The 55957-nt window shown below is 68.7% G+C and carries 58 protein-coding genes (2 of these 58 only partly in view); 30 read left to right on the top strand and 28 right to left on the bottom strand.

The genetic code is table 11. The annotated features are described in order from the left end of the window. The 4 genes in view from SK854_RS31710 to SK854_RS31695 are tightly spaced (each overlapping or abutting the next) and all read left to right on the top strand, a layout consistent with a single transcriptional unit that may run on beyond the window. Window positions 1–338, top strand: partial view of a sodium:solute symporter gene (locus tag SK854_RS31710; RefSeq protein ID WP_319978802.1) — the end only. It extends 1087 nt beyond the left edge of the window; only the last 338 of its 1425 coding nucleotides appear in the window; its start codon lies off the left edge, out of view; its stop codon occupies window positions 336–338. Beyond that, window positions 335–1273, top strand: coding sequence for an agmatinase (speB, locus tag SK854_RS31705; protein WP_319978801.1), 939 nt, complete (start codon window positions 335–337; stop codon window positions 1271–1273). Before SK854_RS31710 ends, speB begins: the two co-directional genes overlap by 4 nt. After that, window positions 1270–2883 (top strand): thiamine pyrophosphate-binding protein, encoded by a 1614-nt coding sequence (locus tag SK854_RS31700; protein WP_319978800.1) that lies wholly within the window; start codon window positions 1270–1272, stop codon window positions 2881–2883. The genes speB and SK854_RS31700 overlap by 4 nt, the downstream gene beginning before the upstream one ends. Beyond that, complete coding sequence (locus SK854_RS31695) at window positions 2880–4268, top strand: aminobutyraldehyde dehydrogenase (protein ID WP_319978799.1); 1389 nt, start codon at window positions 2880–2882, stop codon at window positions 4266–4268. The genes SK854_RS31700 and SK854_RS31695 overlap by 4 nt, the downstream gene beginning before the upstream one ends. Here SK854_RS31695 and SK854_RS31690 read toward each other — a convergent pair. Further along, on the bottom strand, window positions 4243–5043 hold the full coding sequence (locus SK854_RS31690; protein ID WP_319978798.1) for an oxygenase MpaB family protein: 801 nt from the start codon (window positions 5041–5043) through the stop codon (window positions 4243–4245). The genes SK854_RS31695 and SK854_RS31690 overlap by 26 nt on opposite strands. A 109-nt stretch (window positions 5044–5152) precedes the next feature. Here SK854_RS31690 and SK854_RS31685 point away from each other — a divergent pair, with 109 nt between their 5' ends. Then, a complete protein-coding gene (locus tag SK854_RS31685; protein WP_319978797.1) occupies window positions 5153–6097 on the top strand; it encodes a zinc-binding dehydrogenase in 945 nt (314 codons plus the stop codon). 48 nt (window positions 6098–6145) lie between these two features. On the opposite strand, the gene SK854_RS31680 is transcribed toward SK854_RS31685, so the two are convergent. The 4 genes from SK854_RS31680 to SK854_RS31665 form a co-directional block, all read right to left on the bottom strand. Beyond that, window positions 6146–6853: an anti-sigma factor family protein gene (locus SK854_RS31680; RefSeq protein ID WP_319978796.1), complete on the bottom strand. Its 708-nt coding sequence runs from the start codon at window positions 6851–6853 to the stop codon at window positions 6146–6148. Beyond that, complete coding sequence (locus tag SK854_RS31675; RefSeq protein WP_319978795.1) at window positions 6850–7401, bottom strand: sigma-70 family RNA polymerase sigma factor; 552 nt, start codon at window positions 7399–7401, stop codon at window positions 6850–6852. The genes SK854_RS31680 and SK854_RS31675 overlap by 4 nt, the downstream gene beginning before the upstream one ends. A 124-nt stretch (window positions 7402–7525) precedes the next feature. Beyond that, on the bottom strand, window positions 7526–8461 hold the full coding sequence (locus SK854_RS31670) for a DUF1996 domain-containing protein (protein ID WP_319978794.1): 936 nt from the start codon (window positions 8459–8461) through the stop codon (window positions 7526–7528). Window positions 8462–8519: 58 nt separating this feature from the next. Next, window positions 8520–9167: a GntR family transcriptional regulator gene (locus tag SK854_RS31665; protein WP_319978793.1), complete on the bottom strand. Its 648-nt coding sequence runs from the start codon at window positions 9165–9167 to the stop codon at window positions 8520–8522. 69 nt (window positions 9168–9236) lie between these two features. On the opposite strand from SK854_RS31665, the gene SK854_RS31660 reads away from it, so the two are divergent. Further along, a complete protein-coding gene (locus SK854_RS31660; protein ID WP_319978792.1) occupies window positions 9237–9662 on the top strand; it encodes a VOC family protein in 426 nt (141 codons plus the stop codon). 25 nt (window positions 9663–9687) lie between these two features. On the opposite strand, the gene SK854_RS31655 is transcribed toward SK854_RS31660, so the two are convergent. Next, a complete protein-coding gene (locus tag SK854_RS31655) occupies window positions 9688–10236 on the bottom strand; it encodes an anti-sigma factor (protein WP_319978791.1) in 549 nt (182 codons plus the stop codon). 199 nt (window positions 10237–10435) lie between these two features. Between SK854_RS31655 and SK854_RS31650 the strand changes: the two genes are divergently transcribed. The 3 genes from SK854_RS31650 to araD are packed head-to-tail and all read left to right on the top strand — an operon-like array spanning window position 10436 to window position 13693. Next, window positions 10436–11083, top strand: coding sequence for a GntR family transcriptional regulator (locus tag SK854_RS31650; RefSeq protein WP_319978790.1), 648 nt, complete (start codon window positions 10436–10438; stop codon window positions 11081–11083). Then, complete coding sequence (locus tag SK854_RS31645) at window positions 11070–11975, top strand: dihydrodipicolinate synthase family protein (RefSeq protein ID WP_319978789.1); 906 nt, start codon at window positions 11070–11072, stop codon at window positions 11973–11975. Before SK854_RS31650 ends, SK854_RS31645 begins: the two co-directional genes overlap by 14 nt. Further along, window positions 11972–13693, top strand: coding sequence for an L-arabinonate dehydratase (araD, locus tag SK854_RS31640; RefSeq protein ID WP_319978788.1), 1722 nt, complete (start codon window positions 11972–11974; stop codon window positions 13691–13693). The genes SK854_RS31645 and araD overlap by 4 nt, the downstream gene beginning before the upstream one ends. A gap of 3 nt (window positions 13694–13696) precedes the next feature. On the opposite strand, the gene SK854_RS31635 is transcribed toward araD, so the two are convergent. After that, window positions 13697–14569, bottom strand: a complete 873-nt coding sequence (locus tag SK854_RS31635; RefSeq protein WP_406601851.1) for an alpha/beta hydrolase family protein — start codon at window positions 14567–14569, stop codon at window positions 13697–13699. Window positions 14570–14666: 97 nt separating this feature from the next. On the opposite strand from SK854_RS31635, the gene SK854_RS31630 reads away from it, so the two are divergent. Continuing rightward, the gene (locus SK854_RS31630) at window positions 14667–15230 is read left to right on the top strand and encodes a TetR/AcrR family transcriptional regulator (protein ID WP_319978786.1); all 564 of its coding nucleotides are present in this window, start codon (window positions 14667–14669) and stop codon (window positions 15228–15230) included. On the opposite strand, the gene SK854_RS31625 is transcribed toward SK854_RS31630, so the two are convergent. Next, the gene (locus tag SK854_RS31625) at window positions 15217–15447 is read right to left on the bottom strand and encodes a ribbon-helix-helix domain-containing protein (RefSeq protein ID WP_319978785.1); all 231 of its coding nucleotides are present in this window, start codon (window positions 15445–15447) and stop codon (window positions 15217–15219) included. The two genes, SK854_RS31630 and SK854_RS31625, sit on opposite strands and share 14 nt — an antisense overlap. A 196-nt stretch (window positions 15448–15643) precedes the next feature. Between SK854_RS31625 and SK854_RS31620 the strand changes: the two genes are divergently transcribed. Beyond that, window positions 15644–15967 (top strand): hypothetical protein, encoded by a 324-nt coding sequence (locus tag SK854_RS31620; RefSeq protein WP_319978784.1) that lies wholly within the window; start codon window positions 15644–15646, stop codon window positions 15965–15967. 44 nt (window positions 15968–16011) lie between these two features. Here SK854_RS31620 and SK854_RS31615 read toward each other — a convergent pair whose 3' ends face one another. Continuing rightward, window positions 16012–18084 carry a PQQ-dependent sugar dehydrogenase gene (locus SK854_RS31615; RefSeq protein WP_319978783.1) on the bottom strand — a complete coding sequence of 691 codons (2073 nt, stop codon included), beginning with the start codon at window positions 18082–18084 and terminating at the stop codon, window positions 16012–16014. 138 nt (window positions 18085–18222) lie between these two features. Between SK854_RS31615 and SK854_RS31610 the strand changes: the two genes are divergently transcribed. Genes SK854_RS31610 through SK854_RS31590 form a run of 5 tightly spaced genes read left to right on the top strand, consistent with a single transcriptional unit; the run spans window position 18223 to window position 23204 of the window. Then, complete coding sequence (locus SK854_RS31610) at window positions 18223–19416, top strand: extracellular solute-binding protein (RefSeq protein ID WP_319978782.1); 1194 nt, start codon at window positions 18223–18225, stop codon at window positions 19414–19416. Continuing rightward, window positions 19413–20462, top strand: coding sequence for an ABC transporter ATP-binding protein (locus tag SK854_RS31605; protein WP_319978781.1), 1050 nt, complete (start codon window positions 19413–19415; stop codon window positions 20460–20462). Before SK854_RS31610 ends, SK854_RS31605 begins: the two co-directional genes overlap by 4 nt. Further along, window positions 20459–21349, top strand: coding sequence for an ABC transporter permease (locus SK854_RS31600; RefSeq protein WP_319978780.1), 891 nt, complete (start codon window positions 20459–20461; stop codon window positions 21347–21349). Before SK854_RS31605 ends, SK854_RS31600 begins: the two co-directional genes overlap by 4 nt. Further along, complete coding sequence (locus tag SK854_RS31595) at window positions 21346–22170, top strand: ABC transporter permease (protein WP_319978779.1); 825 nt, start codon at window positions 21346–21348, stop codon at window positions 22168–22170. Before SK854_RS31600 ends, SK854_RS31595 begins: the two co-directional genes overlap by 4 nt. 50 nt (window positions 22171–22220) lie before the next feature. Beyond that, window positions 22221–23204, top strand: coding sequence for a LacI family DNA-binding transcriptional regulator (locus SK854_RS31590; RefSeq protein WP_319978778.1), 984 nt, complete (start codon window positions 22221–22223; stop codon window positions 23202–23204). A gap of 209 nt (window positions 23205–23413) precedes the next feature. Here the strand turns inward: SK854_RS31590 and SK854_RS31585 are convergent, their stop codons facing one another. From SK854_RS31585 to SK854_RS31575, 3 genes are read right to left on the bottom strand one after another with little or no spacing between them, the layout of a single operon-like run. After that, complete coding sequence (locus tag SK854_RS31585) at window positions 23414–25195, bottom strand: AMP-dependent synthetase/ligase (RefSeq protein WP_319978777.1); 1782 nt, start codon at window positions 25193–25195, stop codon at window positions 23414–23416. A 42-nt stretch (window positions 25196–25237) separates the two neighbouring features. Next, the gene (locus tag SK854_RS31580; RefSeq protein WP_319978776.1) at window positions 25238–27376 is read right to left on the bottom strand and encodes a molybdopterin oxidoreductase family protein; all 2139 of its coding nucleotides are present in this window, start codon (window positions 27374–27376) and stop codon (window positions 25238–25240) included. 33 nt (window positions 27377–27409) lie between these two features. Further along, complete coding sequence (locus tag SK854_RS31575; RefSeq protein ID WP_319978775.1) at window positions 27410–28057, bottom strand: zinc-binding alcohol dehydrogenase family protein; 648 nt, start codon at window positions 28055–28057, stop codon at window positions 27410–27412. A 138-nt stretch (window positions 28058–28195) separates the two neighbouring features. Here SK854_RS31575 and SK854_RS31570 point away from each other — a divergent pair, with 138 nt between their 5' ends. Next, window positions 28196–29143: an MASE1 domain-containing protein gene (locus SK854_RS31570; protein ID WP_319978774.1), complete on the top strand. Its 948-nt coding sequence runs from the start codon at window positions 28196–28198 to the stop codon at window positions 29141–29143. Here SK854_RS31570 and SK854_RS31565 read toward each other — a convergent pair. Continuing rightward, window positions 29140–30360 (bottom strand): serine hydrolase domain-containing protein, encoded by a 1221-nt coding sequence (locus tag SK854_RS31565; protein WP_319978773.1) that lies wholly within the window; start codon window positions 30358–30360, stop codon window positions 29140–29142. The genes SK854_RS31570 and SK854_RS31565 overlap by 4 nt on opposite strands. Before the next feature lie 111 nt (window positions 30361–30471). Between SK854_RS31565 and SK854_RS31560 the strand changes: the two genes are divergently transcribed. Continuing rightward, entirely contained in the window at window positions 30472–33300 is a 2829-nt protein-coding gene (locus tag SK854_RS31560; protein ID WP_319978772.1) for an ATP-binding protein, read from the top strand. Between the two features lie 74 nt (window positions 33301–33374). On the opposite strand, the gene SK854_RS31555 is transcribed toward SK854_RS31560, so the two are convergent. The 3 genes from SK854_RS31555 to SK854_RS31545 all read right to left on the bottom strand — a co-directional run bounded on the left by SK854_RS31555 (window position 33375) and on the right by SK854_RS31545 (window position 36149). After that, the gene (locus tag SK854_RS31555) at window positions 33375–34946 is read right to left on the bottom strand and encodes an alpha/beta fold hydrolase (protein WP_319978771.1); all 1572 of its coding nucleotides are present in this window, start codon (window positions 34944–34946) and stop codon (window positions 33375–33377) included. A gap of 85 nt (window positions 34947–35031) precedes the next feature. After that, entirely contained in the window at window positions 35032–35445 is a 414-nt protein-coding gene (locus SK854_RS31550; RefSeq protein WP_319978770.1) for a DUF3237 domain-containing protein, read from the bottom strand. Window positions 35446–35495: 50 nt separating this feature from the next. After that, window positions 35496–36149, bottom strand: coding sequence for a TetR/AcrR family transcriptional regulator (locus SK854_RS31545; protein WP_319978769.1), 654 nt, complete (start codon window positions 36147–36149; stop codon window positions 35496–35498). 76 nt (window positions 36150–36225) lie between these two features. Between SK854_RS31545 and SK854_RS31540 the strand changes: the two genes are divergently transcribed. Then, complete coding sequence (locus SK854_RS31540; protein WP_319978768.1) at window positions 36226–37212, top strand: PHP domain-containing protein; 987 nt, start codon at window positions 36226–36228, stop codon at window positions 37210–37212. On the opposite strand, the gene SK854_RS31535 is transcribed toward SK854_RS31540, so the two are convergent. Beyond that, window positions 37175–37753, bottom strand: coding sequence for a hypothetical protein (locus SK854_RS31535; protein ID WP_319978767.1), 579 nt, complete (start codon window positions 37751–37753; stop codon window positions 37175–37177). The two genes, SK854_RS31540 and SK854_RS31535, sit on opposite strands and share 38 nt — an antisense overlap. Window positions 37754–37922: 169 nt before the next feature. Here SK854_RS31535 and SK854_RS31530 point away from each other — a divergent pair, with 169 nt between their 5' ends. The 5 genes from SK854_RS31530 to SK854_RS31510 all read left to right on the top strand — a co-directional run bounded on the left by SK854_RS31530 (window position 37923) and on the right by SK854_RS31510 (window position 42849). Then, a complete protein-coding gene (locus SK854_RS31530; RefSeq protein WP_319978766.1) occupies window positions 37923–39281 on the top strand; it encodes a CBM96 family carbohydrate-binding protein in 1359 nt (452 codons plus the stop codon). Between the two features lie 20 nt (window positions 39282–39301). Continuing rightward, window positions 39302–40504 (top strand): MFS transporter, encoded by a 1203-nt coding sequence (locus tag SK854_RS31525; RefSeq protein WP_319978765.1) that lies wholly within the window; start codon window positions 39302–39304, stop codon window positions 40502–40504. Then, complete coding sequence (locus SK854_RS31520; RefSeq protein ID WP_319978764.1) at window positions 40501–41457, top strand: hypothetical protein; 957 nt, start codon at window positions 40501–40503, stop codon at window positions 41455–41457. The genes SK854_RS31525 and SK854_RS31520 overlap by 4 nt, the downstream gene beginning before the upstream one ends. A 187-nt stretch (window positions 41458–41644) precedes the next feature. Next, complete coding sequence (locus SK854_RS31515) at window positions 41645–41950, top strand: putative quinol monooxygenase (protein ID WP_319978763.1); 306 nt, start codon at window positions 41645–41647, stop codon at window positions 41948–41950. Then, window positions 41950–42849, top strand: coding sequence for an alpha/beta hydrolase (locus tag SK854_RS31510; protein ID WP_319978762.1), 900 nt, complete (start codon window positions 41950–41952; stop codon window positions 42847–42849). Before SK854_RS31515 ends, SK854_RS31510 begins: the two co-directional genes overlap by 1 nt. A gap of 162 nt (window positions 42850–43011) precedes the next feature. Here SK854_RS31510 and SK854_RS31505 read toward each other — a convergent pair whose 3' ends face one another. The 7 genes from SK854_RS31505 to SK854_RS31475 form a co-directional block, all read right to left on the bottom strand. After that, on the bottom strand, window positions 43012–43275 hold the full coding sequence (locus SK854_RS31505) for a hypothetical protein (RefSeq protein WP_319978761.1): 264 nt from the start codon (window positions 43273–43275) through the stop codon (window positions 43012–43014). A 124-nt stretch (window positions 43276–43399) separates the two neighbouring features. Next, window positions 43400–44569, bottom strand: coding sequence for an ABC transporter substrate-binding protein (locus SK854_RS31500; RefSeq protein WP_319978760.1), 1170 nt, complete (start codon window positions 44567–44569; stop codon window positions 43400–43402). A gap of 130 nt (window positions 44570–44699) precedes the next feature. Beyond that, on the bottom strand, window positions 44700–45758 hold the full coding sequence (locus SK854_RS31495) for a branched-chain amino acid ABC transporter permease (RefSeq protein ID WP_319978759.1): 1059 nt from the start codon (window positions 45756–45758) through the stop codon (window positions 44700–44702). Between the two features lie 38 nt (window positions 45759–45796). Then, on the bottom strand, window positions 45797–46684 hold the full coding sequence (locus SK854_RS31490; protein WP_093604813.1) for a branched-chain amino acid ABC transporter permease: 888 nt from the start codon (window positions 46682–46684) through the stop codon (window positions 45797–45799). Beyond that, on the bottom strand, window positions 46677–48497 hold the full coding sequence (locus SK854_RS31485) for an AMP-dependent synthetase/ligase (RefSeq protein WP_319978758.1): 1821 nt from the start codon (window positions 48495–48497) through the stop codon (window positions 46677–46679). Before SK854_RS31485 ends, SK854_RS31490 begins: the two co-directional genes overlap by 8 nt. Then, window positions 48494–49273 carry an ABC transporter ATP-binding protein gene (locus tag SK854_RS31480; RefSeq protein ID WP_319978757.1) on the bottom strand — a complete coding sequence of 260 codons (780 nt, stop codon included), beginning with the start codon at window positions 49271–49273 and terminating at the stop codon, window positions 48494–48496. The genes SK854_RS31485 and SK854_RS31480 overlap by 4 nt, the downstream gene beginning before the upstream one ends. Continuing rightward, window positions 49270–50046 (bottom strand): ATP-binding cassette domain-containing protein, encoded by a 777-nt coding sequence (locus SK854_RS31475; RefSeq protein WP_442916867.1) that lies wholly within the window; start codon window positions 50044–50046, stop codon window positions 49270–49272. The genes SK854_RS31480 and SK854_RS31475 overlap by 4 nt, the downstream gene beginning before the upstream one ends. Before the next feature lie 211 nt (window positions 50047–50257). Between SK854_RS31475 and SK854_RS31470 the strand changes: the two genes are divergently transcribed. Genes SK854_RS31470 through SK854_RS31460 form a run of 3 tightly spaced genes read left to right on the top strand, consistent with a single transcriptional unit; the run spans window position 50258 to window position 51919 of the window. After that, on the top strand, window positions 50258–50722 hold the full coding sequence (locus SK854_RS31470; RefSeq protein WP_319978755.1) for an SRPBCC family protein: 465 nt from the start codon (window positions 50258–50260) through the stop codon (window positions 50720–50722). A 12-nt stretch (window positions 50723–50734) separates the two neighbouring features. Beyond that, the gene (locus tag SK854_RS31465; RefSeq protein ID WP_319978754.1) at window positions 50735–51454 is read left to right on the top strand and encodes a SigB/SigF/SigG family RNA polymerase sigma factor; all 720 of its coding nucleotides are present in this window, start codon (window positions 50735–50737) and stop codon (window positions 51452–51454) included. A 42-nt stretch (window positions 51455–51496) separates the two neighbouring features. Beyond that, window positions 51497–51919 carry a DUF4383 domain-containing protein gene (locus SK854_RS31460; protein WP_319978753.1) on the top strand — a complete coding sequence of 141 codons (423 nt, stop codon included), beginning with the start codon at window positions 51497–51499 and terminating at the stop codon, window positions 51917–51919. Here the strand turns inward: SK854_RS31460 and SK854_RS31455 are convergent. Continuing rightward, entirely contained in the window at window positions 51906–52817 is a 912-nt protein-coding gene (locus SK854_RS31455) for a DNA topoisomerase IB (RefSeq protein ID WP_319978752.1), read from the bottom strand. The genes SK854_RS31460 and SK854_RS31455 overlap by 14 nt on opposite strands. Before the next feature lie 49 nt (window positions 52818–52866). On the opposite strand from SK854_RS31455, the gene SK854_RS31450 reads away from it, so the two are divergent. Genes SK854_RS31450 through SK854_RS31440 form a run of 3 tightly spaced genes read left to right on the top strand, consistent with a single transcriptional unit; the run spans window position 52867 to window position 55085 of the window. After that, the gene (locus SK854_RS31450) at window positions 52867–53934 is read left to right on the top strand and encodes a carboxylate-amine ligase (RefSeq protein ID WP_319978751.1); all 1068 of its coding nucleotides are present in this window, start codon (window positions 52867–52869) and stop codon (window positions 53932–53934) included. Beyond that, window positions 53934–54701 (top strand): iron-containing redox enzyme family protein, encoded by a 768-nt coding sequence (locus tag SK854_RS31445; protein ID WP_319978750.1) that lies wholly within the window; start codon window positions 53934–53936, stop codon window positions 54699–54701. Before SK854_RS31450 ends, SK854_RS31445 begins: the two co-directional genes overlap by 1 nt. An 18-nt stretch (window positions 54702–54719) precedes the next feature. After that, window positions 54720–55085 carry an STAS domain-containing protein gene (locus tag SK854_RS31440; RefSeq protein WP_319978749.1) on the top strand — a complete coding sequence of 122 codons (366 nt, stop codon included), beginning with the start codon at window positions 54720–54722 and terminating at the stop codon, window positions 55083–55085. Here SK854_RS31440 and SK854_RS31435 read toward each other — a convergent pair. The 3 genes in view from SK854_RS31435 to SK854_RS31425 are tightly spaced (at most 10 nt apart) and all read right to left on the bottom strand, a layout consistent with a single transcriptional unit that may run on beyond the window. Beyond that, complete coding sequence (locus SK854_RS31435) at window positions 55070–55414, bottom strand: Rossmann-fold NAD(P)-binding domain-containing protein (RefSeq protein WP_319978748.1); 345 nt, start codon at window positions 55412–55414, stop codon at window positions 55070–55072. The genes SK854_RS31440 and SK854_RS31435 overlap by 16 nt on opposite strands. Window positions 55415–55424: 10 nt before the next feature. Beyond that, window positions 55425–55868 (bottom strand): nucleoside deaminase, encoded by a 444-nt coding sequence (locus SK854_RS31430; protein WP_319978747.1) that lies wholly within the window; start codon window positions 55866–55868, stop codon window positions 55425–55427. A gap of 10 nt (window positions 55869–55878) precedes the next feature. Further along, a protein-coding gene (locus SK854_RS31425) for an immune inhibitor A domain-containing protein (protein ID WP_319978746.1) crosses the window boundary here: on the bottom strand, window positions 55879–55957 show its final stretch. Its footprint extends 2246 nt past the window's final position; 79 of the gene's 2325 nt are visible here — the last part of the coding sequence; the start codon falls outside the window, past its right edge; it ends in the stop codon at window positions 55879–55881.

Raw genomic sequence — 55957 nt, 5'->3', positions numbered from 1 at the left:
TCGCGGTGGCGCTCAACGACGTCGTGGCCGCGCTGACGGTCGCCTACAACATCCTCGTCGGCGGGCTGCTGGTCGCGATCATCGGCGGTCTGGTGTGGAAGCGCGGCACCCGGCTCGGCGCGATGGTGTCGATGGCGGCCGGGTCGCTGACGGCGATCGGGTTCATGGTGTTCGTGGACGTGTACGCCAACGAAGCCATCTATTACAGCCTCGGCGCGTCCTTCGTGACGTACGTCGTGGTCAGCCTGGCCACCCCGCCCACCTCACCCGAGGTGCTCGCGAACTGGGACCGCCGGGTGGCCGGTGACGCCACGGAAGAGGAACTGGTGAACGCATGATCGGCCCCGTCGACTCCTCGAAGGTCCCGCGCTACGCGGGCCCGGCGACCTTCGCCCGGCTGCCGCGCCTCGACCAGGTGGCGCACGCGGACGTCGCGGTGGTGGGAGTCCCGTTCGACACCGGCGTCTCGTATCGGCCGGGCGCGCGGTTCGCGCCTTCGGCCGTGCGGGAGGCGTCCCGGTTGTTGCGTCCGTACAACCCCGGTCTGGACGTGTCGCCGTTCGAACGCCTGCAGGTCGTGGACGCCGGCGACATCGCGGTCAACCCGTTCCACATCGGCGAGGCCATCGAGACGATCGAGGGCGCTGCCACCGAACTGCAGGCCGAGGGCACCCGGTTGGTCACCATCGGCGGTGACCACACGATCGCGCTGCCGTTGCTGCGGGCGGTGTCGCGGATCCACGGACCGGTGGCGTTGCTGCACTTCGACGCGCACCTCGACACGTGGGACACCTACTTCGGTGAGCCGTACACGCACGGAACGCCGTTCCGGCGTGCGGTCGAGGACGGGATCCTCGACACCGAGGCGATCTCGCACGTCGGTACGCGAGGACCGTTGTACGGCAAGAAGGACCTGGAGGACGACCGGCGGCTCGGGTTCGGCATCGTGACGTCGTCGGACGTGATGCGGCGGGGCGTGGACGAGACCGTGGACGCGTTGCGGCAACGGATCGGCTCACGCCCGCTGTACGTGTCGATCGACATCGACGTGCTGGATCCGGCGCACGCTCCCGGTACCGGGACGCCCGAGGCGGGCGGGATGACCTCGCGCGAACTCCTGGAGATCGTGCGCGGGCTGCGGGGTCTCAACCTGGTGGGTGCCGATGTGGTGGAGGTGGCGCCCGCCTACGACCACGCCGACATCACTTCTGTGGCAGCCTCGCACCTGGCCTATGACCTCGTGAGCTTGCTGGCACTGAAGGAGGGCGTGTGACGCGCAACGGTGGCGATGTCGTCGTCGAGACGCTGGAGGCGCTCGGCGCGCACACCGTGTTCGGCATCCCCGGTCAGCACGCGCTCGGGCTCTTCGACGCGCTGCGGCGATCGGAGCTGCGGTACGTCGGTTCGCGGACCGAGGTCAACGCGGCGTTCGCCGCCGACGGGCACGCGCGGATCACCGGCTCGGTGACGCCGCTGCTGGTGTCGACCGGGCCTGGCGCGCTGCAAACCCTTGCCGGGCTGCAGGAATCGGCCGCGGGTTCGGCTCCGGTGCTGGGCATCTCGTCGCAGATCCCGTCCGCCGGACTTGGTGGCGTGCGCGGCGGGTACCTGCACGAGCTGACCGATCAGCTGGCGTCGTTCCGAGACGTGGTCAAGCACGCTCGGGTCGTCCGGCACGCCTCGCAGATCCCGTCGGCGCTGGCCGAGGCGTGGGAGATCGCGCTGACCGCGCCGTTCGGGCCGGTGTGGGTGGAGATCCCGCAGGACGTGCTGCTCGGTCCGGCTTCCGTGCCGCCGGTGACGTCGGTGTCCTGGTCGCCGCGCGAGCTGCACCCACGAGCGGAGTTGGTCGAGGAGGCCGTGCGGTTGCTGGACGGTGCCGCCCGGCCGGTGATCCTGGCCGGTGGTGGTGCTCTTGGTGCTGCCGGCGAACTGCTGGAGCTGGCGGAGAAGCTGCGGGCGCCGGTCGTGACGACGTTCGGCGGCAAGGGCAACTTCCCCTGGGAGCACCCGCTTTCCGCGCGGTCGTGGCTGGAGGACTGGCACACCACGGAGTTCCTGGCCGACGCGGACGTGCTGCTCGTCGTGGGGTCGGGGCTGGGTGAGCTGTCGAGCAACTACCGGACGTTCCGGCCGCGCGGCGCGGTGATCCAGATCGAGGCCGACCTCGGCAAGCTGGAGTCGAACTACCCCGCGCTCGGCATCCACGCCGACGCCCGCCATGCCTTGCGCGCGTTGACTTCCGCCGTGACGGCCCGCGCTGCCGACGACGTCGCCGAGGGACGGGTGATGGCGCTGCTCGCGGGCGTGCGGCAACGGTTCACGCAGCAGGAGCTCGACCTGGAGTGGCAGGTTCTCGCGGCACTGCGGGCGGCCGTTCCGGACGGCACGCCGACCTGCTGGGACATGACGATCCTCGCGTACTGGGCCTGGTCGGCGTGGGATCCGCGCGGTGGTGCGCAGTTCTCCGCCCAGGGCGCCGGCGGGCTCGGTTACGGCTTCCCCGCCGCGCTCGGAGTCGCCGCGGCCGTCGACGGACCGGTGCTCGCGGTGTCCGGTGACGGCGGCGCGATGTACGGGATCTCGGAGCTCGCCACGGCCGCGCAGCACGGGTCACGGGTCGTCTGGCTGATCGTCGACGACGGTGGCTACGGCATCCTGCGCGAGTACATGACCGACGCGTTCGGCCAGGCCACCGCCACCGAACTGAGCCGCCCGGACTTCGTGGCGCTCGCCGAGGCGTTCGGGGTGCCCGCCACCCGCAGCACGCCCGAGTCGCTGCGCGAGGATCTCGCCAAGGCGTTCGCCGGGGACGGCCCGCACGTGGTCGTGTTGCCCGCGGTGTTGCGCATGTTCGCCCCCACGCATCTGGAGCACCTGTGATCGTCGCGAACTTCGTCAACGGCACCTCGGCCTCCGCTGCCGACACCTCACCGCTCATCGATCCGGCGACCGGCGAGGAGTTCGGCCGCGCGGTCATCTCCCGTGCCGCCGAGGTCGACGCCGCCGTCCAGGCCGCCGCCGACGCCTTCCCCGCGTGGTCGCGCACGACGCCCGGCGAACGTCAGCACGCGCTGTTGAAGCTCGCCGACCTCCTGGAAGCCAACGCGGAGGCGGTCGCCGACGCGGAGGTCCGGGAGACGGGCAAGGTCCGTTCGGTGCTGCTGGACGAGGAGATCCCGCAGTGCGCGGACCAGATCCGGTTCTTCGCCGGCGCCGCGCGTGCGTTGGGCACCGCCGCGGCGGGCGAGTACGTCCCCGGCCACACCTCGTACCAGCGGCGTGAGGCGGTCGGGGTGATCGCGCAGATCACCCCGTGGAACTACCCGCTGATGATGGCCGTCTGGAAGATCGCTCCCGCACTGGCCGCGGGCAACACAGTGGTTTTGAAGCCCGCCGACACCACTCCGTCGTCCACGGTGCTGCTCGCGTCGCTGGCCGCGCAGGTGCTGCCGGCGGGCGTGTTCAACGTCGTGCTGGGCGACCGCGACACCGGCAGGTCGCTGGTCGAACACCCCGTGCCCGCCATGGTGTCGCTGACCGGCTCCACTCGCGCCGGAATCGAGGTGGCCCGCAGCGCCGCCGCGACGGTGAAGCGCACGCACCTCGAACTCGGTGGCAACGCGCCGGTCCTGGTGTTCGACGACGTGGACGTGGCCGCTGCCGCGGAGGGCATCGTCGGCGCCGCGTTCTACAACGCGGGCCAGGACTGCACGGCCGCGTCACGCGTGCTGGTGCACTCGGCCGTGCACGACGAGTTCGTCGAGGCACTGGTGAAGGCGGCTTCGGCCCAGGTTCCCGGCACCGACTTCGGGCCGTTGAACAGCCAGGCCCAGCTGGACCGCGTGCTCGGCCTGCTGTCACGGTCCACCGCCATCGTCCACTGTGGAGGTAAGCGGCACGGCTCAGCCGGGTTCTTCCTGGAGCCCACCGTGGTCTCGGGCCTCACGCAGGACGACGAGCTGGTCCAGGAGGAGGCGTTCGCCCCGCTGATCACCGTGCAGGAGTTCGCGAGCGACGACGAGGCGATCTCCTTGGCGAACGGGGTTCCGCAGGGACTCGCGTCCTCGCTCTGGACCCGCGACACCGGCCGGGTGGCGGCACTGACGGCACGGCTCGACTTCGGCATCGTCTGGGTCAACACCCACGGCCTCGTCGCGTCCGAGATGCCCCACGGCGGTTTCGGCGCCTCGGGCTACGGCAAGGACCTGTCGATGCACGGCCTGGAGGACTACACGCGCGTCAAGCACGTGATGATCGCGCACTGAGCATTGCCTTGTAGGGCATCGGGTAGTGCAACAGGCTGGCCGGGACGAACGCGGACACGAGCCGGATCATCCGGATCCACCGGCGCAGCCTGCGCTCGTCGCGGTCCGTCCACTCCAGACCGAGCTTGTCCCGCAACGCCTCCGGCAGCGTGCCGACCGCGAAGTCCGGCAGCACCCGCGCCGCGACCGGCCGCACCAACGGCCAGAGAGCGCTCGGCAGGTGTTCGGTGCCGGGCGCTTTCCCGGACCGCAGCTCGAAGGCCTCCAGCAGGCTCTGCACCCCGTCGGTGCACGCCAGCCGCGTGGCGACCACGTCGTCGAGGTAGGCGCGCAACGCGGCGAGATCGCCCGGCATCGTCCTGATGCCGAGCGTCTCCCCGGTCTCCCGCCACTCCCGGTACAGCCGCTCCTCGTGGATCGCGGGCATCCTGGGCCGCAGCAACCGGTACGCCGTGAGCAGCGAGTCGAAGCTGGTGGCGTGCACCCAGCGGAACAGCTCCTCGTCCGCGCCGGGGATCAACGCGTGCGACCGCACCAGCCGGTCCGCCTCCCCCGCGGCCTGCTCACCACCGAACAACCGCAGCTGGGACGAGGTGATGGTCCTCGTCAGCCGGGCGAACGGGTCGGCGCGGTAGCCGTCGCGCACCGCTGCCGCGATCACCGGGTGCGCGACCTGCATCAGCACGGCACGGCCCAGCACCACCAGCTCGAACCGGGTGTACCAGCCGAGCCGCCACGTCACCGACTCCGGTCCCAGCGTCACGACCATGATCATTCCGTGCTTCCGGCCACCTGCTGAAGGTCAACACCCGAAGGTGTTACCGGCACAGGGCGGGACAGTGACTGTTGACCTCCAGTTAAGTGGAGTTCGTAGCGTCAGCGGCATGTTCGCGATTCGGCAGTACGAGTTCGGCCCGGCGGAGAACCTCAGGTTCGAGGAGGTTCCCGACCCGGAGCCCGCCGCGGGCCAGGTCCGCGTCACCGTGGCCGCCGCCGGCGTCCACCTCGTCGACACCACGATCCGCAAGGGCGGCTTCGGCCCGGTCGGCTTCCCGATGACGCCCGGACGTGAGGTCGCCGGCGTCGTCACCGCTCTCGGTGAGGACGTCGAGCCGGAGTGGCTCGGCCGCCGGGTCGTCGCGCACCTCGGGCAGGCGAACGGCGGCTACGCCGAGCTCGCCGTCGCGAGCGTCGGTGCCCTGCACGCGCTGCCCGACGACGTGTCGTTCGAGGCGGCGGTCGCGATGATCGGTACCGGCCGCACGGTGGTCGCGGTGCTCGACTCGGCGAAGCTCACGAAGGACGACGTCGTGCTGGTGACGTCGGCCGCGGGCGGGATGGGCGCGTTGTTCGTGCAGGAGGCGCGCAACGTCGGCGCCCAGGTCATCGGCCTCGCGAGCACCGAGAAGCTCGACCTCGTCATGGACAACGGCGCGGACGCCGCCATCGACTACACCCAGCCCGGCTGGGCGGACGGTCTCAAGGACATGACCGTGGTGCTGGACGGCGTCGGCGGTGAGGCGGGCGCGCTGGCGTTGAAGGCGCTCGGACCGGGCGGGCGGCACGTCATCTACGGCTGGGCGTCCGGGAGCATGACCGCGATCAGCACGGAGGCGTTGTTCGCGAACAGTCTCACCGCGACCGTCGCGCTCGGGCCCGGCCTGATGCGGCGCGGGCTGCGTGTGCTGGAGGACGAGTCGATGGCGGGGCTGGCGAGCGGCCGGTTCGTGCCGCTGGTCAACCCGCCGTTCGCGCTGAAGGACGCCCCGAAAGCGCACGAGGCACTGGAATCTCGTGCCACAGCGGGAAAAGTCGTGCTCAAGCCGTGAGAAAAGGGGCCGCCTCCTGACAACGGAAGCGGCCCCTCGTCCCCTCGGTCACGCCTGAACCGGCACCTCGACGTACTTCTTGCCCGCGAAGTTCTCGACCACCACGGACTGCACGTCCTTGGGGTCGACCAGCGCGGAACCGTCCAGGTTCGTGCCCTCGGCGGCGCCCTTCTTGGACACCACCCAGGAGCCTGCCTCCTGGCGGCTGCCGTCCTTCGAGACAACGAAGATCCGGCACTTCTCGCCTTCGGGAATGCCGTTGATCGCCATGTTCGTGCGGACCCATCCGGCGGCGGGGACGACCTTCACCGTCATCGACGCCTTCGTCACCGGGTCCGTGAACGTGGCGAGCCTGGTGCCCGCCGGGTCCGGTGCCACCGTCGGTGTGGGAAGGGCCGAGTTCACTTCGGGTGAAGTGGCCTTACCGACGAAGACTCCGGCGCCCAGCACCAACGCGGCCACTACGGCCGCCGCGGCACCAAGCGTGAACTGACGACGCCGTGCGACGCCACCTCGTTCCGAACGCACCTGGCGCAAGGTGCGCTGCAACAACAGATCGCCGCCCTCGGGCGGCCCGTCCAGCATGGCCTCCGGCGGCACCTCGCCGAGGAAGGCCTCCATGTCGCGGAGCTCTCCGAGTTCACGCGCGCATTCAGGGCAGGACGCCAGGTGCTCGTCCATCTCCCGCACCTCCTGCTCGTCCAGTGCTCCTAGAACGTAAGCACCGAGCAGTTGCGGGTCGTGCTGCGTGGTCATCCGGCCACCCCCTTCAGTGCGACCTTCTGACCTCCGAAGGTCTCCCTCAAGGCTCGCAACGCGTAATACGATCTGGATTTCACCGTTCCCGGTGGCACCCCGAGCGCCTGCGCCGCCTCCGTCACGCTCCGGCCGCGGAAGTAGATCTCCATCAGCACGTCGCGGTGGTCGGAGGACAGCCTGTCGAGCGCTTCGAGCACCACCACCGAGTCGACGACCTGGTCAGCGTGGTCGCGTTCGATCGGTGGCGTCGTCGGGGACTCCGCCACCTCCTGAGGGCGCGCCGCCTTCGCGCGCACCCTGTCGGTGACGATGTTGCGCGCCACCGTCAGCAACCAGCCGCGCACCGATCCCTTGCCGTTCACGAGGGCGTCGGGATGGCGCCACGCTCGGACCAGGGTCTCCTGGACCACGTCCTCGGCAGCCGCCCGATCGCCGGTCAACCGCGTCGCGTACGCCAGCAGCGCCCGACCGTGCTCCTCGTAGAGCGATCGGATCAGTGCCTCGTCGGCCGCGGTCTCCCGTTTGCGGGAGAACAAAGCCGCCATCCACCCACTCCTCCCCGCCCGCGAACACCTCTTGCGGGCGTCCTGTTCAAGACCTCAGCCGACACACGAGCGACAGAGAGCTTCGGTTCAACGGATTTGAACCAGAAAATGGAATTGACGGATGTTAGCGGGACCGGTTGAGGTGGCCGACCAGCTCCGCCATCTGCGCGTCCGGCATGACGTTGATGTACATGCCGTGGTCGGTGGCCGGGTCCCGCAGCTCCTCCTCGAAGCTGTCGATCGCGAACGGGTGACCTGGCGGGATGTCGTAGCCCACGGTGACGTGCAGCCGCGGGATGGGGAACGTCTTGGCCGGGCACATCCCGCCGGCCAGCGGGAACACCACGTGGGTGCGGTGCGAGGCGCTGTCGGTGTTGTTGCCGTCCCAGCAGCTGCCGAAGTCGTAGCTCCGCAACGTGGTCGCGTTGCCGCACAACGGATATTTCGTCGTGTAGCGGCCCGGCTGGTCCGAACAGCCCCACCGGGCGCGCGTGTCCGGGCCGTAGTCGTGGGTGAACGCCGACGGATCGCCGGTGATCAGGCGCAGGAACCGCGGCATCGGCAGAACGGCGCTCACCGGGCTGCCGTCGTACCGGATCTCCACGCTCTTCGGCCTGAGCACCTCACCGGTGTTGCCGTGCAGGCCGCCGCCGTCCGCGTGCGCGTCGTGGCCGGTGCCGTCGGTCAGGCGCAGCACGGGCCAGTAATAGGTCGAGAGGTCGTCCTTCTCGCACGTCGTGGACGCGGCCGCGAGAGAGGCATCGGTCGACTTGGCGTCGGCCGACTTGTTGCCGACGTACTCGTGGGTGTGGTGCGCGCCGAACGGGATGCCTGGTGAGACAACGGGGTTGTCGGCGTTGAGGTGACGTTCCTCGTTCGCACCGCACCGGATGACGACGTTCGGCGTCTTCGGTTCGGTGAGCACCTGGTCGAGCTCGCTGACGTACTGGTCAGAGGACGGCGCGCCGCTGGACGTGCCGTTGAGCAGGACCGCGGAGCCCGCGACGACGAGGACCGCGACCACCGCGACCGCGAGGGTCACCGGTTTGTTCCTGGCCACGGTCACAGCCTGCCAACCCGTTCGGGCAAACCAAAGTGGCCTGTCTCAACTGGGCCGGTCACCGCTGCTCCACGAGTTTCGCGTACGAACCGCGCAGGTGCTCCTCGGCCGCGCACCCTGCCTTCGCGGCGTCACCGGAACGCAGGACGGCGACCAGACCGGCGTGCTCCGGCACGACGTTGCCCTGGTAGGAGGGGTCGCCGACGATCCGCGCGAGCAGGAACAGGTGGACCTGACTGCGGATCGCCTGCCAGGCCTCCGTCAGTCGCCGATGGCCCGTCGCCGCGTACACGGCGTCGTGGAACTCGATGTCGAGCGCGACCCGTTCGGCGTCCGTGCGGGCAAGTTCCATTGCCCCGACAACCGCGTCGAGAGCGTCGAAATTCCGGGCTTTGACGGCCGCCGTCCGCATCGCGAGGACGTCCAGCGCCGTCCGCAGCGTGTAGAGCTCCTCGACGTCCTCCGGGTCCAGCGGACGCACCCACGTGCCGCGGTGCCACTCGGACACGACGAGACCCTCGCCTTCGAGCAGCACGAGCCCTTCGCGCACCGAACCGCGGCTGACACCGAGCTGACTCGCGAGCTCGACCTCTTTGAGTGCGCTGCCGGCGGCCAGTTCACCGCTCAGGATCGCGTCTCTGATCCGGTCCGCGGCCTCCCCCGCGACACCTTTGCGCAGGACCGGCCGGACAGCGGGGAGGGACATGTCCGAATGTTGACATCGTCGAAACGGGAGGGTCAAATTCCTGGGTCGAGTGTGGAAGGAAGTCGTCACGTGACCCAGACCGTCCCTCGTTTCCACCTCGCGGTGCCCGTCACCGACCTGGGGAAGACCCGCGCGTTCTACGGAGGCGTGCTGGGCTGCCCGGAAGGCCGGTCGAGCGACAGCTGGATCGACTGGAACCTCTTCGGCCATCAGTTCGTGACGCACCTGGTCCGGGGGCCGCGACCCGAGGCTGCGCACAACGCCGTCGACGGCCACGACGTGCCGGTGCCGCACTTCGGGGTGCTGCTCACCGTCGAGGCGTTCCTCCTGCTCGCGGACAAGCTGCAGGCGGCGGGCACGGAGTTCACGATCGCGCCCTACCGCCGGTTCGCCGGACAGCCCGGCGAGCAGTGGACCATGTTCTTCCGCGACCCGTCGGGGAACGCCATCGAGGTGAAGGCGTTCGCCGACGACTCGCAGGTCTTCGCGACCTGAGTCCTGCTCCTGCTCCGCGTCTGCACTACTGGGCGGTCACCAGCGGCCGCCGATCGTGGTTCACCACGCTGACCCCGGCCACGTCCCCTGCCCGCACCATCGCGGACCCGGCCAAGGTCACCTCACCGTCGTGCGCCCTCCACGAGCCGGCGGTGAAGGTTCGTCCGTCCTTCGTGTGCACGACCAGCCAGCAGGCTTCCCCGTCCTGCATCCCGTCGACCGTCGCGACCAGTTTCAGGCCACCCTCGGTGTCGGTGACCCGCACGGCCATGTGCGCGCCCGTCGACGAGGTCCCCTGCAAGAGCGCGTCGGCGGTGCCCCCCACCCCCAGGCCCTGGCCCATCCAGACGCCCCCGGCCAGCACTCCGGCGACCACGAGGGTCGACGACAGGGCCGTGATGCGGCCTCGGCGGCGCACGGCCTGATGTCTCTCTTCGCGGACTGTGCCCAGCGTGCGCTGGAGCAGGTGGTCCGCGTTCGGTGGAGGCCCGTCGAGCGTGGCCTCTGGTGGCAGTTCTTCCATCAGCATGTCGTTCTCGTTCAACTCGTTGGTGCCCAGGACGTTCGGTGCCATGCGCTGGCGGACGCGGCAATGGACACGGTTACGCGGAACGATTCACTCAAATTTCTCCTTCTCCAGTCCCGCGTACAGCGGTGACCAACACCTTCAAAACGAGCCGTGGAGGAAGTTGGTTCAACGCAGATACAAGGACGTTGTGCAGCCCACACGAGACGGTTGACCTGGGGCTCCAGCAGCTCCTACGCTCTCATATATGATGTATGACCGGGTGGGAGCACTTCCGGCGTCCCGGACGGACTTCGTTCTGGAATCGATCAAAGAAGCGATTCTTTATGGAAAGCTGAAGCCCGGACAGGCGCTCGTCGAAACGGATCTCGCCGCGACGCTCAACGTCTCGAAGACGCCCGTGCGCGAGGCGCTCAAGACGCTCGCCGGGTCGGGGCTCGTCGTGATGAGCCCGTACAAGGGGGCCACGGTCCGCACGGTCGACGCCGAGATGGCCTCGTCCGTCTACGACGTGCGGATGCTGATGGAACCCGAGGCGCTGCGCCGTTCCGTCGCGCTGGGGGCCGACTTCGCCGAGGCCCGATCGGCGTTGGACGACACCTCTGACCTGGCCAGGCGCAGTCTGGCCAACCGCCGCTTCCACCGCGCGCTCTACGCAGGGTGCGGCAACCCGTTGATGGTCCAGATCCTCGACGGGCTGCGCGACCAGGCCGCGTTGATCACCGTCGCGGGCTGGGGCATCAGCCCGACCTGGGACGCCGAGGACGCCGAGCACCGCGCGATCCTCGTCGCGGCCGAGGAGGGGTTCGGCGACGCCGCGGCCGACCTGCTCCGCCGCCACATCCAGACCTTCGCCGACCGAGTAGTCGAGGAGCTTCCCGATGTCGTTCGATGACCTCACCGAACAACTGGCGTCCGTCGTGGCGATCACCGTGACCCCGTTCGACGCGGACGGGGCGATCGACGAGAAGAACTACGCCGCGATCGTGGACCGGATGGTCGACGGCGGAGTCTCGGTCGTGACGCCCAACGGCAACACGAGCGAGTTCTACACGTTGTCCTCCGCCGAGACGGAGCGCGCGCTGCAGATCACCGTGGACGCCGTCGGGGACCGTGCCTCGATCGTCGCCGGGGTCGGACACGACCTGTCGTCCGCCGTCACCGCCGCACGGTTCGCGGACCGGGCCGGCGCTCAGGGGATCATGATCCACCAGCCGGTGCACCCGTACGTCTCGCTGGACGGGTGGGTCGACTACCACCGGACGATCGCCTCCTCGGTGCCCGAACTGAGCGTGGTCCTCTACGTGCGGAACCCGCGGATCGGCGGCGCGCAGATCGCCGCGCTGGCGGACGCGTGCCCGAACGTCGTCGGCGTGAAGTACGCGGTGCCGGATCCGGTGCGGTTCGCGTCGGTCGCGCGGGACGCCGGGCTGGAGCGGCTGACGTGGGTCGCCGGGCTGGCCGAGCTGTCGGCGCCGGGGTACTTCGCGGTCGGGGCCTCCGGGTTCACCTCGGGGCTCGCGAACGTGGCGCCGCAACTGTCGGTGCAGATGTTCCGTTGTTTGCAGGCCGGTGAGTTCGGTGCGGCGATGGAGTTCTGGGAGTTCATCCGGAAGTTCGAGGAGATGCGGGCAGCGTCCGAGTCGGCGAACAACGTGTCCGTGGTGAAGGAAGCGTTGGCGCAGCTCGGTTTGTGCCGTCGGGACGTGCGTCCGCCTGCTTCGGTTCTGTCCGAGGCTGATCGTTCTGCCGTGGGTGTGCTGCTGAACTCGTGGAGTCTGCTGTGACGTTCACCCAGAAGAAGCTTCGGAGCGCTGCGTGGTTCGAGGGTGAGGGGCTGCGGGCGTTCTCGCACAACGCCCGCATGCGGCAGCTCGGCATGAATCCAGGTGAGCACCTCGGCAAGCCCGTCATCGCGATCCTGAACACGTGGAGCGGCATCAACCCGTGCCACATGCATCTGCGGGAACGGGCTCAGCAGGTCGAGCGCGGGGTGTGGGAGGCGGGCGGCTATCCGTTGGAGTTCCCGGTTTCCACGTTGTCGGAGACGTACCAGAAGCCGACTCCGATGATGTACCGGAACATGCTGTCGATGGAGACCGAGGAGATCCTCCGCTCCTACCCCGTCGACGGCTGCGTGCTGATGGGCGGCTGCGACAAGACGACGCCGGCATTGCTGATGGGGGCGGCTTCCGCCGGATTGCCAACGGTGTTCGTGCCGGCCGGGCCGATGCTGCGCGGGAACTGGCGGGGCGAGAAGCTCGCGTCCGGCACGGACATGTGGCGGTTCTGGGACGAGAAGCGGGCGGGCACGATCTCGTCCTCGGACTGGGCCGAGATCCAGTCCGGGCTGGCCCGCTCCCCCGGCACGTGCATGACGATGGGCACCGCCTCGACGATGACGGCCGCGGCGGAGGCGTTGGGGCTGACTCTGCCCGGGGCGTCGTCGATTCCGGCCGTCGACTCGGCGCACTACCGGATGGCGGCCGCGTCCGGCATGCGCGTGGTCGAGATGGTGCGCGAGGGGCTGACGATCGACGACGTGGTGTCGGCGGAGGCCTACGAGGACGCGATCCGGACCGTGCTGGCGCTCGGCGGGTCCACGAACTCGTACATCCACCTGATCGCGATGGCCGGGCGGTCGCGGATCCCGTTGTCGCTGGACGACTTCGACCGGCTGTCGCGCGAGGTGCCGGTGCTGGCCTCGGTGCAGCCCGCCGGTGAGCACCTGATGGAGGACTTCTACTACGCGGGCGGGCTGCGCGGGCTGCTGTCGCGGTTGCGGGAGTCGTTGCACCTCAAGCGGATCACGGTGACGGGACGGACGTTCGGCGAGGATCTCGAAGGCGCCGAGGTGTACGACTCCTCGGTGATCCGGACCCTGGACGACCCGATCTCCCCCGAGGGCGGACTGGCTGTGCTGCGGGGCAATCTGGCTCCTGACGGCGCGGTGATCAAGTACGTGGCGGCTGATCCCGCGTTGTGGCGGCACACCGGGCCCGCCGTGGTCTTCCACGGCTACAAGGATCTACAGGCACGGATCAATGACGCTTCGCTGGAAGTCACGAAGGATTCGGTGATCGTGCTGGCCGGTGGCGGCCCGAAGGGCGGGCCCGGCATGCCGGAATACGGGATGCTGCCCATCCCGGACAAGCTGCTGCGCGAGGGTGTCCGGGACGTGGTGCGCGTGTCGGACGCGCGGATGAGCGGAACTTCTTATGGCGCATGCGTTCTGCACGTGGCACCAGAGGCGCACGTCGGCGGGCCGCTGGCGTTGGTGCGGGACGGCGACCTCGTGACGCTGGACGTCGAGGCGCGGGTGTTGCGCGTGGAGATCTCCGACGAGGAGATGGCGCGTCGCCGGGACGCGTGGACACCGCCGCCACCGAAGTTCGAACGCGGGTACGGCGCTTTGTACTACGAGCACATCACGCAGGCCAACGAGGGCTGCGACTTCGAGTTCCTGTCACGCCCCGGTGCGAATCCGGAGCCCAACGCCCACTGAGTCCTATTTGGACTCGATGCGGCCCTGCTCGGTGGCCACGTCCTGCCAGTCGGTGGTCCCGAGCAGCTGACCGCGCAGGTAGGCCGTGGTGAGCTGCTGCACGACCGCGACCCGTTCGGGACTCTCGTCCGTGGTCTCGGCGACGTCGTACCCGGAGACGCCGCCGAACCCGTGCTCCGCGCCGAACAGCGTGAGCAGGTCCTTCGGGCCGGGCGCCAGGTGGTACGGGTCCGCGTGCCAGTCCGGCCCCATGGTGGTCAGGTGCTCGGAAGCGTCCGCGTCACCGGCGACGACGAGGGCGGGCGCGGTCATCTCGCTGAAGTCCACGGTCTGCATGAAGGAGTAGTTCTCCTTCACCACGTCGGTGACGGCGTCACCGCGGCCGGTCGCGCCGAGCAGCACGCCCGCCTTGATCCGGTCGTCCCGCAGACTCACGCCCTCGGTCTTCATGCCCAGCAGCAGGCTCGCGGTGTGGCCGCCCATCGAGTGGCCGACGACGGCGATCTTCGTGCGGTCCCAGCGGTTCTGCAGCTGCGGCACGACCTTCTCGATCTCGTCGAGCCGGTCGATGACGTGCGACATGTCCTCGGCCCGTTCGCGCCAGAACATCGGCGCGCCGGGCGTGGTGGCGGGCAGGTTCAAGCTTCGAGAGCTGAGGTGGGTCGGCTGCAGGACGACGAAGCCCTGCTCGGCCCAGTGGTTCGCGAGCGGCGCGTAGCCGTTCAGCGAGGACAGGTGGTTCGAGTAGCCCTGCCCGTGCGAGAGCAGCAGGATCGGCAGGCCGACGCCCTCGGTCGGCGCGGAGACCTTCACCTGCAGGTCAACGGGCCTGCCGGGAACGTCGAGAACGACAGGGCTCACCGTGAAGACGGTCATGGGGTTCCCTTCGAGTACAGTCACTCAAGCGGAGCGACGTTCCGGAACGATACGGAGCACTGTTCCGCTTTGTCAACCGTCCGCGAAGGGAGCGCGCGTGCCACCACGCAAGCGAGCCGACGCCGTGCGCAACGAGCAGACCCTGCTCACGGCTGCAGCCGAGGTGTTCGTCAGGTCCGGCGTCGACGCGCCGATCCGCGAGATCGCGGCCGAGGCCGGTGTCGGCATGGGCACGATCTACCGCCACTTCCCCACCCGCGCGGACCTGGTCGTGGCCGTCTACCGGCACCAGGTCGAGGCGTGCGCGGAGGCCGGACCCGTGTTGTTGTCCACTTCGGACTCGGCGTTCGCGGCTTTGCGGGCGTGGATCGACCTGTTCGTGGACTTCCTGGTGACCAAGCACGGGCTGGCGAACGCGCTGCAGTCGGACAGCAGCGGGTTCGAGTCGCTGCACGCGTACTTCCTGGACCGGCTCGGGCCGGTGTGCGAGTCGCTGCTCTCGGCGGCGGCCGAGGCCGGGGAGATCCGGGACGACGTGCGGCCGTTCGAGCTGATGCGCGGCATCGGGAACCTGTGCATCGGGCGCGACGACGATCCGCGCTACGACCCGCGCAGGCTGATCTCGCTGCTGCTGAGCGGGTTGACGGTCAGAAGATCTTGACGATGCGGTCGATGCCGTTCTCGTCCCGCACCACGAGTTCCCTGCCCTCGCGCATCTGCGCCTCCAGGAACTCGTAGAGCTGCACGGCCCGGTTGACGATGTCGACCTTCTTCATACCGGTGCGCGCCTGGAGCTTGGCCAGCGCGGCGGCCGAGTCCGCGATCAACGCGACGTTGACGCGTTCGACGACGGCCGGCTTGCCCTGCTCGGTTCCCATACATCCATCCTTGCACACTTTTGACACAGAAAATGTGGCGAATCGGTTGCGGACGACCGGCGGTACGGGGCTATCCTGAGGGCGGACCGCGACGCGAGGTTTGGTGTTCCGGGGGACGCGAAACATCGCGACACGGTCCCCCGGTCGCCGCGTTCAAGGTGAGCGCAACGGTTGTGCCGGGCAGAGGGAGACACTTGTGAACACAGGTGTTGTGACTCCGGACCTGGGCGAGCCGGAGCCGAACGACGAGCCTGGCGACACGGCACAGCTGCGCATCGAGTTCGACGACAAAGCCGTGGACGTGAGAGGACCGTCGGGCCGGTTGCACGAACTGACCGACTCGATGTCGCTGACCGTCGCCACCATCGGTGGCACGGCCGGGCCGACACTGGCGTTGGGAGCACTTCCCGACGGAACTCCGGTGTGGGCGACGGGGGCCGTGGTCGGTGCGCAACTGGTGTTCCTGGCGTACGTGGTCACCACGATCTACGTGCGCCGCCGGCGGACCCGGTCCGCCTGACGACGATGAGGGGCACTCCACGCGGAGTGCCCCTCAAGGCGTTGCTAGTTCAGCGCCACCTTCAACAACTTCGTGGAGCTGTTGCCCGCCGTGGAGTCCTTGTCCCCGTTGGACGTCGTGACCCACAGCGACCCGTCCGGCGCGGGCTCCGGGGTGCGGAGCCTGCCGTAGGTGCCCTGGAAGTGCGACGTCGTGGTGCCGACCGACGAGCCGCTGATCTGCATGCGGTACAGGCGTTCGCCGCGCAGGGCCGCGAGGAACAGCACGTCGTTCACGATCGCGAGGCCCGAGGGTGAGGCCGAGCCGACCGAGAAGGTCTTCTTCGGTGCCAGGAAGCCGCCGCAGGAACCGCCGGTGCCCTCGCAGGACGGCCAGCCGTAGTTGCCGCCCTTCTGCAGCAGGTTGACCTCGTCCTGGCTGCCGTCGCCGAGCTCCGCCTGCCACATGCGGCCCTGCGAGTCCACCGCGAGGCCTTGGACGTTGCGGTGGCCCAGAGTCCAGACGTAGCGGGCGTTACCGCCCTCGGCGAAGAACGGGTTGTCCGAGGGTGCGGAGCCGTCCGCGTTCAGGCGCAGGACCTTGCCGCCCAGGGACTGCCTGTTCTGCGGGTTGTTCTTGTTCTGGCCGTCGCCGGTGCCCGCGTAGAGCTTGCCGTCGGCACCGAAGCGCAGGCGGCCGCCGTTGTGGAACTTGTTGCGCGGGATGCCGGTCAGCAGCGTCGTCCAGCCGGTGAGCGAGTTGTTCTCGATCTTGGCCCGCACGATCCGGTTGTCGCCGGAAGCCGTGTGGTAGACGTAGATCAGGCCGTCCGAGGCGAACGACGGCGACAGCTCGATGCCCAGCAGGCCACCCTCGCCGTTCGTGCCGGAGACGCCGGGAACCTTGCCCAGTGTGGTCTTCTGGCCCGACGGCGTGATCTTCACGATGTCCTGCGCGTCGCGGCGGGCGTAGATCCCGTCGCCGTTCGGCAGGAACGCGAGGCCCCACGGCACGTCGTTGTCGGTCGCGATCTGGGTGACGGCACCGACCTGGTCGCCGCCGGAACGGGTCTTGACGGTCAGCGCGTTCGACGCGGGCGAGGCGTTGCCCACCGCGTCGAAGGCCTTGACGGTGAAGGTGTACTCGGTGTTCGCACTGCGGCCGCCGATCGTGGCGGACGTGCCGGTCGCGTCACCGACCTTCGTCGCGCCCGTGTAGATCTCGTAGCGGGTCACGCCGACGTTGTCGGTCGACGGGTCCCACGCCAGTGACACGGAGTTCGCCGTGACGCCGGTGGAACGGAGGTTCTTCGGCGCGGTCGGCGGGGTCGGGTCCTCCTGCGCGGGCGGCGTCTTGAACTCCGCGGTGTTCGAGGCCTGCGAGACGTTGCCCGCGGCGTCCCGCGCGTTGACGTAGAAGCCGTAGGTGACGTTGGGCCGCAGCCCGGTCATGACCGTCGTGAGATCCGTCGCGGGCACCGACTTCTGGAACTGGCCCAGGTTGTAGATGTCGTAGGCGGTGACGGCGACGTTGTCCGTCGCGGCCTTCCACGTCAGCTTCGCCGAGTCGGGCTTGACGTCCGAGGCGACGAGATCGCTGGGGGGCGACGGCGGCTCGGCGTCGACAGGGCCGGTGTTGCCGAAGACCTGGAACTCCTGCAAGGAGTAGCCGTACGACGTGCCCGTGCGGCAGCGAGTGGTGCCGTACACGCGGACGTAGCGGCCGCGACCGGTGACCGTCAGGTCCTCGACTCCGCCCTTGCCGTCGGCGGTCGTGTGGATCGGTGTCCACGTGGAGTCGTTGTCCGAGGTCTCGACCCGATACGCCTTGGCGCACGAGAGGTCCCACTGCAGCCGGACGCGGCTGATGGTCGCGGACGCGCCGAGGTCGACGCGGATCCACGCGGGGTCGGTGTTCGACTTGCTGGCCCAGCGCGTCGCCGTGTTGCCGTCGACGGCGTTGCGAGGCGCGTAGTTCGCGCCGCCGGACGCCGACTCGGTCGCCGGTTTTCCTTGGGACAGCAGGACATCCGCGGCGGAGGCTGAAGGCGCGGCGGAGACGAGCGAGCTCATCGCCACTGCGAGTGCGGTGACCAGGATGCCGGTTCTCGCCGGCAACCGCCGTGAACGGGGTGCCACAGAAGCCTCCCACTTTCGTTGGGAACGGATTGTGCGGCGGCGGCATTGCGTTCGACCCGGCGGCGGGTGTACGAGTGTTACAGAAAAACCGTAAACGTTTTCGCGCGCCAGGTCCAGAGTCAGTTAGGGAGCCATGAGATGCGCTGGACAATGAAGTTGCGGCTCGTCATCCCCGCCCTCCTGCTCGTCACGGCGTGTGGTGCGCCGGAAGCCCCCCAGGCGCAGGACGCGCCCTCCTCCGTCCCCGACAAGCCGTCGAAACCGGTCGAGCTCAACGTGCTCGACGTCGCCGGCAACCTGCAGCTCACGCAGGGCATGATCGACGATTTCGTCAAGGCGCATCCCGATGTCGTGTCGAAGGTGAACGCCACCAAGGCGACGGCGCCGGACATGCCGGGCAAGCTCAAGGCCGAGCAGAACTCGGGCACCTCGCAGACCCATCTGGTGCTTACCGGAACCGACGGCCTGGCGAGCGTCATCGAGCAGAAACTCGTCCACACCGTGCTCCCCGAATATTCGGCGAGGCTCCCGAAGCTCGAAGACGTGTACCTTCCCGCCGCCAACGAGATGCAGAAGCTCGCGCAGAACCAGGGCGTCGCGATCACCTACTACCCGGCCGGCCCGCTGCTCGAGTACGACCCGGCGAAGGTGCCCGCTCCCCCGTCGTCTCCCGCCGAGCTGCTGGAGTGGGCGAAGGCGCACCCCGGCAAGTTCCAGTACGCGCGGCCCGCGAACTCCGGTCCCGGCAGGACGTTCCTCATGGGACTGCCGTACCTGCTGGGGGACAAGGATCCCAAGGACCCGGAGAACGGCTGGGACAAGACCTGGGCGTACCTGAAGGAACTGGGCCAGTACGTCGACAACTACCCCGGCGGCACGACCGACGTCATGAAGAACCTCGCGAACGGCACGTCGTGGATGGTCGCCTCGACCACCGGCTGGGACATCAACCCGCGCGTGCTCGGCTCGGTGCCGGAGGGCATGAAGATCGCGACGTTCAAGGACTTCCACTGGGTCACCGACGCGCACTACGCCGTGATCCCCAAGGGCGTCTCCGCGGACGTGCTGTCGGCGAACCTGGCTCTGATCAAGTTCATGCTGGAGCCGCAGCAACAGGCGAAGGCCTACGACAAGGGCTACTTCTACCCCGGTCCCGCGGTCAAGGGCGTCACGCTGGACATGGCGCCGAAGGAGTCGCAGGAGGCCATCGCCAGGTTCGGCCGCGCCGAGTACGACAGGTTGATCGAGGAGAACCCGAAGGAGCAGTCGCTGCCGGCCACGGCGCAGGTGAAGGCGTTCCAGCGGTGGGACCGAGAGATCGGCAAGAAGTGAGGTTCGCGGAACTGCACCTGGATCACGTGCGGCGGGCGTTCGGTGACACCGTTGCCCTGCAGGGCATGGATCTCACGATCAAGGGCGGCGAGTTCGTCGCCCTGCTCGGCCCGTCCGGGTGCGGCAAGTCGACGGCGCTCAACTGCCTGGCGGGACTGCTGCCGCTCACCGGCGGGCGGATCACGTTGGACGGCAAGCGGATCGACGACCTGCCGCCGGAGAAACGCGGGTTCGGCATGGTCTTCCAGAACTACGCGCTGTTCCCGCACATGTCGGTGCGGCGCAACATCGCGTTCGGGCTGTCCATGCGCAAGACTCCCAAGGCCGAGCTGAACCGGCGGGTGGACGAGGCCGTGCGACTCGTGCAACTGGAGGAGCACCAGCACAAGTTCCCGGCCCAGCTCAGCGGCGGGCAGCAGCAACGGGTGGCGATCGCCCGCGCGATCGTGCTGGAACCGCCTTTGGTGCTGATGGACGAACCGCTGTCCAATCTGGACGCGGCGCTGCGGCTGGAGATGCGCACGGAGATCCGGCGGCTGCACCAGTCGCTCGGGCTCACCACCGTCTACGTCACGCACGACCAGGAGGAGGCGCTGGCCCTCGCCGACCGGCTCGTGGTGCTACGGCTCGGCGAGGTGCAGCAGGTCGGCTCACCGGAGGAGGTCTACGCGCACCCGGTGAACCGGTACGTGGCCGGGTTCATGGGCTACCGCAACATGATTCCGGTGACCGTCGCGTCCCAGGACGGCGAACGCACGACCGTCCACACCGGAGACGGGGTGAAGCTCGTCGGCGTCAACCGGGAAGAGCTCGGGCTGGAGGCCGTGGCGGCGGTGCGGCCAGAGGACTTCGCGTTGGTCGGGAAATCCGGTGAGAACACGCTCGAAGCTGTGGTCGAGATCGTCGAGTACCACGGACGCGAGCAGGCGGTGGAGGCTCGGCTGCGCGACGGGTCACCGTTGCACGTCCGGACGAACTCCCGGCTGGCGCCCGGCGACACGATCATGCTGAAGGTGCCGGTCGAACGCGTGCTGGTGTTCTCATGACCGCGGTACTCGAGCGGGCGTCGCTGCGGCACCGGCTCGCCGAGAAAGGCGTCGACCGCGTGCTGTGGCTGCTGGTGCCGGGCGCGGTCTTCGTGGTGCTGCTGTTCGTCTACCCGTTCCTGTACGGGTTGCAGCTGTCGTTCCAGCCCAAGGGCGGCGGCAGCCCGTTCCAGAACTACGTCACCTTCTTCTCGGACCCCTACCTGGCGGAGACCGTCTGGATCACCCTGCGGCTCGGGCTGCCCGCGGCGTTGTTCAACGTGCTGGCGTCGATCCCGATCGCGTTCCGGATGCGCGGGCGGTTCCGGGGCAAGCGGGCGCTCACGACGGTCCTGGTCGTGCCGATCACGCTCGGCACCGTGCTGACGGCGGAGGGACTGCTCGCGTTCTTCGGGCCCGCCGGGTGGTTCAACCGCATCTGGACGGCGCTGGGCGCGGACGAACCGGCGAAGCTCACCCACAACTACTGGGGTGTGCTGTTCAGCCTGGTCATCACCGGGTTCCCGTTCGCGTTCCTGCTGACGCTCTCGTACCTCTCCGGCATCGACCCGACGCTGGAACAGGCCGCGGCGACGCTGGGCGCCTCGCGCCGGCAGCGGTTCCGGACGATCACCATGCCGCTGCTGGCGCCAGGGCTCGCCGTCACGTTCTGCCTGTCGTTCGTGCTGGCGTTCAGCGTGTTCCCCAGTGCGGTCATGGTCGGCGACCCGGTCGGCGAGACGCACGTGATGTCGATCGCCGCGTACGAGACGGCGTTGCGGGACAACGACTTCGCGCTGGGATCGGCCATCGCGATGCTGATGGCGCTGGTGATGCTGATCGTGATCGGCGTGGTGCTGATCTGGCGCACGTCCCTGTACCGCGGCGCGACGGGAGGCAAGGGATGAGGCTCACCGCTCGGCCTGTTGTATGGCTGACCTGGGGCGCTCTGGCGTTTTTCATGCTCAATCTGGTCGGCATCGTCGGCGCGGTCGTCACGAACTCGTTCGCGGAGACGTGGTTCGGCACCTGGCTGCCCGACGGCTACACGGGCAAGTGGTACGGCGAGGCGTGGCGCGACTACCGGTTGCTGGACGTGCTGGTCGTGACGTTCCAGGTCGCGCTGTCGGTCGTGGCCATCTCCGTCCTCGTCGGAGTTCCTACGGCCTACGCGCTGGCGCGGCGCAACTTCCCCGGCAAGAAGCTGCTCAACGTGCTGTTCCTGCTGCCGATCCTGATGCCGCCGATGACGTACGGCATCCCGCTCGCCACCGTGCTGTACAAGTTCCACCTGGCGGGCAGCATGTTCGGGGTGATCGCGGCGAACCTCGTGCCGGCCGTGCCGTTCGTCGTGCTGACGATGACGCCGTTCATCGAGCAGATCGACACGAAGATCGAGTCGGCGGCGCGGATGTGCGGCGCCTCGACGTTCGCGATCTTCACCCGCGTGCTGGCGCCGTTGCTCGTGCCGGGCGTCCTCGCGGCGTCGATCCTGGTGCTGGTGAGGACGGTCGGCATGTTCGAGCTGACGTTCCTCACGGCGGGTCCCGCCAGCCAGACCCTGGTCGTGTCGCTGTACGAGGCCATGTCGTCGGCGGGCATCCGGCCACAGCAGATGGTGGACTCGATGGCGGTGATCTACACGGGGTCGATGTTGGTGTTGCTGGTGATCGCGCTTAGGTTTGTGAACCCGACCCAGCTCGTGACCAGACTCAAGGACCCTTCTTGATGCCTGACCCGTCATGATTGTTTCAACCGGCAGTTGAGGGTGAGGTATCCGTGGCAGTCACCATCCGCGACGTGGCTCGCAGGGCGCACGTATCGGTAGCCACCGTTTCGCGTGCGCTGACGTCTCCTGAGCTCGTGCGCCCGGAGACCAGATCGCGTGTGCTGGCTGCCGCGACCGAGCTCGGCTACCAGCCCAACCGGGCTGCCCGCGGGCTCATCACGGGCAAGACGGGCAACATCGGCATCGTCGTGCCCGACCTCGACAACCCGTTCTTCACGGGCGTGCTCAAGGCCGTGCAGGCGCGGGCGATGCAGGCCGACTACGCGGTGTTCGTGGCGGACAGCGACGAGGACCCGGTCGCCGAGGCGAAGCTCGTGCACGCGATGGCGAAGCAGGTCGACGGCGTCGTGTTGTGCGCACCGGGCCTGGAGGACTCCCAGGTCTACGAGGTGGCCGGTGCGACGTCGCTGGTGCTGCTGAACCGGCGCCTGCCCGGCGTGCCCGCCGCGTTGATGGACTCGGCGGGCGGGATGCACGCCGTCATCGACCACCTCGTCGCATTGGGACACCACCGGATCGCTTACCTCAACGGGCCTCGCACGTCATGGTCCAACCAGGAGCGTCGCCGCGGGTTGATGAAGGCGGTCGCACAGCACAAGGTGGACCTGGTCGACCTCGGCCCGTTCGCGCCGCGCTACGAGGGCGGCCTGCAGGCGGCCGATCTGGCCGTGGCGGCCGACACGACGGCGATCGTGGCCTACAACGACATCATGGCGCTGGGCGTGCTGGCACGGCTGCGGGATCGCGGCATCTCCGTGCCCGGTGACGTGTCGGTGACCGGGTTCGACGATCTCACGTACGCCGCGCTGTGCTCGCCCGCGTTGACAACGGTGGCAATGCCGGTGGCGCAGGCCGGCCGCACCGCCGTGAACCTGTTGCTCGACTGGCTCGACTCGGACAACACCGAGGTGCCGCAGATCGTGGCGGAGACGCAACTGATCGTGCGCGGCACCACCACTCCCCCTCGAAAGTGAAAAGTGCCGTGGCCCGAAGAGAGCCACGGCACTGGAAGCAAGGCGGCCCCGGCAGGGCGTCTGGGGGGAGTACGCCTGAGCCGGGGCCGCGAAGCGGCTGGGCCCGAGGGGGGAGGGGGCCTAGCGCCGCTTGATGTCCCACTCTGCCCTGAGCGGAAGAATTCCGCCAGGGTGGATGTACCTGTTTTTGGATTTCTCGTACGTACGGGTTACTCGTAGAGCCCTTCGTACAACCCAGAGTGAAGGCGATGTACAACGTTGCGTTTGACCTTCAACGTTGGGGTGAGCTCCCCTTCCTCCTGCGACAGATCCCTGGTGAGCAGCACGAACTTCTTCACCTGGGAAACACTGGCGAAGTGCGAGTTGGCTTCGTCGACAACTTCCTGCACGAGCGTTCGCACGTCCGGGTGACCCACCAATGATTCGACGTCGGACGGCAGTCCACGCGCCGTCGCCCACGGCACGATCTCGTCCGCGTCGAGTGTGATCAGGGCCACACAGTACGGCTTGCGGTCGCCGAACAGGACGGCGTGCGAGATCCAGCGGGACTGGCGCAGCACGTTCTCCACGTTCGCCGGCGCGATGTTCTTGCCGCCCGCGGTGATGATGATGTCCTTCTTGCGACCCGTGATCGTCACGAAGCCGTCCGCGTCGATCTCGCCCAGGTCACCGGTGTGCAGCCAGCCGTCCCGCAGCGTCTCGGCGGTGGCCTCGTCGTTGCGCCAGTAGCCCGCGAAGACGTGCGGGCCGCGCATCAGCAGCTCACCGTCCTCCCCCAGCGACATCTCCAGGCCGGCCACGCCGGACGCGCCGACCGAGCCGAGCTTGAAGCGGCCGAGCGTGTTGATGGTGCCCACGGCCGTGGACTCGGTCATGCCGTAGCCCTCCAGCACCGGCACCCCGGCCGCGTGGAAGAACTGCAGCACCTCACGCGAGATCGGCGCGGCGCCGGACAACGCCTGCACGAGCCGGCCGCCGAACACCGCGCGCACGTTGGCGAACAGCGCGTCGACCTGGTCGAACGCGGCCGCCATTTCCGGCGGTACCGATTCACCCGTCGAACGCCTGCGCCGCACTTCCAGACCGAGCGTCACGGCCTGCGCGAGCTGCTCCGGGGGCACGCTCGACGTGACGAACGTGTAGATCTTCTCGAAAATGCGCGGGACGGACGGCAGGAACGTCGGCCGGACCTCGGCCAGTTCCGGCACGATCGCCTTCATGTCGCCGCCGAAGTAAGCCAGCGCACCGCCTCGGTACATCGTTCCGAACATGATGATCTGGGCGAAGACGTGCGCGAGCGGGAGGAACAGGTAAACGGTTCCGGTCATCGCGTCGATGCGGGCTTCTTCCGCGACACGACAAAGTGCGACCCAGTTCGCGTTGGTGAGAACGCAGCCCTTGGGCGGGCCGGTGGTGCCCGAGGTGTAGATGATCAGGCTCGGGTCCTCGGGCCTGATCGCGGCACGGCGGACGTCCAGCACGTCGGCCAGCGGCGAGGTGCGGCCGGTGTCCTGCAGATCCGCGATCCTCGGCCGGTCGCCCGCGGGGTCGATCGAGAACACCGAGCGCAGTTCGGGCAGTTCGGTGCTGACGACCTCGACCTTGACGCACTGCTCCTCGTTCTCCGCCACCACGATCGACGCGCCGGAGTCGCCGACCACCCAGGCGATCTCCTCGGGCGTGCTCGACGGGTAGATCGGCACGATGATGCCGCCCGCCGCGAGCACGGCCAGTTCGACCGCCGTCCACTCCGGACGGGTGTTCGCGAGCACGCAGACCCGGTCACCCGCCTCCAGTCCGGCGTGGACGAACCCGGACGCGAGATCCAGCACCAGTTCGGAGATCTCGGCGTAGGTCTGCTCGCGCCACTGTCCGTCCTGCTTGAACCGCCACGCCACCGCGTCGCCGTACGCCTGCTCCGCGAGGAACGGCAGGTCGGCTATCCGGCGGATGGTCTGCACCGCGTTCGGGATGGTGACACCGGCGGTCATGGCGGCTCCTAGACGCACTGAGTGTTTCAACCGGAAAGGACTTCAGGCGGGCACGACCTGCACGCGGGTGCCGTTCAGCACGGCGGTGCCCGAGAGCGGGTCGATGCGGAGGTCGTCGGTGAGGAGGTTGACGTTCACCCCGGCGTGCTCACGGGCGACGGTGAGCCGCGTGCCGGGCTGGTCGTGGCCCCAGCCGTGCGGCATCGAGACGACGCCGGGCGCGATGTCGGCGGTGACCTCGACCAGCACCTCGATCTTGCCGACGCGCGAGGTCACCTGGGCGGTCGCGCCGTCGGTCAGGCCGATGCGGGTGGCGTCACCGGGGTTCACCAGCAGCGTGCACAACGGCTTGCCCTTCACCAGCGCGGGCACGTTGTGCATCCAGGAGTTGTTGGTGCGCAGGTGCCTGCGGCCGACGAGCACCAGCTCGGTCTCGCGGGCGCCCAGGGCCTCCCGGACGCGCGGCAGGTCGTCCACGATCGGCTGCGGGGTCAGTTCGACCTTCCCGGACGGCGTGCGCAGGATCTCCGGCAGGCGCGAGGTGAGCGGGCCGAGGTCGATCCCGTGCGGGTGGTCGAGCAACTGCCGCAGCGACACCCCGTACGCGCCGGTGCGGAGTTTGAGGTCCAGCAGGCGTTCCTCGCGCGTCTCGCCCTCGGGTTCGAAGTCGGCGCCGGCCTTCTTCTTCAGGTCGGCCAGCTGGAACGCGGCGATGGCGTCGAGATCCGCCGCCGGGCCCAGTCCGCTGAGGATCGTGGCGAGCCGGAAGAAGATGTCCGTCTCGTCGACCCTGCCCTCCTCCAACGGGATCGCGGCGCGCGAGTACTTCGCGACGTTGCGCACCGAGTTGTTGAGGAAAGCGATGTCGTAGTGGTCGCGGCGGGACGGCGGCGGCGTCGGCAGGATGACGTCCGCGTGCCTCGTCGTCTCGTTGAGGTACGGGTCGACGCTGACCATGAAGTCCAGTGAGGACAGCGCGTCGTTCACGCGGGCCGAGTTCGGCAACGACAGCGCGGGGTTGCCGCCGATCGTGAACAGCGCCCGCACCTGGCCCTCGCCGGGCGTCTCGATCTCGTCGACCATCGTCACGGCCGGGTACTCCCCCATCACCTCGGGGTGTCCCTTGACCCGGCTGTGCCAGCGGCCGATGCCGAAACCCTTGCCGCTGCCCGTTCCGCGCCTGCTGTGCGCGGGCAGCGGCCACATCACGCCACCGGGCCGGTCGAGGTTGCCGGTGAGGACGTTGAGCGTGTCGACCGCCCAGGACGCGACCGTGCCGAACTCGACGGTCGTCGTGCCGATCCGGCCGTAGACCGCGGCGCGTTCGGCTCCGGCCAACTGCCTTGCCAGTGCCCGGATCGTGTCGGCGTCGATGCCGGTGCGTTCGGCGACGGCGTCCGGGCTGAACGCCTCGACGTGCGCGCGGATCGCGGTGTGGTCGGTGACGTGCCCGGCGAGGTCCTTGAGATCGACCAGGTCCTGCGCGAACAGCTCGTGGATCAACGCCAGCAGCAGGAACACGTCGGTGCCCGGCCGGATCACGACGTGCTGGTCGGCGGCCTGCGCGGTGCGGCTGCGGCGCGGGTCGACGACGACGAACGCGCCGCCGCGTTTCCGCAGGTCCTTGAACCGGCCCGGCACGTCCGGGACCGTCCACAGGCTGCCGTTGGACGAGAACGGGTCCGCGCCCAGGACCAGCATGAAGTCGGTGCGGTCGATGTCGGGCACCGGGATCGAGAAGATGCTGCCGTACATGTGGCCGCACTGGACGTGCTTGGGCATCTGGTCGACGGTGCTGGCGGTGAAGACGTTGCGGCTGCCCAGGGCCTTGCGCAGAGGTCCGGCGTAGAGGCCGCCGGCGAGCGAGTGGACGACCGGGTTGCCGAGGTACATCGCGACGGAGTTGCGGTCGGGGAAGTCCTTCAGGCGATCATCGATGTACGCGAAGGCCTCCTCCCAGGTGGCCTCCTGGAACTCGCCGTCGCGCTTGATCAGCGGGGTGCTCAGGCGGTCGGGGTCGGCGTCGAGAGTGCCGAGCGAGGCGCCCTTGGGGCAGAGGAAGCCGCGGCTGAACTCGTCCTCGCGGTCGCCGCGGACCTTCGTGATGCGGTCTCCCTCGACCGTCAGCTCCAGCCCGCACGTCGCTTCGCAGAGCGGGCAGGTCGTGAACACGGTCCTCATGGGTCCCCTTAAGCGGCTTGTTACCAACGAGTACTAGCTGTCTGCCATCGGACGCAATCGCCCAGCCGAGGTCAACCCGAACAGCTCACTGACAGCCCTCGCGATCATGTCCGGCCGGTCGAGGGTGTGCTCGAAACGGAACCCGATGACCGCGCGTGAGCCGCCGAGCAGCCCCGTCAGTTTGATGGATTCGTCCTGGTCAGCGCCATAGCAGACGATCCTGCCGAACGGCGCCAGTGCGTCCAGTGAGGCCTCCAGGGTGCCACCGGGATCAAGCACCACGTCGACCTGTTTGCCCTCGTTCGCCCCGATCACGCGCTGTGCCAGACCGTCTCGACCGGAGTCCACGGCGACATCCGCGCCGAGCTTCACGGCCCGGCGCCGACGGGCCTGGCTCGTCTCCGTCGCGATGACCCGGCCGGCCGCGAAACTGCGGGCGAGCTGCACCGCGATCGCGCCGATCTCGCTCGCGGCGTCGTGCACCACGATCGACTCGTCCGGCCTGAGGTGCGCGCACGTGCGGAGGAGGTGCCATGCTGTCGTGCCCGCTCTCGCGAGAGTCAGCGCCTGTGCGTCGGTGACGCCCGCGGAGACCGGCAGGCGCAGGCGACCGGCGACGACCACCACGCGGCGTCCGCCGTCCTCCACGCGGACCTCGTCGGCCGCCTCGGCTGTGCGCATGCCCTCCATCTCACGACGTCGTGGTGACGGGCTGTAGTGCGGCTTCCACAACAGCTAAGAATCCGCGCCGTGGGTCCAGGTGGGTACGCCCTGCCGCGAGGTATGGCGATCGGGTGTGCGCCGGTGCAGCATGTGGCGGTGAACGCCACTTTCCGCACCGCGGTCACGATCGCCCTGGTGGCGATCGCTTACTACGCGACGGCGAAGGTCGGCCTCGTCCTGGCGCTGGTCAAGGGGCAGGTCACCCCGTTGTGGCTGCCGACGGGGATCTCCGTGGCCGCGCTGCTGATGACCGGCCGCAAGGTCTGGCCCGGCATCGCGCTCGGCGCGCTGTCCGCCAACCTCGCCCTCGGCGCGGGACCCGTCGCGATCGCGATGATCACCGTGGGCAACACGCTCGCGCCGCTGACCGCGTGGTACCTGCTGACTCGGTTCGGGTTCCGGCCCGCGCTGAGCCGTCTGAAGGACGCGATTCTGCTCGTGTTCGCGGGCGCGCTCGGGGCGATGCTCGTCAGCGCGCTGGTCGGCGCGGCGGCGTTGAAGATCGACGGTGTCGTGCCGTGGAGCGAGGTGCCCGCCGTGCTGGCGGTGTGGTGGACCGGCGACGCCATGGGCGTGCTGATCTTCACGCCGTTGCTGATCACCCTGCCCGGCCGCTGGACCGTCTCCCGCCGCCGTCTCGCTGAGGCCGGGGCGCTGCTCGTGATGACGGCGGTCCTCGCGGCCTACGTGACGACGTCCGAGCTGCGACTGCTGTTCCTGGTGTTCCCGATGCTGATCTGGGCGGCACTGCGGTTCCAGCACGCGATCGCCGCACCGTGCGCCGCGATCATCTCGGTGGCCGCGGTGATGTCCGCGGCCTCCGGGCAGTTCTCCGACGCCGGGCTGCTGACCACGATGATCGTGCTGCAGGCGTTCAACGGGTCGGTGGCGCTGACCGGGCTGATCCTGAGCGCCATCACCAGCGAGCGCAACGAGGCCAGGAGGTCCATCGAGCGGGCCTGCGAGCAGCTGGCCGAGACCGTCGCGCGCTACCAGCAGGACGGTGTGCGCAAACGGCTCGGCCGCGTCGTGCCGCCCGGTTAGCGGAACCAGGTCCCGCCACCCGTTCGCCGGTGGCCGAGCGCGCGGTAGACGGCGTCCACGAGGGACTGGCCGCGTTCGTTGACGCCCAGGCCCGGGCCCTGCCGGTTCATCGCGTAGCCGAACGAGACCCGCGCTCCGGGGTCCGCGAACCCGAGCGAGCCGCCCATCCCGTTGTGCCCGAAGGCCTCTTCGGAGATCAGCAGGCCCTCGCGGTCGTTCGGCGGCAGGTGGGTGTTGTCGGTGGCCTTCTGGAACCCGAGCGCGAACCGGGTCGGCACCAGGACGACCTCGTCCAGTCCGGCGACGGCCACGTTCGACATCTGCGGGAGCTGGGACTCCTCGACCAGGCGCACGCCGTTGTAGGCGCCGCCGAGAGCGAGCGGCCGGTACACACCGGCGAGGCCGCGGGCGTTCGAGATGCCGCCGATCGCACCCATCTCGGCGGCGTGGGCCTGGCGGGAGTCGGACTCGCCGGGGGCCATGTAGCCACCGTTGTTGAGCAGCATCAGGCCCGGCACCGAGTCCGGCCGGGTCAGCGCGGTGACGAACAGCGACGGCAGCAGGATGCCCGGCTGCGTCGGGTCGACCGGGATGGTGTGGGCGACGTGCGGTTCGAGGTCCTCCGGCAGACCCATCCAGAAGTCCAGGCCGAGCGGGCCGGAGACCTCCTTCTCGAAGAACCGGCCGAGCGACAGGCCCGTGACGCGGCGGACGATCTCGCCGACGAGGAAGCCGAACGTCAGGCCGTGATAGCCGTGGCGCGTACCCGGTTCCCACAACGGCGGTTGCGCGGCGAGCGTCGAGGTGATCAGGTCCCAGTCGTAGAAGGCGCCATCAGGAAGCGGTGTGGTGACGGCGGGCAGGCCGGCCTGGTGCGCCAACACGTGCCGGACGAGCGTCGCGTCCTTGCCGTTCGCGCCGTACTCCGGCCAGTACTTCACGACCGGTGCGTTCAGGTCCAGCTCACCGCGCGAGGCCAGGATGTGCGCGCACAGTGCGGTGGCGGCCTTGGTGCACGACCACACGTGGACGATGGTCTCCTCGGACCAGAGGCGGCCGGTGGCGGGATCGGCGACACCGCCCCAGAGGTCCACGACGGGCTCGCCGTCGAGCGTCACGTGCACGGAAGCCCCGACCTCGCCGCGTTCGGCGAAGTTGCGTTCGAACTCGGTGCGCACCTCAGCGAACTTCGGGGTGCATGTTCCCTGGATCGACATTGATCCTCCTGGGCGGGCGGCGGTGGTCTCCAGGGCATCACCAGGCGGATCCACGGGGCAGTAGGGAACCCTCATCGACTAACGCGTCGAGTCCGGTGACTTGCACCTGGAGTGACTGATCCGCTGCGGAAAGCGGCGTGGAAGACTTCGGAGCAGCCGAAGTCCCGCCGGGAGGCCGTCATCGCCGACACTCCACCGCGCACCACACCGCTCGTGGGCCGCGAACCGGAACTGCGCGCCGTGCTCGACCGCGTCGACCAGGCGCCCGCGACCGGGCTCGTCGTGGTCCAGGTCAGCGGCGAGCCGGGGATCGGCAAGACGTCGTTGCTCGCGGAGATCGCCCGGCGGCTGCGGGAGCGGCGGTGCGGGGTGCTGGCGTCGGCGTCGGACGTGCTGGGCAAGCGCATCCCGTACGGCGCGGTGGCGGCGCTGATCCGATCGCTGCCGCCGGACACGATCCGGGCGGACGCCCTGGCGGCGTTGGAGATCTCGGGCACCGAGGATTCCGGGGCGTGGTTCGGGCGCGCGTGCGACCGGGTGGTGCGGCTGCTCACCGAGCTCACCGCGACACGCCCCGCGGCGTTGCTGATCGACGACCTCGACCACGCCGACGACGACTCCCTCGCACTGCTGACGCTGGTGCTGCGGCGTCTGTCCTCCGCGCCGCTCGTGCTGGTGACCGCGAGCCGGTCCGCCGACGCGGTGCTGCTGGACCGCGTCGAGCCGTACGCGGAGGTCGTGCACCTCGACCTGGCCCCGCTGTCGGGTGCGGACGTCGCGCGCATCGTCGAGGCCGTTCTGCAGACCTCGGTGGACGAGGGGCTCGCCCGCGAGGTCCGGCAAAGGTCCGACGGCAATCCGTTCTTCGTCACCGAGATCGCGCGCTCGCTGCGGGAGCTCGATCTGGTGACGGTGGACGGCAACCGCGCCCGGCTCGCGGTGTCGCCGGACGCGATCCGGCTGACCCGGCGTGAGGCGTTGCTGCGTCGTGTCGCCCCGCTGGAGAACGAGACGCGGCTCGTCGCACGGGCGGTGTCGGTGTTCCGGCGCGTGCGGCTCGACCAGATCTCGTTGCTGGCACGGGTGGCATCGCTCCCGGAGGAGACGGTCGTCGCGGCGTTCGACGAGTTGCTGCGCGTGCACATCGTGGTGCACGACGACAACGGCTACCGCTTCTCGCACGCTCTCGTCGGTGAGGCGCTCTACCACGAGGTCGGCCCGGCGCAACGCCGTCACCTGCACGCGCTGATCTCGGCGCGGCTGCTGGACGATCGCGAGCAGGGCCTGCCCGTGGACCTCCTCCAACTCGCCTGGCACCTCGCCGAGTCCGCCGCTCCCGGTGACCGCGTGGCCGTCGGCGTACTCGCCGAGGCCGCGACTCATGCCCGTGCGTCCGCGCCCGAAACCGCTGCCGCGTTGTGCTTCAGGGCTCTGCAGTTGTTGCCGCGCAACGCCCCTGAACGCGCCGAACTGCTGGCACTGCAATGCCGTGTGCTGGCGCGCGCCTCCCGTCCGGCGTTGGCGATCGACCCCGGCCTCGCCGCCTTGGAGTCCCTCCAACCAGGCTCCGAACGCACTCGCGTCGCCACCGCCGTGATCTCGTCGCTCTTCTCGGTCGGCCGCACGGCAGAAGCCATGGCATTGGCAGACGTCGAAGTCGCGCGCGGAGATGCACCGGCGTCGTTGGAGGCCCAACGCGCCGTGCTCCTCGTCTACAACAACCGCCACGACGACGCCGTCTCCGAGGTGGCCCGCGTCGAAGCGCTGCCGATCAGCTCCCCGGCCGAGGGCGTGATCGTCTTCGAGCACCTCGCGATGCTCACCTCGCTGCTGTTCCAGCACGATCGCACCGTCGAGTACGCGAACCGGGCGCTGGCGCACAGCAATGGCCAGCCGATGCTCGAACTCCAGGCGCTCTCCGTCTGCGCCTCGATCTCCGCACTGGCCGGTCTGGTGCACGACGCGTCGTGGCGCGTCCGCCGGGCGGAGGAGCTCCTCGACCAGGTCGGCTCCCACGGTTTCCGCGCCGAACGGGCCGCATCGCGGGTGGCGCTCGACTGGCTCGGCGGCCGCTGGGACGCGGCCCTCGACGGCATCGGCCGCTGGTTGCCCGACGTCGAGGCCGCGCAGGCCGACCAGGCACTCGGGGTGCTGCAGGCGATCGAGCTGTCCATCCGCACGTGGCGCGGCGAGCTCGACGTCGCCGCGCGGCTCGCCTCGCTGCCCGCGCCGCAGTCCGTGAACATCTCGCGCCTGCACGCGGTGTCGCTGGCCGAGTACCTGATCGCGCGGGGCGAGGCCGACGAGGCGTACGCGTTGCTGGACGACAACGTCGGCGCCGGCCTGGAAGCCGCCTACTCGTGCGTGCTGGTGGCGCGGATGATCGAGCTCGACCTGGAACGCGGGCACCCGGAGGCGGCGGAGAAGACCCTGGCCCGGCTGTCCGACGTGTCCGCCACGCGAGTGTCGCCGTGGTCGCGCACCACGCTCCGCCGCGTGACCGGGATCGTTCGCCGGGACGTGGAATCGTTGCGGGAGGCGGTGTCCGAGGCCGCGCTGGGCGGCCTGGAGTTCGAGAAGGCACGCGCGCAGCTCGCGTTGGGCGAGGTCTCCGACGACGAGGCGCCGATGCTGGTCGAGGCCTACACGGCGTTCCAACGCCTGGGCGCGCACGGGTTGCGGCGCCAGGCGGGCACTCGGCTGCGGGCGCTGGGCGCCAAGGTGCCTCGCGCGCGGTCGAAGGCGCCGGGCCTGCTCACCGAGGCCGAGGAGAACGTGGCGCGGCTGGTGCAGCAGGGAATGCGCAACCGGGACATCGCGGCGGCGCTGCACTACAGCCCGCGCACGATCGAGGTGTACCTGTCGCGGATCTACGCGAAGCTGCACGTCTCGTCACGGCTGGAGCTCGCCCGCGTGCTGGACGCGATGCAGCAACGCTGACGCAGGGGTCCCCCTGAGCTGGGAACCCCTGCTTCACAACGTGCTCAGCAGGTCTGACAAGATCGTTCAGGCGGTCAGAACGGCTTCGTCTCCGCCGCGATCTCGCCCAGGATGTCGCTCAACGGACGGGCCGACTGCGCGCCCAGCGAAGCAGCCGCGCCCGGAGGCACGGTCTCCGCGATGTCCGTGCCGGCACACGTCACCCGCGAGGCCGGCAGGATGCCGGACACCAGGTACTTGTTGACCAGCGCGTCGACGCAGGCGTTGCGGCGCAACGCGTAGTGGCCGTGCTGGCCGTCGTTGGACACGCTGATCAGCGGCTGGCTGAGGTGCTCCGCCATGACGCGGCCGTTGGCCAGCGGGGTCTGGGTGTCGCCGTCGGAGTTGACCACGAGGCCCGCCGGGTACTTGCGGGTGATGGCCGGGATCTTCTCCGGGCGCTGGAAGGCGCGGAACGTGCAGTTCGTCGGCGCCATGTAGTCGACGGTGCCGCCGTAAGGGTTGGTGTCGCGCCAGCGCTTCATGTCGTTGTAGTAGGTGTTGACGTCGCTGAACCAGTCCCACTCGCACACCACGGCCTGGAAGGTGCCGGCCGAGGTCGGTTCGATGTCGCCCTTCTTCAGCGCCGCCACGATCGCGGACGCCTCGGCGGGGTCGGCGACGCCCGCCTTGATCGAGGCGATGTGGCGGGAGAACGCGGCCCAGGAACGGCGGTAGCGGGTGGCGCCGACGGCGTAGTCGAAGGAGGTCACGTCGGAGTAGCCACCGTACGGGGCCGTCTTCAGCTTCTCCGCGATCTTGTCGAGCTCGGCGCGGACGGCGGCGGGCGTGGTGCCGAGACCGTAGGTGCCGTTGCGGGCGGCGGTCCACTCCGTCCACTTCTTGAGGTTGTCGGTGATCGCGTCCGCCACGTCGACGTCCTGCTCGTGCCACGTCTTCAGCGGGTCCAGTGCGGAGTCGAGCACGCTGCGGTCGAGGAACTTGGGGAACATCGAGCCGTAGACGGCGCCGAGCTGCGTGCCGTAGGAGTAGCCGACGTAGGAGATCTTCTTCTCCCCCATGGCTCCGCGGATGACGTCCATGTCGCGGGCGGTGTTCATGGTCGAGATGAACCGGCGCATCTCACCGCCGCCGCGCTGGCAGTTCTCCTCGACGGCGCGGGCGTAGTCCGACCAGTTCGCGAGCTGCGAATCCGTTGGGCGCGAAGGGAACTCGTCGTCGGACGGTGTCGAGATGCAGCGGATCTGCGTCGACCGGCCCACACCGCGCGGGTCCATGCCGATGACGTCGTAGATCTTCAACATCTCGGTCTGGGCGTTGAACCAGTGCACCGCGCCCAAACCGGAACCACCGGGGCCGCCCGGGTTGGTCATCAGCACGCCTCTGCGGCGTGCGGGATCGGTGGCCTTCTTGCGCGAGATGGCGATTTCCAGGTTGCCGTTGCCCGGGTTCTTGTAGTCCATCGGCACGATGACCGTGGCGCACTCGACCCCCGTCGAGGGCGTGACCCACCCGGCCGGGCACTCGGCCCAGGCGACCGTCTGGCTGTAGTACTCGTCCAACGGTCCCGGCGCCGCCTGGGCCGTTCCCACCAGTGACATGAACAGCGGAGCGACCAAAGCCGCCGCACCCCAACGCTTCCTCACCGCGTACCCCTCACGATCGTCGGCCAGCGACAGAACGCTTCCGCAGTGGACGACCCGATCGACACCCCCGAAGGTCGGGTGAAATTCACCGCACCTCGCACACCTCGTAGGTCAGCACGAGACCGTCCAGAACGCCCTTCGCGACGGCCTGCACGCGGTTCAACCAGCGGTAGCGGTCGTCGCCGGTCTCGAACAACGGGGCGGCGTACAGCGGCGCGCCGAAGCCATTCGAGACGTCAACCCGCCCTGAGTAGTGCAAATACACCAACGCGTCGTCGTGAGTGCGCAGGACGGAGCGCACGTCGAGGGTCGCCGTGCCGTCCGGGCCGATGGTCAGCCAGTCCGCGCTCGACGAGCCGTGCACGACACCGGAAATCCGGTCGCCGGAGAACGTTCCCGACTCGACCTCGTAGATGAAACGATCGCCGACAGGCGTTTTCGGCAACCTCAAAGGCTTTCGCAACTGCGCGGTCATGACGCCCAAGGGCACGAGTTCCATGGCGGCGAAATTATTCGACACGGTGTCGAGAAACAACGAACGCCGCTTATCTACTGGGGAACCCCGTACACCGAACGCAGCCACACCGCGGTCAGCGTCTCGACCACCTCGCGGTCGCGCGCCGCCGACCTCCGCGAGAGCGAGAGGCTGTAACACATGGACTCGTTCATCGTGACCAGCACGGTGGCGAGAGCACGCGCGGCCGGCGGACCCGGCACCGCGATCCCGGCCTCCCGCTCGATCTCGATCTGCTGCGCCGTCGAGTCCACGAACCGCCGCGCCACCCCGGACCAGAAGCCGCGCATCAGTTCGCTCGTGTCCCGCGCCCGCACCGCCGCGCGCAGCACCGGACCGTGCGCCCGCCACAACGCCACGGTGCCCGCGATCGCGCGCCGGATCGAATCCTCCGGCGGTTCACTGCCCCGCCGCAGCCACAGCGCCGCCGAGTCGTACAGGCCTTCCGCGACCCGTTCCGACAGCGCGTACAGCACGGCCTCGCGCGATTCGTAGTGGAAGTAGAAGGTGGAACGGGAGATTCCCGCGCCGGAGGTCAGTTCGTCGACGGCGATGTCGTCGAGCGACCGCGTCTCGAGCAGGTGCTCGGCGGTGTCGAGAATGGCCTGCGAGGTCAGGTCGCCCTTGCTCCGCTTTCGCCGGGAACCGGCTCCGGTCGCCGGTGGCGCACCGGCCGGACGTGGGGACATGGCGGACATCATGGTTGATCGCTGGAGCTCCAACAACAAAAACCGCGTGATGGTTCCGGATGAGGTAGGAAGAGGTATGGATCCGGTCAAGGCGTTGAAGCAGGTGGCCTTCCACCTGGAACGAGCCGGCGAGCCGACCTACCGCGTCCAGGCGTTCCGCAACGCGGCCGCCGTCCTCGCCGAGCTGGACCCCGCCGACGTCGAGAAGCGCGCGAAGCTCGGCACGCTCACCGATCTCAAGGGCGTCGGCAAGTCGACGGCCGGTGTCGTCGCGGACGCGCTGGCGAATCGCGAGCCCGCCTATCTGGCGAAGCTGCGGCACGTCGACATCACCGGCGGCGAGGAGCTGCGGGCGAAGCTGAAGGGCGACTGCCACGTCCACTCCGACTGGTCCGACGGCGGCAGTCCGATCAGGGACATGGCCGAGGCGGCGCGCGATCTCGGCCACGAGTTCATGGTGCTGACGGACCACTCGCCGCGGCTGACCGTCGCGAATGGACTGAGCAGGAACAGGCTCGAGAAGCAGCTCGAGGTGGTCGCCGAGCTGAACGCCGACCTGGCGCCGTTCGTGATCCTCACCGGCATCGAGGTCGACATCCTCGACGACGGCTCGCTCGACCAGGACGAGGACCTGCTGGCACGGCTCGACGTCGTGGTGGCGAGCGTCCACTCGAAACTGAAGATGCCCCGCAACGAAATGACGCGCCGGATGGTCAACGCGGTCAAGAACCCGCACGTCGACATCCTCGGCCACTGCACGGGCCGGCTGGTCGTCGGCAAGGGCCGCCCCGAGTCCCAGTTCGACGCGGAGAAGGTCTTCGAGGCCTGCGCAGAACACGGCACGGCGGTCGAGATCAACGCACGGCCGGAACGGCTCGATCCCCCGCGCAGGCTCCTCAGCCTGGCCGTCGACGCCGGGTGCACGTTCTCCATCGACAGCGACGCGCACGCGCCCGGCCAGCTGGACTGGCTGAACTACGGCTGCGCGCGGGCGGAGGAGTGCGGTGTCGATCCGGACACCGTGATCAACACCCGGCCCGCATCCCGGCTGCTGTCCGGGTGAGGTGCTCGTACCAGGACACGAGCGGCCCGGTGTCGGCCAGCGCGCGGGTCAGCGCCACCCGGCACAGGTCGCGGACGGGCTCGGGGTCCCACGCGGCCACCAGGTCGTCGAGCGACCCCAGTGAACCCAGCGCGTACCGCTCCAGGCCCGCGCAGATCGGCACGACCGTTCCGTCGGCCGTGACCACGAGCGGATCGACCCGCACGAACGCCGAGGGGTCCGCTCGCAGCAGGGCGGCGGACGTGACGTCGAACTGGACCTCGACGGCGGCGTCCTCGGCGATCCGGTTCAGCTCCACGGCCGCGTAGACCAGGTCGACCCGATCGACGCCGTACGGCCGCACGCGCACCTTGCGGGCGCCCTCCCCCACGGCTTCGGCGGCCAGGCCTCGCAACAGGAACACGTTGTCCGGCACTAGATCGATCAACACCGTCACGCGGTGCCCGTCGGCGGCGTACCCGCTCACCTCGTCCAGCGCGACCACGAGCTCGGCTCCCGGCACGGCGGCGAGCCAGCGAGGGTCGTGGACCTCGACTCCCATACCTGTACTGAGCGTTTCCCCGGAGCGGAAATACCTCCGTGCCGCAGCCACCCCTGAGGGGGATTTTCCGGCAGTTCACCCAGTAGCCGCCAAACGATCACCGCGTGCGGCTCATTTGAGCCCTACCCTTCGCGACGGCCCATGTCCGCCCACCACCACAAGGACAGGCATGTCACGTCGCAGGGCTCCCCTAGCCGTGCTCTCCACCGTCATCGTCACGGCGGCCACACTCACCGCCTCCACCGCGGCTCAGGCTGCCACAACCACGTTCACCCCCACCGCCGACACCTACGTCGACAACGGGTCGACCGGCACGAACTACGGCACGTCCGGCCAGCTCGGCATCGACAACTCGCCGACCAAGCGGTCGTTCCTCAAGTTCACGGTCTCCGGGATCACCGGCAGCGTCAGCAACGCCAAGCTGCGCATCCACACCGACGACGTCTCGGGCGCGGAAAGCCCGAACGGCGGCACGTTCCGGGCGATGTCCACCGTCAGCTGGACCGAGACCGCGGTGACCTGGGCCAACCAGCCCGCGATCGACGGCGCCACGCTCGGTTCCCTCGGCTCGGTCGTGCGCAACGCCTGGTACGAGGTCGACGTCACCAGCTACGTCACGGGCAACGGCACCTACAGCATCGGCATCACGTCCAGCAGCACGGACGGCGCCGACTACGACTCGCGCGAGAGCGGGTCGACCGCACCTCAGCTCGTCGTCACGGACGGCACGATCCCGCCTCCCGGCGACCCGGTCTGGGTCGGCGCGGGCGACATCGCCGACTCCGGTTCCGGTGACACCGCGACGGCCGCGCTGCTGGACAACATCCAGGGCACGGTCTGGACCACGGGCGACAACGCCTACACCAACGGCACCGCCTCGGAGTTCGCCAACTACTACGAGCCCACGTGGGGCCGGCACAAGGCGCGCACCAAGCCGTCGCCGGGCAACCACGACTACAACACCAGTGGCGCCACCGGTTACTACAACTACTTCGGCGCACTGGCCGGGCCGTCGGGCCGGGGTTACTACTCCTACGACCTCGGCAACTGGCACATCGTGTCGCTGAACTCCAACATCAGCATGTCGGCGGGCAGCGCGCAGGAGCAGTGGCTGCGCCAGGACCTGGCGGCGAGCACGAAGCCGTGCACCGCGGCGTACTGGCACCACCCGCTGTTCACCAGCGGTGCCAACCACGCGCCCTCGACGGCCACCCGGCCGTTGTTCCAGGCGCTGTACGACGCCAACGCCGACGTGGTGGTCTTCGGGCACAACCACCAGTACGAGCGGTTCGCCCCGCAGAACCCCACGGGCGGGCTGGACAACTCGCGTGGCATCAGGACGTTCGTCGCAGGTATGGGCGGCGCCGGTGCCTACGGCTTCGGCACGATCAGGCCGAACAGCGAGGCCCGCAACACCGGCACCCAGGGCGTGCTGAAGCTGACGCTGCACAGCAACAGCTTCGACTGGCAGTTCGTCCCGGTCGCGGGCAAGACCTACACCGACAGCGGCACCACCAACTGCCACTGACGGACCGCTGGAGGCCGCTGATGTACCTGTCCACGATCGACAAACCGAAGTCAGCGAACTGGAAAGGGCTGAGCGGCAACGTCTTCGCGCTCGGCACGGTCAGCCTCATCACCGACGTCTCGTCGGAGATGGTGGCCGCGATCCTGCCGCTGTACCTCGTCATCGGCCTCCAGCTCAGTCCGGCCGCGTACGGGCTGATCGACGGCGTCTACACCGGCGCCACCACGCTCCTCAGACTCGCCGGCGGCTATCTCGCCGACCGCACGAACAAGCGCAAGGCCGTGGCGGGCTTCGGTTACGGCCTGTCCGCCGTGGCCAAGCTCGGACTCCTGGCCGCAGGCAACTCCCTGACCGCGCTGGGTCTCGTGATCACCGCCGACCGTGCGGGCAAGGGTCTGCGGACCGCCCCGCGTGACGCGCTGATCACCCTCTCCACACCGAGCGGCGACCTGGGCCGGGCGTTCGGCGTGCACCGGGCGATGGACGGCATCGGCGCGTTCGCCGGGCCGCTGGTCGCGATGGCCGTGCTCGCGGCCTCCGCCCAGTCGTTCGACGCCGTGTTCGTCACCAGCTCCTGCATCGCCGCGTTCGGCGTGCTGGTCCTCGTGCTCTACGTGCGGGACCGGCCGGAGCCCGTGCGGCGCAAAGAACCTCTCAAGCTCTCCCTGCTCAGGGACCCGGCCGTCCGCAAGATCGTGCTGGCCGCGTCGCTGCTCGGCCTGGTCACCATCGGCGACGGGTTCGTGTACCTGTTGCTGCAGAAGCGCGAAGGGCTGGCGTTCGGCTGGTTCCCGCTGCTCGCCGTGGGCACGAGCCTGGTCTACCTGCTGCTCGCCGCACCGCTGGGCGCACTCGCCGACCGGGTCGGCAGGCTCAAGGTCATGCTGGCCGGGTACGGCGCGCTGACCGTCGTCTACCTGTTGCTGCACGGACCTCTGGGCGGCTGGCCGCTTCTCGTGCTGGTCGTGCTGCTGTACGGCGTCTTCTACGCCTGCACGGACGGCGTGCTGATGGCGCTCGCGGGCCCGGTCCTGCCGGAACGCCTGCGCACCACCGGCATCGCGCTGATCCAAAGTGGACAGGCGCTCGCCTACCTCGGCTCGTCCGTGCTGTTCGGCCTCGCCTGGCAGTTCTGGAGCCCCGAGGCCGCCACCAGGATCGCCGCCGGCGCGGTGGTCTGCGCCCTGATCGCCACCGCCGCACTGCTGGGACGCCGCTCATGAACAAGCGTTTGCTGATCACCCTGACCGCCGCCGTCCTGCTCGGCGGCGTCGCCGTCGGCTACACCGCGCTGTCCGGCGCCACCCCGGACGGCGCCGCGCAGTCCGTGCCGGCCGGTGCCGGGCCGCGGTTGATGGTCCTGAGCAACGGCAAGCTCTCCACGGTGTCCCGCACCGACCCTGCCGGTTCGCGCGAGGTCACCGAACAGCGCTGCGACCGCGTGTACTCGGCCGCGGGCACGATCTCCTGCCTGCGTCCTGCCGGAGCGTTGAAGGCCAGCGAACTGGCCGTGCTCGACAGCGATCTCAAGGAACTCAAAACCGTTCCGCTGACCGGTTTCCCGAACCGGACGCGGGTGTCGGCCAGTGGCCGGATGGTGGCGTGGACGCTGTTCGTCGACGGGCATTCCTACGCCGCCAACGGGTTCTCCACCAGCACAGGCATCCTCGACACCAAGACCGGCACGCTGGTCACGTCCCTGGAGGAGTTCGCCGTCGAGGGCATGCCGCAGCGGCCGGTCGACACGAACTACTGGGGCGTCACGTTCACCGCCGACGACAACCGCTTCTACGCCACCATGTCCACCGGCGGACACCGTTACCTGCTCGAAGGCGACTTCGCGGCGCGCAAGGTCCGCCCGCTGACCGACGCGGACGACGTCGAGTGCCCGTCGCTGTCCCCGGACGGCACCCGCATCGCCTACAAGAAAGCCGTCGGCGGCGACCCGCAGAAGGGCTGGCGGGTGTCCGTTCTCGATCTGGCGTCTCGCAGGATCACCGAGCTCGCCGAGACTCGCAGCGTCGACGACCAACCGGCCTGGGTCGACGACAGGACCGTCGCGTACGGCATCCAGCGCGACGACGGCCTGAACGACGTGTGGGCAGTCCCGGCGGACGGCACCGGCACGCCCGCGGTCCTCGTCCCCGAAGCCAGCTCACCGGCGCCGATCAGTTAGTGGCGTGGTCCGGAACGTTGCCGGGTGGATTCGCGGTCAGAAGGGTGCATCGTGGTGCTGAGCGTGAATACGCCACTCCGGCAGGATTGGGCAAGAGCGCGACAGCATCGATCTCCTGTCACCCCTGTTCAAGCTGATCTGATGAGTCCATCGCCAGAACAGCGAAACGAACAGAAGGTAGGAACAGATGAGCGTCGAGCACGGCTTCCACGCCACCCTGACCGCACAGCCCGGCAAGCGCGACGAGGTGATCGAGTTCCTGCTCGACACGCCGTCGCTGACGAACGACGACTGCGTGGTCTTCCTGGTCGGCCGCTCGACCACCGACCCGGACGTCGTCTACGTGACCGAGGGCTGGACGACGGCCGAGGCGCACAGCGCGTTCTTCGCCACCGAGGAGGCGCAGGCGCTCGTCGCGAACCTCCAGACCCTGCTGGCCGGCGAGTCCACGTACTCCGCCGAACTGCCCGTCGGCGGCAAGGCGGCGTTCTGATGTCCCGCCCCGCCCTCGACCCCGAACTGCGCACGCTGCTCGCCGACGTGCCGTTGGGGACCGAGCTCACCCACGAGTTGGTCCAGCAGATCCGCCAGATGCCGTCGCCGCCGTTCAAGACCGACGCCGAACAGCACGACGTGACGCTCGGCGAGATCACGCTGACCGTCTTCCGCCCCGAGGAACTCACCGAACCCGCGCCGTGCGTCTACTGGATCCACGGCGGCGGCATGGTGATGGGAGACCGGTTCTCGCAGATCGACATTCCGCTGGAGTGGCTGGCAGAACTCGGCGTCGTCGTGGTCACCGTGGAGCACCGCCTCGCACCGGAGGCGACCGGCACGACGCTCGTCGAGGACTGCTACCGAGGTCTGTTGTGGACGGTCGAGAACGCGGAGTCGCTCGGCATCGACCAGGTCGTCGTGGCGGGCATCAGCGCCGGCGGCGGCCTGGCCGCCGGAGTCACGTTGATGGCCCGCGACCTGGACGGACCGGAGATCGCGGCCCAGGTGCTGATCTGCCCGATGCTCGACCACCGCAACAACACCACGTCCAGCGCGCAGTACTCCGGTGATCCCGCGGTGTGGACGCGCGAGATGAACGAGTTCGGCTGGCGGTCGGTGCTCGGTGATCTCGCGGACGTTCCCCATCACGTGTCACCGGCTCTGGCCGAGGACCTGTCCGGGTTGCCGTCCACGTACATCGACACCGGGACCGCGGAGGTGTTCCGGGACGAGGACGTCGACTACGCCACCCGGATCTGGGCGGCGGGAGGAGACGCCGAACTGCACACGTGGGCAGGCGGGTTCCACGGCTTCGACGCGCTCTACCCGGACGCACGGCTTTCCGTCACTGCGAGGCGAACCCGCACCGAGTGGCTCGCGCGCAAACTGGGCTAGGCCGTGTCCTGCAAGTTCGTCCGGCGAGAGGCGCGGGCGAGAGACCCGGAGGCGGTGCCGCCGCAGCGCCTTCATACCGGGCCCGTATTCAGGTGCTGCGGCGGTGCCGTCTCCGGGGCCCTCGGCCGCCACTATCGCCCGACGAGACTTGCAGGACACGGCCTAGGCGGGCAGCGGACGCATCCGGTCCGGCATGTGTGCGCGGAGAGTGTCGTGCAACGCGCACACTTCGTCGGCGTCCAGCAGAACGGACCCCGTCTCGCACGCCAGCACCGCTTCGCCGGTGCGCTGGTCGGGCACGTACCGCAACTCCACGTCCGGCACGGTGCACGACTCCGCCTGACGAATCGCCGCCAGCAACTCCGCCACCCGTTCGTACCCCAGCCGCGCGCTCCAACGCGACGCGGCCAGGGGACGAACGAACAACCGAAGTCCTCCAGCGGATCGGCGAACCTCGACGCACGACAACACCGCTAACAACCTCCTACAAGCTCACCAGCGAGCCTAGTCAGCGATGTCCGTTTTCAGCGTCGGGTGTCACCCGTTCGGTTCATTGGTAGCAGGGCTTCTCGAACTTGAAATCTTTTGCCGTGGAACCGGTGAAGAAGTCCTCTACCAGCGTCACTCCGGTCGGAGCGGCGTCGTCGGGCTTGTAGAGGGTCGACTGACGGAACAGTGCGTCCTGGGGCGAAGCGGAGAAATTGCCCGCACCCGAAGGAAGCATGCCCTCGTAGTCCACCGAGGTGAGCTGGCGCACAGCGGCGAGCACACCGGCACGCGTCAGATCCTTGTTGGAGGCAGCCTTTTCCAGTGCGGCCTTGAGCGGGTACGCCCACACCCAACCGGCGGTGTAGCCGTCGTTCGGCGTCACACCCGGCAGTGCGGCACGCATCGCGGTGTGGCCCACGGACTCGGTGCCCCACGACTTCCACGGCGCCGACTGCATGTACAGCGCCTTGATCGCGGGCGCGGCCGGCGACTTCAGCAGACCGGGATTCCACGTCGGCGAGGTGCCGATGAACTTGCCCTTGAAGCCACGGGCGGCGGCCTGTCCGATGATCACGGCCGCGTCGGTCGGTCCGGTCGTCAGGATCACCAGGTCCGGCTTCTTCGACACCACGGCGTCGATCGCACCGCCCTGGTTGTCCTGGCCGGCCGTGGTGGTCACGTTCTCGAACGTCAGCCCGCGCTTCTCGGCCGCGATCTTCGTCCCGGCCGCCGCGTCGTCGCCGTAGTCACCGGCGTTGTGCACGGCCATGACGGACTTCACGCCCATCTTCTCGGTGGCGTAGTCGACGGCGTTCATGGACTCGACGCAGTAGTTCGCGCCGGACTCCAGCACGACCTCCTCGTGGCCCCACAACGAGGTCCACGACGCCGGCACCGAGACCATGGGGGTCTTCTCGAGGTCCGGCAGGATCGCGACGGTCGTGGGAGAGCCCAGCGTCTGGGTCAGCGCCAGGACGTTGCCCTTGATCTCCTGGTAGACCTGGTTGTGGATCTGCGGGTTGTACTTGTTGTCCTTGACGTACTTGGTGACGTCGACCTCGTAGCCGCCGATGCCGCCCTTGTCGTTGACGCGCTTCCAGAACGCCTTCTGCGAGTCCGTGATCGGAACGGCCAGGGTCTTGAACGGGCCCTCGGTGAGGTCCGAGATGGTGCCGAGGTAGATGCAGCCCTTGGACTTGTCGACGGCGTTGGGGCAGGCCTCCTTCGTCACGCCGACGTCGACCTTGATGCCGCCCGCACCCTCCTGAGGTGCGGCGCCATCCCCTCCTCGACACGAGGCAAGAAGCAATGCCCCTACGAATATCACTGCAAGTCTCTTACCGGACATGGGGATTCTCTCCTCAGTACGAGAACGGCCAGGTGCGCCAGTAGTTGCGGACGCGGACCCAGATGCCGAACAACCCGCGTGGCTCGACGATGAGGAACACGATGATGAGCACGCCGTAGAGCACGGCTTCCAGCTGGAAGACCGTGATCACGCCGGTCGCGTCACCACTGATGAACGGCAGCACCGCGGGGAGCTCCCTGGTGATGCGTGGCAGCAGGGTGATGAAGAGCGCGCCCATGATCGCTCCGGAGATGGTGCCCGCGCCGCCGATGAGCACCATCGCGATGTACTGCACTGACAACAGCAGGCTGAACGAGCCCGGATCGAAGAACCCGTTCACCACGAACAACAACGCGCCCGCGACACCCGCGTAGAACGAGGACACCGCGAACGCCAGGACCTTGTACTTCGTCAGGTCGACGCCGATCACCGACGCGGCCAGGTCCCGGTCCCGCACCGCCGCGAACGCTCGCCCGACCCGCGAGCGCACCAGGTTCCGCGCCAGCACACCGAAGATCACCAGCAGCACGAACATCAGCAGGTACAGCTGCTGTGCCGCCGTGAACATCCCGTTGTCCTGGTCCAGCCGCACCCCGAAGAGCTCCGGCACGGCCGCGGGCCGCCCGACCCCTGGGCCGCCGGTCAGCGACGTCCACTCCCGGAACACGTGCTCTCCCAGGAAGACCAGCCCCAGCGTCACGATCGCGAGGTAGAGGCCCCGCAGCCGCACCGCCACCGGCGCCACCAAGACGCCGAAGAGCGCGGCCACCAGCCCCGCGGCCAGCAGCCAGATCGGCAGCGACGTGATGCCGAAGCCGATCACCCGCCCGGTCTCGGGACCGCTGAGGGCCGCGGCCGTGTACGCACCGATCGCGAGGAAGAACGCGTGCCCCAACGAGACCTGGCCCGCGTACCCCGTGACGATGTTCAGCCCGATCGCGCCGATCGCCGCCACGAACCCGGTGGCGAGCAGCTGCAACAGGTCGTCGGTGATCATGAACGGCAGGACCAGGGCGACAACGACGAGTCCACTGGTCCACGCGCGTTTGGGACGCGTGTTCAGGAAACCCATGTCCTGTTTGTAAGAGGTGTACAGCTCAGGACGACCCTTCACAGCCGTTCCACCTCCTTCTTGCCGAACAGTCCGTACGGTCTGACGAGCAAAACGAGCAGCATCAACGCGTACGGCGCGACCAGCCCGAAGTTCGACCCGAGCCACGGCGCGAAATCACCCTGGTAAGTACCGAAGAGCGACTCGACGACACCGACCGCGAGCCCGCCGACCACCGCCCCGCCCAACGACTCCAGGCCGCCGAGGATGATCGCGGGCAGGGCTTTCAGCGCCACGATCCAGAGCTGCTGGTCGACACCCGCGCCCGTCGCGACGAACACACCGGCCAGTGCGGCGAGACCGCCCGCCAGCGCCCACGACAGCGCGAACACCGAGCCGACCGAGATCCCCTGCGCCAGCGCGACCTCCTGGTCGTAGGCGACCGCCCGCATCGCGAGCCCGATCCGCGAGTAGCGGAAGAACGCGAACAACGCGACCGTCACGACCGCGGTCGTCGCGATCATCACGAGATACCGCTGCTGCACCTCGGCGCCCAGGAAGTTCACCGTGTTCAGGCCCCACGGGTCGCCGACCTGACGGACGTCGAGGCCGATGAACGCGTTCGTCACGACTCTCACCACGACGTCCACGCCGATGGTGATGATCGCGACCACGAACACCGGTTTGCCGACCATCGGCCGCAGCACCGTGCGTTCGACGCCCAGCGCCAGCACCGCGATCACCACGGCGGCAACGAGAACCGCCCCGACGAAGGACACCGCGGGTGAGAGGTACGAAACCAGTACCGCGCCCGCCAGCATGAACGCCGGCTGCGCGAAGCTGATCACCTGCGTCGACTTGTAGATGATCACGAAGCCGAGCGCGAGCAACGAGTAGATCGATCCGGTGCCGAGACCCCGAATCAAGGACTGGAGAAACTCATCCATACATGCTCTCCACGAGGTCGTCGAACATCTTGCCCAGCGCGGATCTCTTGACCTTCTGCGTCGCGGTCAGCTCGCCGTCCTCGTGGTCGAGCTCCTTGGGGAACATGCGGAACTTCTTGATCTGCTCGACCGTCGCGAACTTCTCGTTCGCCTCGGTCACGATCTCCTGCACCAGTTCCAGGACCTCGGGTTTCTCCGACAGGTCCCGGTAGGTGGTGTAGGTGATCCTGCGTTGCTGGGCCCAGTGCCCGACCGTCTCGAACTCGATGCCGATCAGCGCCACCAGGTACTTCCGCTGGTCGCCGATCACCACGGCCTCCTTGATGTACGGGGAGGTCTTCAGCGCGTTCTCGAGCTCGGACGGCGCGATGTTCTTGCCGCCCGCGGTGATGATGATGTCCTTCATCCGGTCGGTGATCTTCACGTGCGTGCCGTCGACCCATTCGCCGACGTCACCCGTGTGCAGCCAGCCGTCGCTGAGCACCCGTTGGGTGGACTCGGGGTCCTGCCAGTAGCCCGCGAACGTGCCACCGTGCCGGGTGAGGATCTCGCCGGTCTCCTCGTCGATCCGGAGCTCGGTGCCGGGCTGCGGCTCGCCGACCGTGCCGATCTTGACGCGTCCCGGCCGGTTTCCCGTTGCCACGGCGGTGTTCTCGGTCATGCCGTAGACCTCGTGCATCGGCACCCCGATGCCCATGAAGAACTTCAGCACGTCCGGCGCGATCGGCGCGGCTCCGGACGCCGCGTACCGGACGTGCCGCATGCCGATCCTGGCCTTCAGCGCCCGGAAGCAGAACAGCCAGCCCAGCGCGTAGATCAACCGGCTCCTGCCGGTGTGCCTGCCGCCGTTGTGCACCAGCGTTTCGCCGATGCTCTCCGCGCGCTTGAGCCAGAACCGGCTCGTCGTGCGCTTGAGCCGGGAAGCCGACGACACCCCGATCGTGACACCCGCCAGCACCTTCTCCCAGATGCGCGGAACGCCGAACAGGATCGTCGGCTGCACCTCGCGGAGATTCGCCTGCACCGTCTCGATCGACTCGGCGAAGTGGACCTGCACACCGCTGGCCGCGCTGAACCACGTCGTGAAGATGCGCTCGGCCACGTGGCACAGCGGCAGGTAGGACAGTGTGACGTCAGTGGAGGACGGCGGTGGCGAAGTGAAACCGCCGCCCTCCACCAGCACGTGGACGGCGAACTCGACGTTGGCGACGGTGAGCATCGCGCCTTTGGGCGGTCCGGTGGTTCCGGACGTGTAAATCAACGTCATGACGTCGTCGGGCTCGGTCTGCGCCATGCGGTCGGCGAGCTCACCGGAGAACGAGTCGCGGTGCTGCGCGCCCAGCGCCAGGAAGTCCTCCCAGGCCAGGAGTTTCGGGTTGTCGTAGCGGCCCTTGATCCCGCGTGGCTCGACGTAGACGATCCATTCCAGGTCGGGCGTGTCCTCCAGCACCAGCAACGCCTTGTCGACCTGTTCCTGGTCCTCGGCGATCAGGATCCGCGCGCCGGAGTGCGACAGGAGGTAGGCGACCTCGGACGCGGGGTTCGTCGGGTAGAGCCCGACCGTGATGCCCCGGGCCGCGACGATGCCGAGGTCGGCGTAGAGCCATTCGCGCCGGTTCTCGGAGTGGATCGCGACCCGTTCACCCGGTTGCAGGCCCAGTGCGAGCAACGCGTGCCCGACCAGTTCGACGTTCGCCCAGTAGCAGGACCAGCTGACCTCCTGCCAGATGCCGAAGTCCTTGGCCCGCAAGGCGATCTGATCGGGCGTGCTCACGGCCCTGTCCTTGACGCGCGTGACTACCGTCGTGGTCATGGCGTCACGCTCTTGTGCTGCTCGCCGAGGTACGCGCGGATGACGTCGGGATCCTGCTGCACCTCCGCGGGCGTGCCGGTGCGGATCGGGCGGCCGAAGTCCATGACCATCACGCGGTCGGCGAGGTCCATCACGAGGCCCATGTCGTGCTCCACCATGATCATCGGGATGTTCAGCTCCTCGCGGACGTCGAGGATGAACCGGGCCATGTCCTCGGTCTCCTCGACGTTCATGCCGGCCACCGGCTCGTCGAGCAGCAGGAGCTTGGGCTCCATCGCGAGCGCCCTGCCCAGTTCGACGCGCTTCTGCACGCCGTAGGGCAGCAGGCCGACCGGGAACCGGCGCCACTGTTCCAGTTCCAGGAAGTCGATCACGTCCTCGACCGCGGCCCTGTTCTTCAGCTCCTCGTCGCGCGCTTTGCCGAGCCAGAAGAACGCCGACAGCGCGCCGTACCGCATGTGGTTGTGGCGGCCGAGCATGAGGTTGTCGACGACGGTGAGGTGGGAGAACAGCTCGATGTTCTGGAACGTGCGGGCCATGCCCCGCGCGGCGATGCGGTGCGGCCGCATGCCGATCAGGTCGTCGCCGTGGAACCGCACGGTGCCCTGCTGCGGCCGGTAGACGCCGCTCAGGACGTTGAAGATGGACGTCTTGCCGGCGCCGTTCGGGCCGATGATGGCGAAGAGCTCGCCCTCCTCGACGCTGAACGACACCCCGTCGACGGCGACGACCCCGTTGAACGCGAGCCGGACGTCGGTGACCTCCAGAACGCTCACGACAGCCACCTCTTCCTGCGCTTGTAGTGCTTGACCGCACGGAACGAGGAGGTGCCGAGACCGAGGTAGAACTCGCGGATGTCGTCGTCGGCGAGAAGCGCCTCGGCCGGCTTGTCCATGACGACCTTGCCGGTCTCCAGCACGTAGCCGTGGTCGGCGATGGACAGCGCCATGCTGGCGTTCTGCTCGACCAGCAGGACCGTGGTGCCCTGCTCGTTGATCTTCACGACCAGGTCGCGGATCTGCTGCACGAGCAACGGCGCGAGGCCGAGACTGGGCTCGTCCAGCAGGAGGTAGGACGGTTCCGACATGAGCGCCCGGCCGATCGAGAGCATCTGCTGCTCACCGCCGGACAGATAGCCCGCGCTCTGTCTTCGCCTTTCCAGCAGCCGCGGAAAGAGCTCGTAGCAGCGGTCCAGGTTCTGCTTGAGCCGCTTGGGTCTCGCGTGGCCGCCGACCTTGAGGTTCTCCTCGACGGTCAGCTCGGCCAGGATCCTGCGGCCCTCCAGAGCCTGTTTGATGCCCCGGTCCGCGATCTTCGCCGGTGAGAGGCGGTGGATCGGTTCACCGTCGAGCGTGATCGAGCCCTTGGTGACCTTGCCGTCGTGCACGTCGAGCAGGCCGCTGAAGGCCCTCATCAACGTCGTCTTGCCTGCTCCGTTGGCTCCGAGCAGTGCCACGACCTTGCCCTGGGGCACCTGCAGGCTCACGCCTCGGAGCACCAGCATCACGTCGTCGTAGACAACCTCAAGGTTGTTCGCCTCGAGCACCAGCGCCTCCTAGGGGGCGTTTACATACCGCGCAGTATGCCGCTCTTGTTACATGGATCACATAGCGATTTGACCACTGTGGGCGAATTCGTGATGCGCAGAAGGCGACTGTTTCGTCACTTTACGTGACTGTCCAGAGTGGACTTGTCACCGATGTGTAACGGCGCGTGACACGGGTACTCACGGGACGACACCAATCGAAGGAGGAGGTTTCGTGACCACCATTGAGAAGTCGGTGGATGTCCACGTGCCAGTGAGCACCGCGTACAACCAGTGGACCCAGTTCGAATCCTTCCCGGCGTTCATGGACGGCGTCGAGAAGATCGACCAGCTCACGCCGACCAGGACCCACTGGACCACGAAGATCGGTGGCGTCGTCCGCGAGTTCGACGCGGAGATCACCGAGCAGCACGCGGACGAACGTGTCGCGTGGACCACGGTCGACGGTCCGCCACAGGGTGGCGTGGTGACGTTCCACCGCCTCGACAACGACACGACCAGGGTCCACCTCCAGATGGAGTACGACCCGGAGACCCTCACCGAGAAGGCCGGTGCCGCGCTCGGCGTGGTCGGCCACCGGGTCGAGGGCGACCTGAAGCGGTTCAAGGAGTTCATCGAGAACCGCGGTACCGAGACAGGCGCCTGGCGTGGCGACGTGACGCCGCCGCCCCAGGTCTGATCGCGGTGTGCGTTGACGCCAGACCAGCACGCGGCGTTCGAGGAACTCGCCCGCACCTCCCGTGACTCGCAGTGTTATTACGCACTGCGGGACCGGTTGGTGCGCGAGTACCTCCCCCTCGCCCGCCACATAGCTCGCCGCTTCAGTGAACGCGGCGAGCCGATCGAAGACCTCGCGCAGGTGGCGGCGGTCGGCCTGATCAACGCCATCGACCGGTTCGACGTGGGCCGGCAGACGGACTTCCTGTCCTATGCCGTGCCCACGATCACCGGCGAGGTGCGGCGCCACTTCCGCGACCAGTGCTGGGCGGTGCGGGTCCCCCGCAGGTTGAAGGAGCTGTGCGACTCGATCGACGGAGCCACCGCCGAACTGTCGCACCGCACCGGGCGATCTCCCACTCCCTCCGAGATCGCCCGGCACCTGGGGGTGTCGCTCACCGACGTCTACGAGGGCCTGCGGATCGAGAAGAACGTGGCGTTCGCGCCGCTCGACTCGCTGGAAGGCTCGACCGTCGACGACCCGGCGCTGGAAGGCGTCGAGATCCACGAGGCCCTGCAGCCGATGCTGCGGGGCCTTCCCCGGCGCGAGAGGACCATCGTGGTCCTGCGGTTCTTCGGCCGGCTCACCCAGACCGAGATCGCCCGCCGCGTCGGCATCTCCCAGATGCACGTGTCGCGGCTGCTCACCAAGTCACTGGAGCAGCTGCGGCACGACCTGCTGGCGGAAGAGTGAAATGAGCGAGCGGGAATGTCCGTTTCTGGCGATACTGAACTCATGAACCGGTTGCGGTGGCCCCAGAAGCTGGCGATCGGCACCGGCTCGCTGCTCGTGCTGTGGGGAGTGGCCGGGTTCTTCGTGACCGGCTTCTCCTCCTTCGCCGGCGAGTCCGAGACCTGGGTCCTCTGGCTGCGCGTCAACCCGCTGCAGAACGTGATCCACCTGGTCTTCGGTGTCGCGCTGCTGCTCGCCGCCCCGCGGTTGAAGGCGCTGAGCGGGACGGCGCTGCTGGTGGCGGTGGCGTTCCTGGTGCTGTTCGGGCTGGGCCTGGCCCGCTACGACGACGAGGTCGTCAACTTCCTGAACGTCAATCCCGGCAGCAACGCGCTGCACCTGTTCGCCGGCTTCTCGGCGCTGGCCGCGGCGCAGGGTGCCGCGTGGTGCCGGCAGTGCGACCGGGCCGCCCTCAAGCCTGCGTGAGCAACCTGCGGACCGCCCGTTCCGGATCACCCCGGCCGATGACGTTCCCCTGTTCGAACGCCTCGACCAGGCGCGGGTCGACATAGGACTTCCGCGCCACCGACGGCGTGTTGCCCAGGTTCTCGGCGACCTCCTTCATGACCTCGCCGACCGCTCGTTTCGACGGCTTGGGCTGTGCCGCGAAGGCCTGGGCGGCGAACACCGTGGCGTGCCAGGTGCGCAGGTCCTTCACGCTGAACTCGTCACCGACCAGTTCGCGGAACCGCTCGTTCACGTCGTCGGCGGTGAGGTCGAAGACCCGGCAGTCCGGCGGCTTGTCCTTGACGAGCGTGCGGACGGCTCGCGCGAGCCGCGGGTCGGTGACCTCCTCGTCGACCTCGACGCCGGACTTGGCGGGAAACCGGAACCGGACCCGATCGCCGGTCACCGAGAGGTGTTCGCACAGCAGGGTCGACACGCCGTGCGAGCCGTTCTCCTCCACGTACTCCTCGCTGCCGACGCGGAAGATGCCCAGGTCGAGCATCCGCAACGCGATCGCGAGCAGCCTCTTGGAGCCGCGCGACCTCATGTCCTTCTCGATCTGCTCGCGGAACCCGGCGAGCTTCGGGGCGAGCTTCAGCACCCGGACGAACTTCTCCGTGTCGCGGTCGGCCCGCCATTTCTCGTGGTAGAGGTACTGACGGCGGCCGGCGTCGTCCACACCCACGGCCTGGATGTGGCCGTTGGGGTGCGGCGAGATCCACACGTCCCGCCACGCCGGTGGGATGACCAGGGCTTTCACCCGGTCGACGTCCTCCTTGAGCAGTGGCTCGCCTGCCTCGTCCAGGTAGCGGAAACCCTGGCCGTGCCTGCGCCGCGTCCATCCGGGACCAGCTGTCCTGCTGCGCCTCAGTCTCATCCGGCCACTCCGAGGTTGATCACCATGAAACGCGGGTACCCGCCCCGCGATGAATCACTACACGGTCGGCGTGGAACAGGAGTTCCTGCTGGTAGATCCCGATTCGCGGCGGCCGGTGGCACTGGCGCCCCGGGTCAGGGAGATCTCCAGCGCGCCCGGCGACCTCGACGTGCAGGGCGAGCTGACGCCGTTCCAGATCGAGGTGGCCACGGGTGTCACCTCGTCCTTCGAGGAACTGGACGAGCAGGTGCGGCAGGGACGGCGGGTGCTCGTGGACGCCGCCGGCGAGGCCGGGTGCCGGCTCGTGGCGACGGGCATGCCGCCGATCGGCGAGGCCGGTCCCCCTCCCGGATCGGATGACCCCCGCTATCACCGGATCGAGTACTCCCACCGAAGACTCGTATCGGGAACGGGCGCGTGCGGATTGCATGTGCACGTGGGTGTTTCATCGAAGTCCGAAGCAGTGGCGGCGTCGAACAAGCTGCGGGCGTGGCTGCCGACGTTGCTGGCACTGAGCGCGAACTCCCCGTACTCCCAGGGAGAGGACACCGGGTACGCGAGCTGGCGGTCGATGGTGTGGTCGCGCTGGCCGGTGAGCGGGCCGCCGCCGTTCTGGAACGACCCCGCCGACTACGACCGGACCGTCGACGCGTTGATCAGCTCGGAAGCGTTGATGGACAGGGCGATGGTGTACTGGGACGTCCGCCCCTCCGCCGATCATCCGACGGTCGAGGTGCGCGTCGCGGACATTCCGCAGCTGGCAACGGAAGTCGCGGTTCTCGCGGAGCTGGTCCGGGCCCTCGTCGTGACGGAACCCTCCGAACAGCGGGTGGACGATTCCGTGCTGCGAGCGGCATATTGGCGGGCGTCGCGCGACGGGGTCGACGGACTGGCCGCCGATCCACACACCGGAAAACTCTCCCCCGCGTTCGACCGGGCGACTTCGCTCGTCGAGCACGTCGCGGTCGCGCTGCGCGATCGTGGCACTCTGTCTACTGTGGAGCAGCAGTTGGACTGGTTGCGCCACAACGGCTGCGGTGCCGCTCGACAACGACGCTGCCCGGACCCCGAGTCCCTTGTGGACATGCTGATCGCCCGAACGCGTGAGGAAACCTGATGCGCCTCCCCGGTCCCCGCGGCCACATGAGCTCCGCCCTGGTCGCAGCACTGCGGCTGCCGCCCCCACCGCGGCCCGCGCTGCTCGTCAGCGGCGGCACCAGGGAGACGTGGCTCGACGACGACCTGCAGCTGTCGCTCTGGATCTGCTACGAGCTGCGGATGCGCGGCTTCGACGACGTCGCCTCCGGCTGGGAGGACCACCCCGCGCTGGCCCAGTTCCACGCGGCCCTGGAGGCGCGCTGGGAAGAGGCGCTGCGGTCGCTGACCGAGGTCACCTCGCCCGCCGCGTTGCCGCCGGAGGGAGTGACCGAACTTCGCCGGCACCACTCGTTCTGGCAGCCGCGCCGCGAGATGCGGTCGGTGCTGCGCGACATCCAGGGCGACGCGTACGGCACTCGTTCCGAGCGGACGCACTCCGTGCTGTTCACCGTGACGTTGCGCGATCTCGAACCGTCCGTCGGCGTCGACGAAATGCCCGCGCCCACCCTGGCCCTCGCGAACGCGCTGTCGTTGTTCGGCCTGCACCGGCGACTGGTCGGCGCCCTGGTCGGGTTCCTGACCGCGGTCGACACCATCGGCGGTGACCCGTTCGCGCAGCTGCTGCCCGTCCAGTGCCCGCCGGACGACATCCGTCTCGGCTTCACCGCGTGCCACGAACTGCACGCCCGCCTCACCCAGCACGTCCACGTTTCCCGGCAGGCAGGCCGCAGCTCGCTGAGGGGCCGTCGACCGCTGGTTTCGAGCCGGGTTAACGTGGGGTGCTGACCGACTGAAGGAGCTCGCGTGCCTGACCCCACCGCTCTGGCCACCGTGGTCGCCGACCGGATCGCCCCGGACGTCGCCGTGCTGCACGTGTCCGGCGAGCTGGACACCACGTCCAGCGGCGAGCTGACCGGTCCGCTCGAAACCCACGTGACAGAAGGTCAGCGGGCCATCGTCGTGGATCTCGGCGGCGTGAAGTTCCTGGGTTCCGCCGGGCTGGAGGCTCTCGTCCTCGGCCAGCAGCGCGCTTCGCGGACCGGCGTCGAGTTCGTCGTGGTGGCCTCGACGCGAGCCGCGCTGCGGCCGATCGAGGCGACCGGGCTCGACGCGGTGTTCACGATCCTGGGATCGATGGACGAGGCCGTGGAGCGCTACTCGGCGAAGTAGCCGCCGGTCGGCCCGTCCGGTCCGATCCGCGTCAACCGCTCGACGGCTTCGGTGTTCTGCTCGGCGGCGTTGATCCGCATCCGCGGGAACGCCTTCGCGTACTGCACCGTGACCACGTTGACCGCTGCCGCGGACGGTGAGTCCTGAGGGCCGCTGACGTTCACCACGACCGGGGAGGCCGACCGCTCCAGCAGCGGCAGGTAGGCCTGCAGGACGCGGGCCGCGCCTTCGAGTGCGGCCTCGAACGTCTCCTCCGCGGCCCCGCCGTGGTTGACCAGCACGTCGAGCGAGTCCGGGGTCGCGGCCGAGGTGATCAGCACAGAAGCCATGCGTTCCACGTTAATCCTGGCCGATGTCCTCGTACCAGAGCTCGGGACGCTCGGCGATGAACGTCGTCATCAGCTCGACCAGCGCCGGATCCTCGACGACGGTGATGCCGACGCCGTGCTCGGCCAGCCAGTCGTGGCCGCCGTGGAAGGTCGTGGCCTCACCGATCAGGACGTTCGAGATGCCGAACTGGCGGACCAGCCCGCTGCAGTACCAGCACGGTGACAGGGTCGTGACCATGGTCGTGCCGCGGTAACTGCGCTGGCGACCGGCGTTGCGGAAGGCCGAGGTCTCCGCGTGCATCGAGGCGTCGCCGTCCTGCACGCGCCGGTTGTGGCCCCGGCCCAGCAGACGGCCGTCGCCGTCGAAGAGCGCCGCGCCGATGGGGATCCCGCCTTCGGCGAGTCCCATCCGCGCCTCTTCGACGGCGACGGCCAGCATGTCTTCAGCAGTCATGCGTTCGACGCTACTTCGTCTTGTACAACTTCACCGTCATCGACGTGCCGCTCTGCCGCAGAACCTTCAGGCCGACACCGACGGCGGGC

Origin of the sequence: Lentzea sokolovensis (assembly GCF_033949975.1) — a bacterium.
Classification (GTDB): Bacteria; Actinomycetota; Actinomycetes; order Mycobacteriales; family Pseudonocardiaceae; genus Lentzea; species Lentzea sokolovensis.
The sequence above is the reverse complement of the archived record's forward strand: the minus strand, read 5'-3'. Positions and strand labels throughout refer to the sequence as shown.

Coding starts and splice junctions, on each gene's coding strand:
- speB (WP_319978801.1), top strand. CDS start 335: ATGATCGGCCCCGTCGACTCCTCGAAGGTCCCGCGCTACGCGGGCCCG.
- SK854_RS31690 (WP_319978798.1), bottom strand. CDS start 5,043: ATGATCATGGTCGTGACGCTGGGACCGGAGTCGGTGACGTGGCGGCTC.
- SK854_RS31685 (WP_319978797.1), top strand. CDS start 5,153: ATGTTCGCGATTCGGCAGTACGAGTTCGGCCCGGCGGAGAACCTCAGG.
- SK854_RS31680 (WP_319978796.1), bottom strand. CDS start 6,853: ATGACCACGCAGCACGACCCGCAACTGCTCGGTGCTTACGTTCTAGGA.
- SK854_RS31675 (WP_319978795.1), bottom strand. CDS start 7,401: ATGGCGGCTTTGTTCTCCCGCAAACGGGAGACCGCGGCCGACGAGGCA.
- SK854_RS31665 (WP_319978793.1), bottom strand. CDS start 9,167: ATGTCCCTCCCCGCTGTCCGGCCGGTCCTGCGCAAAGGTGTCGCGGGG.
- SK854_RS31655 (WP_319978791.1), bottom strand. CDS start 10,236: ATGGCACCGAACGTCCTGGGCACCAACGAGTTGAACGAGAACGACATG.
- SK854_RS31650 (WP_319978790.1), top strand. CDS start 10,436: ATGATGTATGACCGGGTGGGAGCACTTCCGGCGTCCCGGACGGACTTC.
- SK854_RS31645 (WP_319978789.1), top strand. CDS start 11,070: ATGTCGTTCGATGACCTCACCGAACAACTGGCGTCCGTCGTGGCGATC.
- SK854_RS31635 (WP_406601851.1), bottom strand. CDS start 14,569: ATGACCGTCTTCACGGTGAGCCCTGTCGTTCTCGACGTTCCCGGCAGG.
- SK854_RS31625 (WP_319978785.1), bottom strand. CDS start 15,447: ATGGGAACCGAGCAGGGCAAGCCGGCCGTCGTCGAACGCGTCAACGTC.
- SK854_RS31610 (WP_319978782.1), top strand. CDS start 18,223: ATGCGCTGGACAATGAAGTTGCGGCTCGTCATCCCCGCCCTCCTGCTC.
- SK854_RS31600 (WP_319978780.1), top strand. CDS start 20,459: ATGACCGCGGTACTCGAGCGGGCGTCGCTGCGGCACCGGCTCGCCGAG.
- SK854_RS31595 (WP_319978779.1), top strand. CDS start 21,346: ATGAGGCTCACCGCTCGGCCTGTTGTATGGCTGACCTGGGGCGCTCTG.
- SK854_RS31585 (WP_319978777.1), bottom strand. CDS start 25,195: ATGACCGCCGGTGTCACCATCCCGAACGCGGTGCAGACCATCCGCCGG.
- SK854_RS31580 (WP_319978776.1), bottom strand. CDS start 27,376: ATGAGGACCGTGTTCACGACCTGCCCGCTCTGCGAAGCGACGTGCGGG.
- SK854_RS31575 (WP_319978775.1), bottom strand. CDS start 28,057: ATGCGCACAGCCGAGGCGGCCGACGAGGTCCGCGTGGAGGACGGCGGA.
- SK854_RS31565 (WP_319978773.1), bottom strand. CDS start 30,360: ATGTCGATCCAGGGAACATGCACCCCGAAGTTCGCTGAGGTGCGCACC.
- SK854_RS31550 (WP_319978770.1), bottom strand. CDS start 35,445: ATGGAACTCGTGCCCTTGGGCGTCATGACCGCGCAGTTGCGAAAGCCT.
- SK854_RS31545 (WP_319978769.1), bottom strand. CDS start 36,149: ATGTCCCCACGTCCGGCCGGTGCGCCACCGGCGACCGGAGCCGGTTCC.
- SK854_RS31540 (WP_319978768.1), top strand. CDS start 36,226: ATGGATCCGGTCAAGGCGTTGAAGCAGGTGGCCTTCCACCTGGAACGA.
- SK854_RS31535 (WP_319978767.1), bottom strand. CDS start 37,753: ATGGGAGTCGAGGTCCACGACCCTCGCTGGCTCGCCGCCGTGCCGGGA.
- SK854_RS31530 (WP_319978766.1), top strand. CDS start 37,923: ATGTCACGTCGCAGGGCTCCCCTAGCCGTGCTCTCCACCGTCATCGTC.
- SK854_RS31525 (WP_319978765.1), top strand. CDS start 39,302: ATGTACCTGTCCACGATCGACAAACCGAAGTCAGCGAACTGGAAAGGG.
- SK854_RS31520 (WP_319978764.1), top strand. CDS start 40,501: ATGAACAAGCGTTTGCTGATCACCCTGACCGCCGCCGTCCTGCTCGGC.
- SK854_RS31515 (WP_319978763.1), top strand. CDS start 41,645: ATGAGCGTCGAGCACGGCTTCCACGCCACCCTGACCGCACAGCCCGGC.
- SK854_RS31510 (WP_319978762.1), top strand. CDS start 41,950: ATGTCCCGCCCCGCCCTCGACCCCGAACTGCGCACGCTGCTCGCCGAC.
- SK854_RS31495 (WP_319978759.1), bottom strand. CDS start 45,758: ATGGGTTTCCTGAACACGCGTCCCAAACGCGCGTGGACCAGTGGACTC.
- SK854_RS31490 (WP_093604813.1), bottom strand. CDS start 46,684: ATGGATGAGTTTCTCCAGTCCTTGATTCGGGGTCTCGGCACCGGATCG.
- SK854_RS31485 (WP_319978758.1), bottom strand. CDS start 48,497: ATGACCACGACGGTAGTCACGCGCGTCAAGGACAGGGCCGTGAGCACG.
- SK854_RS31460 (WP_319978753.1), top strand. CDS start 51,497: ATGAACCGGTTGCGGTGGCCCCAGAAGCTGGCGATCGGCACCGGCTCG.
- SK854_RS31455 (WP_319978752.1), bottom strand. CDS start 52,817: ATGAGACTGAGGCGCAGCAGGACAGCTGGTCCCGGATGGACGCGGCGC.
- SK854_RS31450 (WP_319978751.1), top strand. CDS start 52,867: ATGAATCACTACACGGTCGGCGTGGAACAGGAGTTCCTGCTGGTAGAT.
- SK854_RS31445 (WP_319978750.1), top strand. CDS start 53,934: ATGCGCCTCCCCGGTCCCCGCGGCCACATGAGCTCCGCCCTGGTCGCA.
- SK854_RS31435 (WP_319978748.1), bottom strand. CDS start 55,414: ATGGCTTCTGTGCTGATCACCTCGGCCGCGACCCCGGACTCGCTCGAC.
- SK854_RS31430 (WP_319978747.1), bottom strand. CDS start 55,868: ATGACTGCTGAAGACATGCTGGCCGTCGCCGTCGAAGAGGCGCGGATG.